This window comes from Vibrio taketomensis, from assembly GCF_009938165.1.
In the GTDB taxonomy this organism is placed as follows: Bacteria; Pseudomonadota; Gammaproteobacteria; order Enterobacterales; family Vibrionaceae; genus Vibrio; species Vibrio taketomensis.
In genome coordinates this window covers 115,343-173,013 of sequence record NZ_AP019650.1, presented here as the reverse complement: position 1 = coordinate 173,013, position 57,671 = coordinate 115,343, and the positions used below count along the sequence as shown (strand labels likewise).

Sequence of the window (57,671 nt, the reverse complement as noted above, 5' to 3'; positions counted from 1 at the left end):
TGAAAAACTCAGCTCTGAAGAACGTCAGAAATCATTCAATGACATGATGAAAGTGGCATTAGAAACCGCTATCAATATTTAATAAATAACACGAGGGGGTGTTCGTGAGCGCTGGTGATTTGCCACAAGCAGTGGAAGGGTTACAACTCAACTTCTGTAAAACATTGGCGTGTGACAACTTTGGATTGAGTGATGCACATCGTTACATTGTGCAGCAAACTAACCCTAAGCGACCAGCTATGGTATGTCGTGAGTGCGGTGCGTTTCCCCCCTTACTTAATAACCAAGATGTGCTCGAAGAATTCCAGCGCATAAAAGCAGACCAAAATGCAGACCTGCCGGGATGTCGCAATAAAGCGTGCGAGAACTTTGGTTTAACCATCCACACCCATAAACATTTGTACCATGCATTTGGCTACAGCGGTGAACGTCAACGCTATCGCTGCAAATGCTGTCAGAGTACTTTTGTTGATAAATGGTCAAGTAGCAACCGTAAACTGGCTCTACAAGAAAGCCTACTGGGCTTACTGTTTACTGGCTATTCCGTGCGCGAAATCTGCCGAAAACTGCATATCAATCCAAAATCCTTTTACGATCATATTGAACACATTGCCAGCCGCTGTCGCAGTAAATTGGCCATGTTCGATCAACGCTGGCTCAACCATGCGAGTAAATTTGAGTTAGGGTCATTTTTTGTTCCGCTGCAACCTAAAAGCAATAATGGGGTTTATTGGCTAGCAAGCGGAGACGCCCAGTCAGGGTATATTCTATTCCAAAACGTTAACTACTCGCTGACCGATTCACCAGAGGGCGAATTGGAACACAACCCTTTTCGCTCACCTGCCCGTTATGTTGCTCTAAACTATCAGCCCGAAAGCTCATTGCTAGAACGCAGCAATTTGAGCACGATTCGGGAACAGATTGACAACCAATACCGCGCCATTTTAGCGCGTAACAATGTTGAAGATCCGCTCAGTAATTTAACGAGTTTCCACTACCCATCCAAAGGGGCGTTAATCAGGCCGCCATATGCGTCGTACGCGCATTACTTGCAATTGTTTTCCCTATGCTCAGAAGACAAACCATTGGCCCTGTATTTACCACAGGATCCGTTTCTTCGGTCTGCCGCTCTCACCATCGGTTTGCCGCGCATCCAAGCAAAAAACTTGGATTTGATGTACGTTGTTGGTCAATGGGGCAATGAATCGCCGCTTGAAAAAGTCGACATCATTCATATGGGATGGTGGCGAGACCGCTGGGCAATCGCAGAAAATCATCAATACGCTAAGGGAATCTGCTATTTAGCGGGCGAACAAAGTTCGCCTAAACTTTGGTTGCAAAAGGCATCAACGGACGCCATATCTACGTACCAAGAGCGTTTTCACCTCTTATTTGAGAGTTTGTTAATGAGCCACGACGAAAACTCCGTCCCGCGGCTTGTTGCCCGTCCTCGATATCTATCGTGCTTGGCATAATTTGTGCTACCAAAAAAGAGATGGATTGACCGCCGCACAGTCGCTTGGCTTAGCCAACGCGCCCATTAGTTTAAAACAGCTGTTGTCGTAAATTATTCGAGTAGACAACTTGTTGAAAATTAAACGGGATAAATCTCGAATTATTGTGAAGTCCGCCATCAAACTGTCGCACAGTTAACACTTTTTATGGCACACTAAAGTGCACTTTTTTTATAATACGAACGTATTAATCGTCGATTGTGCCTATCGCCGGGTGATGTAGTGAAGGATTACTTAATTGGATAAAAACCAGCAACTGCTCTTCCAAGAGCTTGAGCAGCTAAAACCGCGCATCAAGTCAGACCCACAAGCGGTTCTCGACGCGGCTGAGCTGTGCATGGTGAAAGCCAACCAGATCCTTTTCCCAGAAGGCGTTATCCACAGCCTTATCGTTATTTCTCGCTGCCATTGGTCTCTGATGGATTTTCGCAAGGGCTTAAAACACATCCGTGATGCCTATAGCCGACTGATCCAAATCGACAATGATGATGCTTTGCCTGAAATCCTTCACATCACAGCTCTTCAACTTTGGGGGCAAGCAAAATTTTATTCTGCCCAGCAATATTGGATTCGCGCATTAGAGCAATCGGCGCTGGTCGAAGATACTCACATTCAAATTGAAGCCTTAATCGGCCTTGGTAATGTTTGGCGTGTGTTCGGTGAATACGAGTTAGCAAAATCAACGCATGAACTCGCGGTAAAAGTAGCCAACAGCCTACGTATTGACTGGCTGGAAGGCAAATCACGAATTCTGCTCGCTTGGGATCTCCAACTGTTAGGCCATCACGTTGAAATGCTGTCGATACTCGATGGTGCTGAAGAAGTGCTGCAAGATCACAATGATGCAACCTGGCAAGCTGAGATTTGGGATTTTCGTGGTCTAGCCATGCTTGGACTTGAGCGACTCGAAGATGCCGACATCGCCACGCAAAAAGCCCAACAACTGGTTGAACAGCATGACTTAATATGGATGCGTGCGCATTCTTACTTGAGCCGAGCACGGCTGGAAGCAATGCGAGATAACCCAACCAAAGCAACAGAATTACTTCAGGTGGCAGAAGCTGCGGCCATTAGCTTTGAAGATGGGGAATTACTCTCTCAAATTCTCTTCCAACTCTCACGAGTGGCAGAACAAAGAGGTGATTTCAAAGCGGCACTCGACGCGTTTAAACGCTATCGAGAAAACTCAGTCGGTATGTTGCGCGAACAAACTTTCCGCGAGGGGAACGATAAGGCTCGCGCTTCCAAGCGTTTACTGGAAAAGCGCGCATTCAAATTAATAAACCGTATTCGCACACAATACGAATACGACCCCAATAAACACATGAGCCAAGTCGTGTCCGAAAACTATTGGTGGGAAAAACTAGTATTGTTCAAAACGCAGCTAAAACAAACCCACTATTCAGTAATCACCATTTTCCAACCGAAAGGCGAGAACCTCGACATTTGCCTTGAAGTTGCGCACACCTTGTGCAACGACGACGATCTTTTGTCTCGAATCAGTACTGAACGCATCGGTTTTTTAGTGTCAGAGACAGAAGAGAAAGCGCAACAACTCTACGATATTCTACGCAAAATGATGGCTATCTACCCTTGGCAACGTCGCGGCGAATCAAACAAAACCCCGATTGTAGAATTACACAATATCCTCGCATTTCCTTTTACGCTTGAACAACTAGAAGAAGAGTCATTATTTGACGAGGATTTGCTTCAATTCCAAGTTGAGGTACAAGCATAATGGAAGTGTTTCTAAACAAAATTTCTGATGCCGGACTTGATGCCTCTTCCGTTTCCGGAGAGGAAGCGTTGGTGTTTTGGAATCATGTCCAACAGCATATTGCTTCGAATCCGATTGAAAAGGCGCAATCTCTGGTTTTTAGTGCCGAGTTTCGTACCTCATTAAACCAACATCAAGAAGCGATCGACGAGCTACGTAAAGCGCTTTCACTACTTTCTCTACCAGAAGACGCAAAATTTATTCTCGAAATCAAAGGCTATCTCGCTGATTGGTTAGTTGATTATGGCGACTTTACCACCGCGCTAGAAGAGTACATCTCATGCTCAACCATTGCGGTCGAAACTAGCCAAATTGATGCCTACGTGAGGGCGATTATTGGTATGGCTAACTTGTGTGACGCCTACGGTGACCACACTCGAGCACTGCGTTACTACCAAAAAATTGATAGCATTGATCATGCGATCAGCAGTCGCTCGTTGCGTCTTCGCTACAAGCTTTACAAACTTTGCTGTTTGATTGATTCAAAACGAATGAAAGCCGCACAAGAATTAATCAAAGAATGTGAAGAGCTCAGTATTCTAGTCAGTGACAAAGTGCTCACGGGGCAAATCTTGCTTTATCAAGCGATTTTACATCGTCAAGCGGGTGAGCTTGAGGCAGCGATCAAGTGCTTAGGCCACGTAAAATATTCATCGGGTAATATCAATACCAACTGGCTTTCCAATATGATTCGTATGGAGCTTGGCAGTTGCTTGACGGATCTAGGTAAAGTACACCTCGCGAATTGGGTATTTGAAAGTGTGCACCAACGTGTTGAGCGCACCGCCTCACCCATTCTCAATTTGCGCCTTTGTAATGCCTTAGCCAATGTTTGTGAAAGACAGCAAAAATATCAAGAGGCACTGCGTTATCAGCAAAACGCGTTTCGCATTGAAAATGATCTAATGAAGAAAATCCCGATTTCTGAATTGGGTGCCGGTCAATTACGCCGTTTGTCTCGCTTTGAGCTTCAACTCAAATTGATTCTGTCTGAAATTGAAAACCGTGAACTGAAAGAAACCACGGAAAACCAGAAGCATGCCGTGGCTCAGTTACAACAAGACGTGTTTACCGATCCGTTAACCAATCTACATAACCGTCGTTGGTTGGATGGCAAACTGAAAGAGTTACTGCTGCATGAGACGCCATTTACGCTACTGGTCATCGATATCGACCACTTCAAGTCAATCAATGATGAGCTCAGCCACCTCGTAGGGGATAAAGCCATTGTTAACGTGTCGACGGAACTCTCTAAGTATTTCCGCTTCAGAGGCGCGTCATGTGTCCGTTTTGGTGGAGAAGAGTTCTTGGTCATTTTGGAGCGAGCGAATATCCAACAAGCTGAATTACATGCTGAAACTTACCGACAACGAATCTATGATTTTGATTGGCAAGAGATCCTAGGAGAGCGCGGTCTAACCATAAGCATTGGTATTACCGTTCATCGTGAAGGTGAAAACACGCAGCGAACTTTCTATCGAGCAGATAAAGCGCTCTATCGTGCAAAAGCCAATGGCCGCAATCAAGTGTGCTGCGAATAGATAATGCAACAAAAAGAAACAAACGACGAGTATTTTAATTTATTTTTAACAACTTAAACATATAATTACGAGAAATCATATTTACAAGGACGGTAAAATGTTTCTCGATTATTTTGCGTTAGGTTTGCTGATATTCGTCGTTTTAGTTCTCTTTTATGGCGTGATAGCCATTCATGATATCCCTTACGAAATAGCCAAAAGCCGCGAACACCCTCACCAAGATGCCATTCACTATGCCGGTTGGGTAAGTCTATTCACCCTCCACGTATTGTGGCCATTCCTTTGGATCTGGGCAACATTGTGGCGAAAAGAACGTGGATGGGGATTCCACCGTTTAGAAGAAGAGCAACACGACCTTCACCACCGTTTGGAACAACTCATCGATCAAGTCAATGTATTACAGACTCAAGTCGATAAGTTGAGCGCACCAAACTTGCCTGAGGCACAAACGAAAGCCACTCCGTCATCTGACGCACAAGAGAAGGAGCAATGATATGGATTTATTGTTAATTCTCACTTACGCCGCACTTTGCATTACCATCTTTAAAGTATTCAATATTCCTTTAAACAAATGGACCGTTCCGACGGCAGTTTTAGGTGGTGTTGTTCTCGTAGGTACATTAATCCTGCTGATGAACTACAACCACCCTTATACGCAAATAGGCAATCAAGTATTTTCAACCACCCCCATTGTTTCTGGCGTGCGTGGTCGAGTCATCGAAGTGCCCGTTGAAGCCAACCAACCGCTAAAAAAAGGGGATGTGCTGTTTCGCATTGACCCAGTCCCTTATCAAGCGGAAGTCGATAAGCTAACCGCACAAGTCAAAGAAGCCAGCCAAGGTGCACTTGGTCTTGAAGCTAATTTACAACAAGCAGAAGCACAATTGGCCAAAGCGGTTGCTGAGCGAGACAAAGCTCAACGTGAATTTGCCCGTTACCAGCGTGGTTACGATAAAGGCGCATTCACGGCTCAACAATTAGACACAAGAAGACAAGCCTACAAAGCAGCGGAAGCGACGGTTGATGTTGCCAACACCAATATTGAGCAAGCTCAGATAGCTTTGGACTCTGAAATTGGCGGACAAAATACCACGGTAGCCCGTTTGCTTGCTGACTTGCGCAAAGCGGAATTCGATTTAGAGCAAACGACTGTGTATGCACCGACTGACGGTTTTGCAACTCAGCTCGCGCTGCGCCCAGGCGTAATGGCCGTTCCATTGCCGCTAGCACCTGTGATGACTTACGTGCATACGGAAGATCGCGTTTACACGGCAGCATTTCGTCAAAACTCGCTATTGCGTCTCGAGTCAGGATTTGAAGCAGAGTTTATTTTCCGCGCCTTACCGGGCACAGTGTTCCAAGGGGAAGTTATTGACGTTATCCCTGCGATTGGTGAAAGTCAATTTCAAGCCAGAGGTGCCCTAATTGGCACGGATGCACTACGTACCAACGGACGTGTATTAGTAACACTAAAGTTAACCGATGATATCAAGCAATACGGGTTACCTTTGGGCACCGCCGTAGAAGTTGCGGTTTACTCAGACAGCTTTACTCACGTATCAATAATGCGCAAGGTATTGATTCGAATGAAAAGTTGGCAAAACTACCTCTATCTAGATCATTAACCGATGAACAGTGGTGCTCAACGTGATTTGGGCACCACTCATTTCTATCTTCACTCCCCGATAAGTCACGTTCTCTTCTACACTTATCCATACGATAAATAGCTGCAAAAACAGACAAAAACTGTTGTGAAATTTATCAGTTTAGACGTCTAGATAGTTAGCTTTCCTTGATGCCATTTGTTATGTATAATCCGCCGCCTAAATGTGACCTGAGTCGCATAAATCTTTGGCTAAGCGGCCTTATATAAGGCTTTTATATTTTCCGACCATGGGTTTCCTATGAATCTTTCCGCTAAAACTGTTGTCATTATCGCGATTGGCGCTGCGCTATATGGCATCGGTGGATTACCAATGTTTGGTATTCCCGTATTTGCTAATACAACGCTTAAACCTGCTATGGCAATTCTGGCACTATTTTCCGTGCTTTTTGGCCCACTGGTTGGCTTTTTGGTGGGATTTATCGGTCACTGGGTCACGGACTTATTCGCTGGATGGGGTATTTGGCTGAACTGGGTGCTTGGCTCCGGTATTGTTGGCTTAGTGATCGGTTTTTATCCTATTTTGACCAGAGACAATCTGCGTAATGGTATTTTCACCACGCGAGATTACGTCTTGTTTGTCACCTTAGCCTTTATTGGCCACGTGATTGGTTACGGTAGTTCTGCATTTCTCGATACCATCCTATACGCAGAACCCTTCCTGAAAGTATTCACTCAGCTCACTATTATCGCGGCCGGTAACACGCTGCTGATTGCCGCTGTTGGCTATAAAATTCTTAAAAAAGTCGCACAACGTAATGCGATGAACCGCAATTTAACTGAGGCTTAATCGTTAATGAGCATTGAATTCTCAAATTTCTCTTTTCGTTACGATGCATTAAAAAATCCGACCCTAAAGAACATCAATTTAAAAATCGCCAAGGGTGAAAAAGTACTAATTATCGGCCCAAGTGGCAGTGGTAAATCAACGTTAGGTCAATGTCTAAACGGTCTGATCCCACACTCATTTAACGGTGACATAACTGGCACACTGACGATTGGTGGCAAAGTCATTAGTGAGTTAGATCTGCACGGCTATACCGAACAAGTTGGCACTGTTTTGCAAGACACAGATAGCCAATTTGTCGGTCTTAGTGTGGGCGAAGACATCGCATTCGCGCTCGAAAACCAATTAGTCTCAAATATCGATATGTACCCGTTGGTTAAAGCAACGGCAAAAATGGTCGAACTTGAAGAACTGCTGGATCATGCTCCGCATGATTTGTCTGGCGGTCAAAAGCAACGTGTCTCTCTAGCCGGTATTCTTGTTGATGACGTTGATATTCTGCTGTTTGATGAACCGTTAGCTGCACTCGATCCAAAGACCGGACGTAAGACTATTGAGATTATCGATGATCTTCATCGCCGCACAAAAAAAACCATCGTGATTATTGAGCATCGTCTTGAAGATGTATTGCACCGCTCTATTGACCGTATCATTTTGATGGAAAGCGGTGAAATCATCGCGGATATGACGCCTGATGAGATGCTTGCTTCACCACTATTAACAAAGCACGGCATTCGAGAACCGCTCTATCTTTCAGCGTTAAAAGCGGCTAACTGTTCTATTTCTGCCGAGATGAAACCTTCGTCTTTGGCGACTCTGCCAGTGACAGAATATCAACCTGCGTTTCAATCTTGGAGGACTCCATCAAACATGATTGAAGACAACAACCCGTCAACGCCTTTACTGCAACTACGCAGCCTTACCTACTCTTATGACGGTGAGCGTAACGCCCTTGAGGATGTTTCTTTTGACGTTCAACAGGGGGAATTTGTCTCTATTCTCGGAAAGAACGGATCAGGCAAGTCAACAATTTCAAAATTGATTATGGGCGTGCTTGAACCCGATGCTGGCAGCATTACCTTTGATGGCCAAGAACTGACGGAGCTTAATATCTTCGAACGTAGCCAGAAGATCGGGGTTGTGATGCAAAACCCAAATCATATGATCTCGCACCATATGATTTTTGATGAAGTCGCTTTTGGCCTGCGTAATCAGGGCCTAGATGAAGCGCAAATAAAAATTAAAGTTGAGCGCACGCTTGAACTATGTGGCCTAAATAAATACCGCCACTGGCCAATCAGCGCATTAAGCTACGGTCAGAAGAAACGTGTGACGATTGCTGCGATTCTCGTACTTGAGCCTAAGTTACTGATCTTGGATGAACCAACCGCAGGTCAAGATTACCGTAATTACACCTCAATGTTGGCGTTCATTAACAAGTTGAATCGAGAGTTAGGTATTACCGTGATGATCATCTCGCATGATATGCACCTAGTTCTTGAGTATACCACTCGCTCTATCGTGATAGCGGATAGCAAGTTGATTGCTGACCAACCGATGACAGCCGTGTTCAGTCAACCAGCATTACTGGACCAAGCTAACTTAACCACCACCAGCCTTTACGATCTGGCTGACAAACTGCAAATTGAGGACAAAAACCAATTTATGCAAACGTTCATTGCTCTAGAGAAACCTGCCGCATGAGTAGTTCAAAAATGAAGTTTGGTATTAACTATGTGGATACCAAATCACCACTGCATAAATTAAACGGTATTACCAAATTTGCCTTCTTTATGGCATGGGTTACCGTGGTTTTGACCACGTTTGATATTCGTATCATTCTTGCAATGATTGCATTGGGATTAGCCCTGTTGAAGATGACCAAAGTGCCATTTTCATCATACAAGCCGTTGTTAATCGGCACAGTTGGCGTCCTGATGACTAACGCAGTCTTTATGTTTATGCTGTCACCGCAGCAAGGCAGTGAATATATGGGTAGTAATACCGTGCTGTTAGCGCTACCAGGGCCATATTCGATTACACAAGAAACCTTATTTTATCTGGTTGCAGTTAGCTTAAAGTACTTCAGTATGTTGCCTGCGGCCTTAGTGTTTGTGTTTACCACACATCCAACAGAATTCGCAGCAAGTTTAAATCGTATTGGTGTGCCTTATAAGATTGCTTATGCCGTTAGCCTCACCTTGCGCTATTTGCCAGATGTTAAGCAAGATTTCGTCAATATTATGCATGCTCAACAAGCACGCGGGCTTGATTTGTCAAAGAATGCACCCTTGTATACTCGCTTGCAAAATGTGGCAAAAATCTTAGGCCCTCTGATTTTCTCTAGCCTCGATCGAGCTGATGAAATTGCCAATGCGATGACACTGCGTGGCTTTGGTCGTAATAACGGCCGAACATGGTATAACCAACGCCCGCTTACGCGTCAAGACGCGCTCACGCTGGTCGTGATTGCCTTGGTCGTGGCCGCTGCGATTGGTAAAAAAGTTACGGATACACAGCTATTTTGGTATCCGTTCTAAAATAAGCTAAGCGATTTCAACGACATAAAAAATCCGAGTTTAATAACTCGGATTTTTCATTTGCCAACAATATTCGCAATATTGCCAGTCACAGCCTCACTAACGCCAGCTCAGTACGCGCACCTCATTACCTTCTGCTGGTTTTGCCGGTATATTCAATGACAATAGTAGCGACACAGCTGCCATTGCCGCGCCAATAAAGAATACCGCAGATGGTGATACGAGCCAGATAAAGCCAAAGGTCACAGGGATCACGACAGCTGCAATATGGTTAATCGTAAATGAGACACCCGCTGTCGAAGCCATGTCCGCCGGATCGGCTATTTTCTGCAAGTAGGTTTTGATCGCCAATGCCAAGGCAAAGAATAGATGATCAATGATGTAAAGCGCCGCCGCCCATTCGGCGGTTTGCACAAACGCATAACCAACGAATACACCAATCAAACCAATATACTCAAATGCGAGCGCTTTGCGCTCCCCTACCTGCCCAATAAAGCGCCCGATTTTTTTAGCAAAAAGAAAGTTAAAACCGTAGTTAGCTAAAAACAGGAGCGTAATATCTGAGGCCGAATAACCAAAACGTTCCACCATCAGAAAACCCGCAAACACGGTAAAAATCTGACGGCGAGCACCACTCATAAACGTGAGTGCGTAGTAAAGCCAGTAGCGCTTACGTAACACGAGCTTTTTGTTTTGCGTTACGCTGGCTTCAAAGTTAGGAAAGCTCATAGCAATCCACACTGTAAGCACAAAACCGACACCACCAAACAGAGCATAAATCCACTTAAACTCTAACTGGAACACTTCTAAACACACCCACAATGCCCCATAGGTGAGAAGCGATGCTAATGCACCAACAGATACATATTTGCCTAATGCCTCAGGCGCTTCCTCTTTCGTCAGCCACTGTAGTGCAAGTGATTGCTTTAACGTTTCAAAATAGTGGAAACCCGTCGACATCAATAATGTGGTCAGTAACAGCCCAACGACCGACGGAAAAAAGCCCGTAATCGCAGTACCCAGTGTCAACATCGCCAATGACAGCAACATGAATTTTTGCTCACGAATAAACAACAGCACAAAAATCACCGTAAATGCTAAGAATCCGGGGATCTCTCGCACGCTTTGAAGTAAGCCAATATCGGCGCCATCAAAGTTCGCTTTTTCAATCACGAAGTTATTGAGCAACGCCATCCAACTAGAAAAAGCGATCGGCACAATAATCGATATAAAGAGCAGGTAGTTATGTGGGGTTTTCCACCCAGAAGAGTTATTCATCAAAAGTTCCTTAAACTGTACCTCTTCAGGTTACTGACTGATGCTGCCTAACTCAATCTAATTTACTTTTTATACAGACTCGATAAGCCGCGCTTCCACGTTTAATTTCAGTGTGTTATATCATTACTATTCAGGATGAATCGGGAGTAAATAATGGAGATTACCGTTCGACCGACACTAGTATCGGATGCAAAACAATTAGCGGAATTGTATGCGCAGCCGAAAGCCTATACGGGCACACTACAACTGCCAAAACCCAGTGAAGCCATGTGGCGCAAGCGACTTGAAAATATGCCTGATAACATTTTCAGCTTTGTCGCTGAAGTCGATGGCAAAGTAGTGGGCAATATTGGTTTTGAACAGGCCCAATCACCGAGACTTCGCCACTGCGGTGAATTTGGAATTGGTGTACACGATGATTACCATCAAATGGGTATCGCAAGTAAACTGATTGAGACCGTGCTCGATCTCGCTGACAATTGGCTACAAATAAAGCGGATTCAAATTGAGGTAAATACCGATAACCAAGCGGCCATCGCCTGCTATAGGAAGTTCGGATTCCGCATCGAGGGCGAGGCAGAATGCTCTGTGTTTCGCAATGGCGAGTATGTTAATACCTACTACATGGCGCGCATCAACAAATAATGTTTAGCGCAGCGGCAGTAACGCTGCGCTACAGTTTACATCGCGAGTAGGTGCTGCCATTGAGGATTTCGCTCAAAATACGCCACAACAAAACTGCACTCAGGTATCACTTTCACGCCCATTCGCTCAATTTCGGGTAATACCTTTTCCATCATTAACTTACCGTAACCTTTACCCTGTAATTCATTCGGTACTTTGGTCGAAGTAATAACAAATACATTATCTTGTTGCTCAAATTTCACTATCGCGCTGTAATCACCTTCAAGTGCGACACGAAATTGCTTCAATTCTTGGTCAAATGTCACTTTATGCATAAAATTCACTAACATATCAGCAATAGATTCAGACATATAGTAATTGAGATTTGAACTATTCGCCAAGCCTCTCTAAAATTGCCCCATATTCCCTTTGGCTCAAAAGAAAAATCTGCGAGCCAACAATTACAAAATATAAACCGGGATAATGGTGGCTAAATGACAACCCATAACGGGACAACCACGAGCACGTCAGCTCAACCAACGTCTTATGAAAACAGGACATCAATGATCATTACTGGCAATGATGGGCTATCAATGCTGGATCATGGTCGTGAATTGAATATCGGTATTATCACGCCAGTTGGCACTAGCTTTCGTGCTCGAAGCCATTTAATTGGTACACACTCTAGCCATATGATTTTGGTTGAGCTTCCTAAAGTCAGTGACGACAAGCTACAAGCATTCTTCCAAGAAGGCTTCTGGGCAACCATTCGCGCGATCTCACCGCGCGGTGAAGGCGCTATTCTTACTTTTCGTAGTCAAATATTGCATGTCATTCGTGCGCCAATCGCCATGATTGCGATGTCTATTCCCCAAACTATGCAATCTGCCGCATTACGTAATGAACCTCGCTACGAAGTGAACCTAATGGCAAAAGTGCACAGCACTAACCATAGAATTGATTGTGAAATTCGCGATCTCTCTAAGAGCGGTTGCCTGTATATTACGCCGGCACTAACCAGACCATTTACCGTCGGTGAGCATGTCCAACTGCGCATTAATACCAAAGCCAATAAAGACCAAGAATTTCAAGCCCTAACTGGCCGAATCTGTAACGTCAATCAAAGCTCACAGAAACGTCGTTACGGCGTCAAATTTGATGAAGATGGTAAAAAAGTGGCGAAATCGCTACTTGACCACTTAAAATTCGATGGCACTAAATTGTCGCTGCAATAATCCCGAGGGTTATGTTGTTTGACCAACATCGAAGCGTAATCAGTCTCAAAAACAAAGCAGGTTGCCAGAGTGTGTCGATATTTTTTCACACTAACAAAGGTATACTCAACCGACTCTAACTCGTTGTATAAGCAAATGAATTATATAAGTACTTTTTTTAAAGGCATCGCAATGGGCGCTGCTGATGTGGTGCCTGGTGTTTCCGGCGGCACCATTGCATTTATTACTGGCATTTACGATACGCTACTAGAAAGCATTCGACGCATTAACCCAAGTCTGTTCTCTGTCTGGAAGCAAGGCGGTATTAAAGCGGCATTCAACCATATCAATGGTGGATTTCTCATCGCATTATTTGCGGGGGTATTTACCAGCATTGCAACTCTCGCCAAATTAATTTCATGGTTGTTGGTTACTCACCCAATTCCTATTTGGTCTTTCTTCTTTGGTCTGATTTTGGTGTCAGTGTTCCATATCCTTAAACAAGTTGACCAAAAAACTATTAGTCGCTGGGTATTCTTATTACTCGGTGTGGCGTTTGCTTACGCGATCACTGTTTTAAAACCGCTCCATATGGAACCAACTTACATTAATGTGGTGATTGCTGGTGCCATTGCTATCTGCGCCATGATTCTTCCAGGTATTTCTGGCAGTTTCATTCTGCTTCTAATTGGCATGTATACCCCTGTACTTGGGGCGGTGAAGTCGTTTGACATCACCATTATCGCGTTATTCTTGACGGGTTGTGTTATCGGTATTCTAAGTTTTTCACACGTTCTTTCGTGGCTACTTAAACGCTTTAGAGATACGACTTTAATGTTCCTGACTGGCTTAATGATTGGCACGCTACCAAAAATCTGGCCATGGAAAGAAACCGTTTCATGGCGTACCAACTCACATGGTGAGCAAGTTCCGCTAGTACAACACAACTTAACACCATTTGAGTTTGAGCATATCTTTAATCAGCCTTCGCAACTCGGCATCGCGATTGTGATGATGTGTGCGGCAATCCTACTGGTACTTGGACTAGAAAAATACGCAGAACGTACACACTAACTGTGACAAGGCCAGCATCGCTGGCCTTTTTATTAACTCTAAAATCCCCACCAATTAGTCAGTTACATTTTGGCGAGCAAAAGGTTAACATAGCTAACTAATTCTCGCTCAGCATGCCAATCTTCGACTCGGCGATGTTAACATTGCCTACTTCTATTGATTCCTTGCTAAGTTTAATTTTTACCATGCGCTGTTTCTCTGCATCTTTGCGTTAACCTTTGACTGCGCCTAGGACTTTCTATGTTTAAGAAATTTGAGAGTTTTACTCAAGCTTTTCCCGAGCAAGAGCCTCAGCAACCACCTCAAGGTATCTTTGCCTTCTGTCGGTATTACACCCGTGGTTTCGAAATCCCACTCATTGCCATGTCGATTATGGCGACGATTGTCGCGATCGTTGAAGTTGCGCTATTTGGCGCCTTGGGCGACCTCGTTGATTGGCTATCCAACAGTAATCCTGAGACCTTTTTGCAAGACAACCAGTCTGAACTGATCTTTTACGGGGTACTGATCCTGGTTGTGATGCCAATTTTGGTGTCACTCTACTCGCTAATTACGCATCAAATGTTGCTTGGTAACTACCCGATGTCGATCCGCTGGTTGGCACACCGTTATCTGCTACGCCAGAGCATTAACTTCTATCAAGATGACTTTGCGGGTCGTGTGGCGACAAAAGTGATGCAAACTGCACTGGCCGTGCGTGAAACTGTCATGAAAACGATGGATGTATTTGTTTACGTTACCGTCTACTTCACCAGTATTATCGTGCTGCTTGCCCAAGCAGACTGGCGCTTAATGATCCCGATGTTGGCATGGTTAGCCGCCTACGTTGCAATTCAAATTTACTTTGTACCAAAGCTGAAAGACGTGGCGACAGAGCAAGCGGATGCGCGTTCACTGATGACAGGGCGTATTGTTGATAGCTATACCAACATCTCCACTGTAAAACTGTTCTCGCACAGCCAACGTGAAACCGAATACGCAGAAGAAGGTATGCAGGGCTTTTTACAAACCGTGTATCGCCAAATGCGTTTGGTCACCGGTTTTGATATTGCGGTTGAAATTACCAACTACCTATTAGTTTTCGCTATCTCAGCACTGTCCATCTACCTATGGATGGGCAATATGATTTCGGTTGGCGCAATCGCTGTGGCAGTCGGTCTTGCGCTGCGTATTAATGGCATGTCGAAATGGATCATGTGGGAAGTCGGTGCGCTATTTGAAAACATGGGTACGGTCGTCGATGGGATGAAAACGCTATCCAAACCAATCGATATTCAAGACAAACCAAATGCACTACCGCTTACCGTCAATCAAGGCGGCATTGAGTTTGATAACGTCAGTTTCCACTACGGTGACAAAGAAAAAGGCGTGATCAGTAACTTAAATCTACATATCAAGCCGGGTGAAAAAGTCGGTTTAGTTGGCCGTTCGGGCGCAGGTAAATCAACGCTGGTTAACTTGCTATTGCGTTTCCACGATGTCGAAGAAGGTCAAATCAAAATTGATGGTCAGGTGATCTCTGAAGTCACTCAAGAATCGCTACGCAGCAATATTGGCATGGTGACGCAAGATACCTCATTACTGCACCGCTCTATCCGTGAAAACATTCTTTACGGCAAACCAGATGCGAGTGAAGAAGAACTGTTACGAGCCACCAAGCAAGCCCATGCTCATGAATTTATCGAAACGTTAAGCGATCCATTTGGAAACGTCGGTTACGATGCTCAAGTTGGTGAAAGAGGTGTGAAACTCTCTGGTGGTCAACGTCAACGTGTAGCTATATCACGAGTACTACTCAAAGATGCTCCGCTGTTGGTTCTCGATGAAGCAACTTCAGCACTTGACTCAGAAGTTGAAGCGGCCATTCAAGAAAGCTTGTATGAGCTAATGGAAGGTAAAACCGTTATCGCTATCGCCCACCGCTTATCAACCATTGCCGCTATGGATCGCCTCATTGTGCTCGACCATGGGCAAGTTGTTGAACAAGGTAGCCATCAAGAGTTGATTGCAAACCAAGGTATCTACGCCCAACTTTGGGCGCATCAAACCGGTGGCTTCCTAGGCGCTGAAGAGCAAGAGCAGCAAAGCGCTTAACTCACTTTATCCTACCGTAATCGATACCCTATCAAGCCCCCTGTAAAAGGGGGCTTTTTGCATGACAACAGGTTGGGTATACTTGCGCGCATTGTTTTTTATCGACGACTACTTATGAACAAAAGTCTACTCACGAATATTGTGGCGCTTGCATTACTGGCTGGCGGCCATGCATCTAACAACGAACTGGCATACTACGCAGGCTTGTTCGCCTTCTCTGGAGCGATCACTAACTGGTTAGCGATTCATATGCTGTTTGAGAAAGTACCGGGTTTATACGGTTCAGGTGTTATTCCAGCACGCTTTGAAGAATTCAAGCGCGCGATCAAACAACTGATGATGGAACAGTTCTTTAATGACACCAATATCGACAAGTTCCTAAGTAAAGAGATGAGCAGCGGTAAAACGCTCAACCTTGAGCCAGTGATTGCCAACGTCGATTTCAACCCAACGTTTGATTCACTCGTTGAAGTGATTGCTAACTCACCGTTTGGTGGCATGTTGGCAATGTTTGGTGGCACCGAGGCACTACAACCGCTAAAACAACCATTTGTTGAAAAGATGCAGCAATCGGTGATTGAAATCAGCCAAAGTGACAACGTCAAACAAGCGTTGAAAGAGCAACTTGAAGCGCCAGCGATGATGGATGAAATCAAAGTCAATATCGAAAATATCATCGATCAACGTTTAAACGAACTGACTCCGCAGCTAGTGAAAGAGATGGTGCAAACCATGATCAAAGAACACCTTGGCTGGCTAGTGGTTTGGGGCGGTGTATTTGGTGGTGTGATTGGGGTCATTTCTGCACTTATTAGTTAAGTAACAAAACCCTACCTAACAACGTAAAAGCGAGCCATCATGGCTCGCTTTTTGTTCATCTAGATTAAAACTACGCGGCTTTAATATTGGATATTGCAGTTGGTGCTGGAATGGATTGATGATTACAGCCACGGCAATAATATTGTTTTTCCATTTTAACGTAATGGTCACCTTGAAGAACTGTGGCAAAAAAACTCACAAATGAACGCACCAGAGATACCTTTTCGCTATCGCAGCGCTTTAATAAAACTTTGTGGGCTGTCGTTTTATGGCAGCAGTCGCAGTACATTTGTGGCATCTCTTTCTCCTCGCGTGTTCAGGTGTCCATTCAGTGGACACATTTATAAACTTGAAGTTCCCTAATATGAAGTTTTTGTCTAAAAAATGTGACACAGCATAAAATTGAATGCGCCAATACAACTCAGCCCTCCTAAGAGGGCTGAGTTAGCTCGCAAAAATTAAAACTATCAATTAGTCGAGTTCTACTAGTTTCTTTTCGAAATCTTTGTGTAGCTGTTGTACTTCTTGGTTTGGTCCGCCAGTAACCATACTCACAACAACAATCGCGATGGTTGAGAAGATAATTCCCGGGACGATTTCATACATATCAAACCAACCGCCAGTCAATTGCTTCCATACCACAATGGTTACACCGCCCACGATAATACCCGCTAACGCACCATTACGGTTCATGCCCGCCCAATAAAGGCTCAGAACCATTGCAGGGCCAAATGCGGCACCGAATCCTGCCCATGCGTAAGAAACAAGACCAAGTACTGAACTATCAGGAGACATTGCAAGGAATAGCGCAATCAAAGAAATCACGATCACCGCGATACGACCTACCATTACAATCTCATCTGAGCTTGCATCTTTTTTGAAGACTTGTTTATAAAAATCTTCTGCCAGTGCAGATGAAGAGACCAACAGTTGTGAATCAGCGGTACTCATGATTGCCGCCAAAATGGCAGCGAGTAAAATACCTGCGACCACTGGATGGAACATAGCGTTAACTAAGATCATGAAGATTTTTTCGCCATCATCAAGTGACACGCTGCCCGTATTGTGAACGTAAATCAAACCAACAACGCCCACCATCAGCGCACCAAGCATCGATAGACCAGTCCAAACCACGGCAATACGACGCGCAGTTGTCAGATCTTTATTGCTACGTGTCGCTTTAAAGCGCGCTAGGATATGTGGCTGACCAAAATAGCCCAAGCCCCAAGCAACTAACGAGATAATCGCGATTGCAGAAAGAGGTTGGCCTTCTGCATTATTAAATAACGTGAGTAGTTGCGGGTTAATAGCTTCTAACTGATCAACAACATCACCGAAACCGCCCTGCATCGTTGCAATCGGCACAATCATCAGTGCCGCAGCCATCAACAATCCTTGAACCAAATCAGTCCAAGATACAGCAAGGAAACCACCAAAAAGCGTGTAAGATACAACACATAAGGTGCCGATAATCACTGCGGTTGAATACTCCAAACCAAATACAGTTTCAAACAACTTACCACCAGCAACCAGACCTGAACTGGTATAGAAAAGGAAAAACAGCAAAATAAAGAACGCTGAAATGGTTTGAATTAGGTTTGAATTATCCTTAAAGCGACGCGAGAAGTACTCTGGAATCGTCAACGATTCTGTCGTGATACTATATGTACGTAGGCGTTTAGCGCTAACTAACCAGTTTGCCCATGTCCCAACTAATAAGCCACCTGCAATCCAGATCGCTTCGATGCCTGCAGCATACGCATAACCTGGAAGGCCTAAAAGTAGCCAGCCACTCATGTCTGATGCTCCCGCAGAAAGCGCCGCAGGCCAAGGCCCTAGTGTTCTACCGCCTAGAAAGTAGTCGGTCGAGTTTTTCGTTCGCAAATAAGCAAAGACGCCAATCGCCAACATGACCAGTAAGTAAACGATAAACGTGGTTGTAATAGCAAAGCTATTTTCCATTTGATTTTCCTCTTAGTAAAAACGCCATTTTCGCGGGTTCTCCTCCGTGGCCCCTTAGAAAATGGTTGAGTGTGCGCGCTAGCCTGAAGCCGCTATTTACCCGCGTCCAAAGCCCCTAATAGCGTCGCATTACCACCCACTGCTGTTATATTTATTGTTCTGGTTCGCTCAGTAATGAACTGTAGCGAGAGATGAGGATCGTGCACCGATGTCAAATGAGTTAAATCTGTCTCAGAGACGAATCTAACAATGCTACCCGTGCGCGATGCTAATACTTGATTAAGCTTACGCTCCCCTACTTGTGTGCCAACAAAACCCACCACTCGTACATCCGACTCCAGCAACTGTTGTGAAGCTTCTAAAGATGTAAAATGAAGGACATTGGTTGGCAAAGATGATTGCTGATAAGCAGCGTCAAGTTGCTGAGTAAACTCAACATCATCGCTACACATCACCACACTATTTCCAGCGACTAATGCCGCAACACATTGCGCTAAAGCCGCGAGTCGCGCAGCTTCGCTGTTATTTTCGACCACCAGTAAACTCACGCCGCGACCTGAGGTATACAGCTCGTTGCTTTCACCGGTTGGACCTACTAACTCGTGCGTTAAAGACAACAAATTTGCCGCCTGTTCGATGTGAAAACCAATCACCGCGGAATATTGAGATTCGCTCATCGCATTTTTCAGCGACAGTAAACCGTCAATTTTTGAGTCAAAGTCAGTCAGATTCCAGTTTTCCCAAGCAGAATAGGCGTTAGAAAAACTCACTACTTGATGGGCCATGATCACGCCTCCCCTGCTTGTACGAAAACACTACGAGTGAAACTAAACAGATAATGCGGGCCACCCGCTTTTGGTCCGGTACCGGAAAGCCCCTGACCACCAAATGGTTGAACACCTACGACCGCACCAACTTGGTCGCGATTGATGTAGCTATTCCCCACTCGAGCATGCTTTTCTATCCAGCGATATGTCGTCTCATTGCGGCTATGAATACCCAGAGTTAATCCGTAACCAGTTTGATTAATCTGCGCGACCACCTGTGGTAAATCCGACGCGTGATAGCGCACGATATGTAAAATCGGACCAAACTGCTCTTCATTCAGCGCGCGAATGTCATCAATTTCAAATGCACATGGCGCCACAAAATCACCGTGTGCACATTCATCACTAAAGGTTAACTGCGCCACAGTTTTGTATTGGCTGGCCATTCGCTCAATATGTTGCTCTAGCTTGTGTTTAGCTTGCGCATCAATGACTGGGCCAACATCCGTAGAATGTAGATAGGGCATGCCGACAGACAGCTCTTCCATTGCACCATGAATCAGACGAATAATCCGATCTGCGATATCCTCTTGTACATATAGGACTCGCAATGCGCTGCAACGCTGTCCCGCAGAGGCAAAAGCCGAACGAATAACATCGCGTACGACTTGTTCAGGGAGCGCGGTACTGTCAACGATCATCGCGTTTTGACCACCAGTTTCCGCGATCAGCGGCACCGGGTTTGTATCGCGTTTGGCTAATGAGCGGTTAATATGCTGAGCGGTTGGTGTTGAACCTGTAAATGCAACCCCAGCAATGGCAGTATTTGCGGTTAGTGCCGCGCCTACTTCAGCCCCGCCGATAACGAGCTGAATTACGCCACTTGGGAAGCCTGCTTCAAGCATTAACTCGACCGCTCGCGTCGCAATCAAACTGGTTTGTGCCGCCGGTTTTGCAACGACAGTATTACCAGCGACTAGCGCTGCAGTCACTTGGCCAAGAAAAATCGCAAGCGGGAAATTCCATGGGCTGATGCAAACAAAAACGCCGCGCGCTTGGCGCTGCATGGTTCGCTCTTTGCCATCAAAGCCGGTTAACGTCAGCGCAGCTAGCGCTGCTTCTTGTTTGGCATAAAAACGGCAAAAATCGACCGCTTCACGCACTTCATCAATCGCATCGTGAATGGTTTTGCCTGCTTCTTTATGACATAACGCCACCAATTCCGCGAGATTGTCTTCAAGCAGATTCGCTAACGCTTCTAATGGCTTGGCACGCTCACTAAACGAACGCTGACTCCAGAGGTCAAAAGACTGAGCTGCGACATCGAGGGCTGCGGAAACATGATCAAGCAGTGCATCAACCGAAGTACCTACGACGATACGGCGGTCATAAGGCGCAGTCACCGTATATACTTCGCCGCTTTCCTTGATCATGCTTTCGTAATTTGACTCACCATTAATAACGCTGGCAGCACGCCATTGATGCTCCATCCATTTGCTAATCTGCGCTTCAAACGGCTGAGCTTCGCTTGCAATATCAATATTAATACCAAGAGAATTGCGACGCTCAGTAAAGATATCTAGAGGCAACGGAATCGCAGCATTACTCATTTGAGCATAGCTGCCGAGTTCATCCACAGGGTGAGAGGTCAAACTCTCTATCGGACAACGAGCGTCAACCAAGCGATGAACAAAAGAGCTATTGGCACCGTTTTCCAATAAACGACGCACTAAATAAGGTAAGAGATCTTTGTGGCTGCCCACCGGCGCATAAATTCGCACTGGCTGCTTATAAGTCGCCATGACATGGTCATAGAGCGCTTCGCCCATCCCATGCAGACGTTGAAATTCAAAATCTCGATGCGTTGCCATTTGGGCAATCGCGGTCACCGTTTGTGCATTATGGCTAGCAAATTGCGGGTAAATATGACCACGCACACCATCACTTAAAAGGAAGCGAGCGCATGCTAGGTAAGCCACATCCGTCGATTCTTTGCGCGTATAAACTGGGTAATTACGATAGCCCGCTTGCTGCGACCATTTGATCTCACTGTCCCAATAAGCTCCTTTCACTAAACGCAAAGGGATCACATCACCTTGTAATTGTGCGAGGCGATTCAACCAGAGTAACACCGGTAGTGCACGCTTAGAGTAAGCCTGAATTACGAGCCCAAACTTGCCCCATCCTTTAACTGCTGAGTGTCCAAATAACTTAGCGAATAACTTTAGTGACAGTTCTAGACGATCCGCTTCTTCTGCATCAATGGTGATGGCAACATCTAGCTCTCTGGCTCGAATTAACAGTTGCAGTAAAGTGTCATGTAACTCCGTCATCACACGGGATTGGTTCGCCACTTCATAACGCGGATGTAAAGCAGAAAGTTTGATCGACACCGACGGCGCTTGCCCGGTTGGATTGACGGCTAAGTCACGCCCCACCGCTTCAATCGCCATTAGGTAGTCTTTAAAATATTTGTTCGCATCCGCCGCGGTTAGCGCCGCTTCACCCAACATATCGTAGGAATAAGTAAAACCGTTGCTACGTTTCGCGTGACCATTTTTCTGCGCTTCTTCTATCGTGCGGCCCAAAACAAATTGATGCCCCATGATTTTCATCGCTTGATGCATCGCGCTACGAATCACAGGTTCAGACAGCTTGTTCACCAAACGATTGATTGCTTGGCTTGGACTCGGCGTTGTCGTTGATTCCAGACCGACCACCTTGCCTGTGATCATCAATCCCCAGGTTGACGCGTTAACAAATACCGAATCAGAATTTTTAAGGTGAGATTGCCAATCCGCCGCCGAAAGTTTATCGCGAATAAGTGCATCCGCTGTTTGTGTATCCGGTATGCGCATTAAGGCTTCAGCCAAGCACATCAATAAAATGCCTTCTTGAGTATCCAAGCTGTACTCAAGCAATAAAGCATCGATCATCTGAACGGATTTTTTGTCCGCGCGAATGGCGGCAATCAGTTTTGAGGTTTCCAGCGCGATTTGCGCTTTCTCTTGCTCAGTTGGCGTGGCTAATGGCAGAAGCTCAGCCAACCATTGGGATTCGTCCACCATATAGAGTGGCGAGATTAACGCCCACAATTTATCAAGCGGCTGCTCAATAAATTCCGCGTTCAACACATCTGTTGCTGTAAACATACGTATTCCTCAATCTCACATCCGCCTGTCCGATAGGCAGAATTACTGCAATGGCGAGCAGTGTATTGTGAGGCCGAAGCGAATACTTGTCAAAAACTCCGAATAATTTGCTTAAAACTTCGATATTTAACAAAACATAAACATGATCACATCACTTTAAGTAATATTTATAAGCATATAAACTCGATATTTTAACCAATTCTTTTCTTTATATTGTGATGGCGACACGCCCTGCAAACGCGTAAACGCGTGAGCAAAAGTGCTTTGACCCGAAAAGCCTGTCAGTTCAGCTACCTGTCCGAGCGTAAGGCTTTGCTGCTCAATTAACTCTTTCGCTTTATCAATCCGTTTATTCAATACATATTGATGCGGAGTCACCCCCAATTGATCTTTGAATAAGCTGTGGAATTGGCTTTCGCCCAAAAATACGCTGCCCGCTAACTGAGCGACCGAGATTTTTTTTGTTAAATGCTGATCGATGTAGCGATCAATCTCATCAAGATCAAAACGCGAGTCTTTGCGACTCACCTGCATTGCAGAGATATGGCGTTGCAACAAAGCCACCACCGTATCATTACAAGCACGACTTAACAGCAAATCATCAGGGCTGGACTGCATTTCATTAACCAGCAATTGAATCAAACGTTGAATTTTGGCATCCAGTTGAAAATACACCTGCGATGGACTGAGCTCGTTTAATTTTTGCAGAACTAAAGGCTCTGTTTGACTTGGCTGTGGCATGTTTAATACCAAAATGTCCGATTGACCAACCACGCCACCAAACGCATGGCCGACCCCAGAACTCACTACACACCCTTGTCCTGGTCCAACCAAGTTGCCACAACCATCGACTTCAAACTCAGCTTGTCCTTTTAAGCCGATAACAATCTGAGTGTACTGATGAGCATGACAATCCATATAAGATGGTAACGTCACTAATTCAGCGGGTTTGGGTAATAAGATGTTTATAGGGGTATTACTATCGCTCATATATGAACACTACAGGCAGGGTTGACCACATCGATATTACCGCACTTGGTCTCATTTCTCGACCGTTATCCAATGTGAGGTGATTAACACAGCTTCAAGAAGCGCCACAATGTACGACTTCAATCAAGCAAATTTATTGTCGGAAGAATGATCAAGCACACATAAATTACGGTGCATGTCACTTCTATCACAGCTAAGTATTGATTAGTTGAAATCTTTTCTTGCTTATTTCCGTGAACTGCACAAAATATTGATAGCACTTTAGGTTTATTTTTATAAAGCTATGATAATCTATGAGTTGTAAGTGCCAAAGGATATGCAAGACAACCATTGTGCGACAGTGAATCAAAGGACTGTCACCTAAATGTCTTAAATATTTAAGAATTAAAACGTAATTGTTGTAGAGACTTTATGATCACACGTCGCATCCCAGCGCTTTTGCTCGCGCTTAGCCCATTTTGGCTATCGACCTCGGTAGCTGCAGAAGAAGCTTCCGCTGATCCTGTTGCTGTCATCGATGAAAAATTGAGCAATAAACAAACAGAATTAGACACCTTGACTGCGGAATACGATTCTGAAGCTCAACGTTTCCAGCAACTGCAAAATGAGAATGCAAAGCTAAAACGTGATGAGCAAGAGTTAAACGCAAAACGAAACCGCGCTAAATCTGCTCTAGATAAACAATTCAGCCGTTTACTGGATGACCCTGAAATTGACTTGGTAAGCTTCCAAAAGGAATACCAAGATTCATGGGCAGCAGTGAAACAGAATCAAACTGTTATGCTTGAGAACCAACAACTGACCACTGAAAGTGAAGTTCGTTTGTCTCAAATCAAGCAGAAACAAGCACGTCTAAGCTCTGAGTACTCATACCTTGAAGAACAACGAGTACAAGCGCGTGTAAAACGTTTGATGGCTGAACTGAGTGAAAGTGATGTTTTGCAAACCAGTTACAAAACAACCTGCTCTGCAACCATGACGCTAGGTGAATGTACCAGCCAAGGCCAACAACTGGCAAAACAGAAAGCTGTGAAAACATTTAAAGCAGCTCTAATGGATGGTCTAACTGAAACCACATTGGCAAAACAAAATGCACACGGCGTACAGCTCAATGTTCACGTTCAAGAGAGCCAAATCATTAACGCTGGTTTTGAAGGTAGCAACAGCTACTTTGCTGAACTACAAGCGCAGCTGCAAGCAAAACCTGAAGCAACTGCTGCGTGTAAGCTACTCAACGTATCTACGCGTTACTGTTTAAAAGGTGAAGCTTTTGCCCAAGAGCAGAAAAAAGGCAAAGATTGGGTGAGCATGACCGTTCGTTCAGATCAATATAACGACAACGTTGTGATCAACGGCATCAAATACGGCAGCACACCAGTAGAAATCCTTGTCCCACGCGGCCAACATAAAGTGACTGTAACCAAAGATGGTTATCAGACATACAACCGTGAAGTGTACATTAGTGACAATGACACGGTATGGGTAAAACTGCGCGCTAGCGAACAAAGCTAAGCTCTTGTGCTCGTTAGAATATAACGAGCCAATTCACAAAGATGAACGAAAACGCCATTTTGCTTCTAAGTTAAGTAAACATAACTTAAGACAAAATGGCGTTTTCGTTAAAATACTGAAATAGAATCAAAATTAAGATAGACATACGATGATGCGAACCCGTTTCTCGACTCTCTTTCTGGCGCTTGTACCTTGCTTTTATACAGGCAGTGCCTTGGCAGAAAATCCAACGAATTCTGTGACCGCGATAGAAGATCAGCTGTTCTCAAAGCATTCTGAACTAAAACAACTTCAGCAGACACAAAAAGAGCAACAAGCGATCGTCGTTCAACGCCAAATCGAACTGCAACAAATGACCAAGCAGGGAAAAGAGCTTGAAGAGAAGTTTCGCGCGTCAAAATCCGCATTAGATAGTAGTTATCAGCGCATGATCGATGATCCTTCTGTTGATATCGCTACCGTTCAAGCGGCTTACCAGCAAGCATGGAAAACGCTCAAACAAAATCAAACTGACCAGTTAAGTGCAAACCAAACGCTGGCTGAAGCAGAGCAACAATTACTCACGACTCAGAGTCAAATTCAAAGTATCGAGCAAAATATTGCTCAATTTAATGATTCCAAAGCCCGTGCTCGTGTCGATCGACTAAAACGCGAACTTGAAGCAGAACATCCGGTCAGCGTCAGTTTTACCAATCGCTGCCAAAGCAATATGACACTCGCACAGTGTGATATTCAAACACGTGAATTGGCGCTGCAAAAAGCGGTGAAAACCTTCCAATCACTGTTAGTTGACCAAACAACAGAAGCTGAGTTGGTAAAGAAAAATCTTAACCAAACCTCGCTTAATATTCACGTGTTACGCCACAAAGCAAACAAATCTGAATTCTATGACGGCGAACGCTACCGCGCATTAATTGATGCCACACTCGAGGCTCGACCAAGTGAGAGCGCCGCATGTACTCTGCTCGGTTTAGATAAAAAATACTGCTTTGAACCCGGCTATATCTCTGGCCAGCAATACAATGATGAACAAGAAATTGCATGGGTAACGCTTTCAGTGCGTTCAAACCAATTTGACGATCAAGTTTTTGTTGATGGCGTCTCCTATGGCAGCACACCAGTAGAAATTATGCTACCAATTGGTCAGCATCATATCGTGATCAAAAAAGAAGGCTTCAAATCTGTCGAGCAGTATATCGCCGTCAATGCTGATCGCAATTTCCGAGCAAATCTCAAGCAGAAGGCGAACACACTAAAAGCTGGAGAAAAGTTTGCAGACTTCCTTGGTAAAGGCGCTCAAGCACCACAACTTGTTACGGTGTTACCCGGTGAATACATGGTAGGAGAGCATGCTGCGAATCAATTTTTCCTTGATCATGCTTTCGGTATTGGTACCACGCCAGTCACTATTGGCGAATTCGACAGCTTCGTTCGTCAAACGGATTATCAAACCGATGCCGAACTCAAAAATACCTGTACAGCGCTTGAAAATGGTGAGGTAACTGCGGTTGAAAAACGTTATTGGCGCAACCCTGGATTCAAACAAGGCGCTAACTCCCCAGTGGTGTGTGTAAGCCGTAATGATGCTGAAGCCTACGCTAAATGGCTAAGCCAACGCACCGGTTTTCAATATCGCCTACCGACCGAAGATGAATGGGAAATTGCCGCCCGCGCAGGAAGCCAAGCTAATTATTGGTGGGGTCAACAATTCACCGCTGGAGAAGCAAACACTGGCTGGAGTAGCTCTCCATGGGCGAACACCAGCACCGCTCCTGTGAATGCATTTAAAGCTAACCCAATGGGCATTTACGATGCAGTCGGTAACGTTTGGCAATGGACGAATAGTTCACAGGGCATCGCTAAGGGCGGCGCATGGAACTTCTCACCAGAGAAAGCCGTTGCTCATGAACGTCTCTATTTGTCCCCTAGCAGTGCATCTAACTATGTTGGTTTTAGGGTAGTGAGAAAAATCAACTAGTTAAAATAACCAAAGAGATAATCTTGGCTAGTTCACAAATAACACAATAAGGAGGGATTTCCCTCCTTTTCTGTTTTTAAACCAAACGTTAAATTGCATTGAGTGGTTAGGCGCTCGGTGCCTAATTGCGGTATTGGGAGCTAATTACCAATACCTCTATCGCTCAGCTTACCCTCGCTGAGTCATAGAACCTCTTCTACACGTCGACAAGAGTTATTCTTGTATTTGCCAGATATTGACAAATATCTGGCTTTTTTTATTTCTCAAGAAATTAGAATGTCGTACCATTTAAAAACAACAGAACATTAGGTGAGATCAGTGAGTATGAATTTGGATTCGCTGGTTGATCAACTCCCAGGTTATTGGGGATGTAAAGATTTAAATTCCGTCTTTGTATGCGTCAATAAGGCCTTTGCAAAATTGATGGGATTTCAAAAACCTGCTGACATTGTCGGTCTTTCTGACCATGAGATTACAAGCCCAACCAATTGTTGCGCTGATGATTTTAGACAACAAGATAAGCTCGTTATCGACACACAATGCACAATTAAGGTTTTAGACATTCATCCATACCCTGATGGTAGTTGGCGAGCGCATATATTCAGCAAAAAACCGTGGTATAACAACCAAGGTGAGGTTCAAGGCAGTATCTTTTTCGGCCAAGAGTTATCCGACATCGCCATTCTCGAAGTCGGTCATTGGATTTGTCGAGCCACTAACCCTTCAATAGATACTAAGAAAATCCAGCTTTGCGCGTCTAATGACGAAAAACTGACTCAACGCGAGGAAGAAGCTCTCTTTTTACTGCTATATGGTAAAAAACCAACTTTCATCGCTGAAGCGATGGGTATATCAATCAAAACATTTGAGGGTATGTCGCTCGGTTAAGAAGCAAATTTAATGCGCACAGTAAAGCGCATCTTATCGAACTGGCATTTGAACGCGGTTATGGTTCTCAAATTCCTAAGACACTGCTAAAAACTCAAATTTCTGTCATTCTACATAGTGAAAACGCCGCATAATGCGGCGTTTTTTACGGAGCGAGACGGTCAATATCCCACTTTTCGTTATCTTGGGAATAAATGAAGCGGTCGTGCAAGCGATGTTCACCACCTTGCCAAAACTCGATACTAACCGGGCGAATGCGATAGCCGCCCCAAAAGGATGGTACTGGAATTTCGCCATTAGCAAATTTCTGTTTCAATTCTAGAAATTTACCTTCCAAGACACCACGCGCTGAAATACGGCTGCTCTGCTTACTTGCGATCGCTGCAATTTGGCTATCTTTAGGGCGCGAAGTGAAGTACTTCATGTTTTCTAGCGCTGTCAGCTTTTCTGCTACACCGATAACGTTGACTTGTCTTTCGATTGGGTGCCAAGGAAAATGTAAACTGACTTTTGCATTATGCTCGATATGTTGTGCCTTGCGACTCGACAAATTGGTGTAAAACACAAAGCCATCTTGATCGCAGTGTTTCAGTAATACAATACGTTGATAAGGTTGGCCATTTTCATCTACTGTTGCCACAGTCATCGCAGTTGGATCGGTTAACTTAGCGTCGATCGCTTGCTGTAACCAAAGATTAAATTGCTCAACCGGATTACTCATTAAATCCTTACGACGTAAACCTCCCTTAAGGTACTCACGTCGAATATCTTCCAGTTCCATATTCACTCCTGAACATTTTTTCGTGATTGTGCGCCCATATTGTTGATAACTCAAGTATACCTTCGAATCAGAAGCTAGACTTAATGGATATATAACCACCAATCGTCCTTTGATTGGTATCAAGCATAGTAAAAACGAATACAATCATTGCTTAAATACGCATAAAGTTAGAACAATCTATTAATGACAAGTTCACAGCAAAGCATTAACATTTATTCATTAAGTCAACAAAATCAGATAAATGCTTATCATCTATGCTAGGGAATTAAAATGAGCAAACGCAGTTATAACCGTCTCAGTTCCGATGAACTAGACTACGTCGATGATAAAACCGCTGCGCTGTTGCTTAACACACCGAGTAGCGCGCGCATCATGCTTTGGTTGATGTTGCTGTTTTTCTTGATTGCAATTGCTTGGGCCTCTTGGGCTGAAATTGACAAAGTCACGGTAGGGCAAGGTAAAGTTGTACCCTCTTCTCAAGTTCAGGTGATTCAAAACTTAGAGGGTGGCTTAGTCAAAGAGATATTAGTCCAAGAAGGGGAGCAAGTAGAAAAAGGCCAACAATTACTGTTAATCGATGACACGCGCTTTCGCTCTGATTTTCGTGAACGAGAACAACAGGTCGCGAACTTAACCGCGAATGCAATTCAGCTCTCTGCATCACTTGCTAGCGTCACCATTAACGAAAATTTTACTAACAAAAATTGGCAGGATAACGTCGAAATTAACTATGGCAAACTCTCCTACCCTGATGATTTTAAGAAGGATCAACCAAGGTTAGTGGCACGACAAACTGCAGAATACCGTCAAGATTTAAACGAACTACGTAACCAAATATCGGTTATTGACCAACAAGTTAAACAAAAACAACAAGACTTAATTGAAATTCAAGCACGTGTACGCAACCTTCGCGAGAGCTATAACTATGCACGTAAAGAGCTGGAAATTACTCGCCCGTTAGCAGAAGAAGGCGTCGTTCCTCGTATTGAGTTGCTCAAACTACAACGACAGGTGAATGACACGCGCCGCGAGATGACATCAAGTGAATTGAAAGTGCCTGTATTGCGCTCAGCGATTCAAGAAGCGATGCTGAGTCGAATTGATACCGCGCAAAAGTTTCGCTCAGCGCAACAAGAAAAGCTAAATGAAACTCAAGATAGACTATCCGCGATGAGTGAATCAACCGTTGGTCTACAAGACAAAGTGAATCGTACCGTCGTGGTTTCGCCTGTTACCGGCACGGTCAAAACGCTAAACGTTAATACTGTCGGTGGCGTGATTCAACCAGGTATGGACATCGTTGAGATCGTTCCAAGTGAAGACACCTTGTTAGTAGAAGCCAAGATTGCGCCACAGGACATCGCTTTTTTACGCCCAGGGTTACACGCGATAGTTAAATTTAGTGCCTATGACTTCACCAAATACGGAGGTCTAGAGGGCGTACTTGAACACATTAGTGCCGATACCACAACCGACGAAGAGGGTAACAGCTTCTATCTGGTTCGTGTACGCACCAATGAAACATCACTCAATAAAGATGCATCATTGCCGATCATTCCGGGTATGACGGCCTCTGTGGATATTATTACCGGTAAGCGAACCGTGATGGACTATTTACTTAAACCCATTCTCAGTGCCAAAGACAACGCACTAAAAGAATAGAGGTAAAAACAATTGCGCTACTCACTCAAACGTCTCGGAACTTTTGGTATGAGTTTAGTTTTGTTACTAACCACAACGCACTCTCAAGCGCTGAACCGACAAGAACAGCGCTTAGTGGAGACGGTCACCCGTATCTACGGTGATCGCGCAGGAATGCGTGTGACTACGTGGCGCACAGAAATGCGAGTATACCAAGGGCTAAATGAGAGAGAGCAACTGACACGAGTGAATCAGTTTTTTAACCAACTGAACTTCGTCAATGACGATCGCTTGTGGGGAAAAAATGATTACTGGGCAACACCTCTAGAATTTCTCGGCAGTAACGCGGGGGATTGTGAGGATTTCACCATTGCGAAATATTTTTCTCTGCTCGAACTTGGAGTCTCAGATAAGAAACTTCGACTGGTGTATGTTAAGGCGTTGAGCCTGAACCAATTTCATATGGTTTTAGCTTACTACTCCAGCCCAAGTGCTGAACCCCTGATACTCGATAACATTAACCCTGAAATAACCACCGCGACTAAGCGGCGTGATCTACTGCCAGTGTACAGTTTTAACGGTAGTAACTTGTGGTTAATGAAGTCACAAAATGGACAACTGGCAGGGAAGTCTTCTCGGCTAAGTTTATGGAATGATCTCAGAGCAAGAGAGAAATCACTCCAATTACGGAAACCAATAATAAATTACGATGAGTAACGACTATGACTCTACACAAACAGCTTGTCGCAGGGATGATAGCAGTAACGATTATGTTACTCATATCCACCTTCGTTATCGAATTTACTACAACACGGAACTTTCTAGAGCAACAACAACGGTCTGAGGTCAATAATACGATCAATACGGTAGGCTTAGCCTTAGCGCCTTACCTACAAGATGAGGATCACGTTGCCGTTGAGTCCGTGATTAATGCTCTGTTTGATGGCAGCAGTTACTCTAAGGTTCGTCTTGATTTTCTCGATAGTGATGAGGAAATCGTTCGCTCCTATCCTATCAAACCCAGTAATGTTCCTGGATGGTTCGTCGCACTTGGGCTTTTCCAACCGATTCATGATAGCCGCGTCGTAACCAGTGGCTGGATGCAATTAGCCGAAGTTGAGATCGTGAGCCACCCAGGTGGGGCCTATCAACAGCTTTGGGTCGCCTTCAAAGACCTTGTCATTGTATTTTGCATTATTTCGTTGATTGGTCTTTTTGCCATTTCAATTCTGCTTAAACGCGCATTACAGCCGTTAGATTTCATCGTTAGTAAAATGAAGCAAGTGGCGAAGAATCAGTTTGGTGAGCCATTGCCGTTACCTAAAACTACCGACTTAATCAGTGTGGTTGAGGGTATTAATAGCATGTCATCTCAATTGGAAGAGACGTTCAAAGCTCAAGCAAAAGAAGCTCAGCAGTTGCGTGAACGTGCCTACATCGACCCAGTATCAAATTTGGGTAACCGCGCTTATTACATGAGCCAGCTTAATGCATGGCTCAATGAAGGTGCGTTTGGTGGCGTGGCGCTGTTAGAAGCCAATTTTATTAAAGACCTCTACGAAACCAAAGGGTATGAGGCTGGTGACAAAATGGTCAGAGAGTTGGCTGACCATTTGAAAGTCGCAATCAGCAGTAACAACGTATTAGTTGCACGAATCTCATCTGATGAATTTGGTTTTATCATGGCCAATATGGATGAAAGTGAACTCAAAATACTGGCGGAAAGTATCGTCACTTTTGTCAGCGACCTCGATGCAGACCCAACCGGAATGGCCAAAGCCAATGCGGCTCTGGGGGTAGTACACAATTCGAGTAGTTGCTCAGCGTCTCACATACTTACTTTGCTCGATAACGCTCTGGCAGACGCCACTTCAAACCCAGAACTAACCTATGGCTACATCACCAGTAATGATTCACGTACCCTGATGGGTAAACAGCAGTGGAAATTATTGGTTGAAGAGGCCATCAACAACGATTGGTTTGCATTTCGTATGCAACCTGCCAATTCGATTCATGGCAAAACCTATCACTATGAAATGTTTAGTGCGATAGAGACAGGCGGTAATCGATACAGTGCGAATCAATATCTGTTTGCACTTGAGCAACTTAACGCCAGCCACATTTTTGATGAATACGTTATTTCATCAGTGATCGAAAAACTCAAGAATGAAAAAGATTCTATCGCTGCGCCTATCGCGATCAACATTGCACAAAACAGTATTGATCAGCCAAGCTTTATTCGTTGGGTTACTCAGCAGTTAAGTAAGAACCAACACATCGCTCCGTTGATTCATTTTGAAATTCCGGAGAACTGTTTCGTTCAAACTCCGCATCACACCGCTCTATTCTGTAATGCTGTCAGAGGTGCTGGTGCCGATTTTGGTGTTGACAACTATGGTCGAAACTTCCAGTCTTTGGACTACATCAACGAGTTCCGCCCAACTTACGTCAAACTCGACTATCTGTATACGCATCACTTAGAAGATGAAAAGCAGAAGTTTACTCTTACTTCTATCTCCAGAACTGCGCATAACTTAGGCATTACAACGATTGCTTCTAGGGTGGAAACTCAGACCCAGCTTGATTTCCTATCTGAGCACTTTATTGATGTATTCCAAGGCTATATTGTCGACAAATAAACTCATTGCAAAGGCCGTAATGTATGCAAGACCCGTTATTAAATTCGCTAATCTACATCAGTCGTTATTACGGATTAGCGAACTCTCCTGAAGCATTGATAAATGGCTTGCCATTATCAGAAGGCAAGCTCACGCCTTTTCTATTTCCACGCTCAGCAGAGCGTGCAGGCCTTGTCGCAAAAGAAAATCGCTGTGAACTCGAGAAGATTTCCGCTTTAGTTTTACCTGTAGTGCTATTGCTCAAAGGGGGGGATGCCTGCGTACTCAATAGCATTAACCTAGAAAAACAAGAAGCCGAGATCGTAACGGGTGAATCTGGCTTAGTGCCAATTTCCATCAGTTTTGACGAGCTCAAACAGCTCTATATCGGACGCTATTTTCTAGTTAAAAAGCAATTTCGCTATGATGAGCGCTCCCCTGAAGTACTAAAAACCAAACAAGGACACTGGTTTTGGAGCACATTGTGGCAATCAAAAAACATCTACCGAGATGTACTGATCGCCTCCATTCTAATCAATCTATTTGCTGTTGCCGCGCCGATGTTTACGCGCTTGGTGTACGACAAAGTGGTGCCCAACCTAGCCTTTGAAACCTTGTGGGTTTTAGCTAGCGGTATCTTTGTTATTTTCTTATTTGACCTCGTACTCAAGCTCATGCGCAGCTATTTTATCGATGTCGCGGGTAAGAAATCTGACATTCTAATTTCCTCAAAATTGTTCAGCAAAGTGCTTGGCATCCGCATGGAATCACGCCCACCATCAGTGGGCGCGTTTGCACGCCATCTGCAAGAATTTGAATCCATCCGGGAGTTCTTTACTTCTGCCACTATCGGCTCATTGATTGATCTGCCGTTTGCATTATTGTTCCTACTATTAATTTGGCTCATGGCAGGCAACCTTGTGCTTGTTCCAATTGCTGGTGTTGTGATTCTCATCATTTACTCACTCTTAATTCAAGGACCTCTGCGCAGAGCAATTGAAGAAGGCTCGCGCCTCGCCTCGCAAAAATATGCCAACTTGATTGAAAGCCTTGCCGGTCTTGAAACAGTGAAATTGTTCGGCGCGCAGAGCCAGTTCCAATTCCGCTGGGAAGAAGCAGTCGCCCACATGGCAAACTGGAATATTAAGAGCCGCAGAATTACCGACAGCATCCAAAACACAGCGGGTTTTGTTCAACAAGCATCTAATGTCGGCATGATCATCTTTGGTGTGTATTTGATTGCGGATGGCAATCTGACCATGGGTGGTTTGATTGCAGCTACCATGTTGAGTGGCCGTGCTATTAGCCCTATGGTGCAGTTATCAGTGCTCTCAGCCCGTTACAACCAAGCAAAATCGTCAATGACGATCATCGAACAAGTGATGTCGATGCCTGATGAGCAAGAAGAAGGCAAACGCTACATTCACCGACCAATTGTGCAAGGTAAAATTGAACTGGATAACGTGACCTTCCACTACCCGGAGTCCCCAATTGCTTCCATTCGCAATCTAAGCATGACGATCAATCCGGGCGAAAAAGTCGCAATCATTGGTCGTATCGGCTCAGGAAAAACCACCCTTGAACGCTTGATCTTAGGATTATATAAACCAACTGAAGGACACGTTCGAATCGATGACACCGATATCGATCAGCTTCATCATATCGATATTCGCCGTAACATCGGTTGTGTACCTCAAGATTACCATCTGTTCTATGGGTCTATTCGTGACAACATCACGCTCGGTCGCCCACTTGCCGATGACAGAGATGTCATGGATGCGGCCAACCGCGCAGGTGTAACCGTCTTTACCCAACAAGACCCAGCGGGCTTAGAGCGCCAAGTTGGTGAAGGTGGTCAGCTATTGTCAGGAGGTCAACGCCAAGCAGTATCAATCGCTCGTGCAATTTTAGGTCGTCCACCGGTACTGTTAATGGATGAACCAACCAGCGCGATGGACAATCGTTCAGAAATGCATATTAAGCAACAATTGGCACAATTGAAAGAGACTGAGACACTCATTCTTATCACGCATAAAACCTCAATGCTCGATGTGGTTGATCGAGTTATCGTGATGGAGAAAGGTACTGTTATTGCAGACGGTCCAAAAGCTGAAGTGTTGAGCAACCTGATGCAAGGTAAAGTCAGAGCCGCTAGCGCGTAACTAAACACAATACTCTCCACCGAATACCAACACTACGCCCTAACTTATGGGCGTAGTGTTGTTTTGAGGCAAGACAAAAACAACGTATGTGATAACGTGACTCAGTCCGCTATTTTTACGATTACTCAACGAGTTAATAGTGTGAGTGTCTACAATCAAAAGGCGCTATCTATCTGTTGTCTGTTTTGCGATATTGAAAAATGAATTTTCAGTTAATTTTTAGTGAACAACCAGACAAAGCAAAGAGTCTATAGGTAGAATCAAGCACTTAAAATTTGGCTAGTTCTGGCGTGTCATCAATGACTAAGGAGAGCGCTCAAGCTTGCTAGCAAACAAACTTGCTGTATTAAGGAATAATAATGAAAAATCTCGTTTTACTTATTTCAACTCTGTTTATTTCAACCAACGTACTCGCTCAAGTGACAATTGAAATACCAGACACGATTCAAGTACTCGCCGTCAATGCGGAAAAGCCTCAAGTTGAAGGTGGTTTATTTAGCTCAACAAAAACACTGAATCTCGCTGATGGTGAAAACCAAGTGGTATTTCGCTATTCCCCTTATTTCAGTCAGGGTAACGATCGCGTAATTGTCGACAGTGAAGCGGTCATTACGAAATTTGATGCGGCAAACCAAACATTCACTTTTGAGTTGCCAGAATACAAAAATGCCAACCAAGCAGAAAAGGTTATTGGTGAATGGCAAGTTAAGTTGCTTAACCAACAAGGCCAACCTCTAGCGCTAAAACAAGACATATTACGTAAAGACGGCCTACAAATTGGTCGAGACTACGTACTAGAATCAGAAGCTTACAACCGCACAACGGGTATCGCTGCACTCTCTACAGGTATTGTTGCGACACAAGCCCTTCCGGCTGCTGATGTTAAGGTAGACGCCAATACGGCAGAAGAGATGCTGCATTTTTGGTATCAAAAAGCGGATGCTGAAACACGTGCGAAATTCAAACAATATGTCAATCAACAATAGCTGATTCATCACAATAGCAACTCAGAAAATGTTGAGATAAAACGGGCGTTAATAACGCTCGTTTTTTTGTATGTATCACTACTTGTCTTTATTTTCACAATGACATCAAACACATAATCACCACAAAAACAACCCAACAAAACATCAACATGCTAACATCAAATTATATTCATTAACTTTAATGTGTAAGTTGTATGTCAAATGCAATCAAAGGATTCGCTGTCGTATTGGCACTCGTAGTTGGCTTCTTCGCCCAAGATATATTGTCTCTGCAAGCAGCCCCCGCAAACAAAACACTAGCGGAACACTGTCAATTATCCACCCAGCCCTGTGAGCAGAGCAATGTGGTGGTCACCATTAGCCAAGACACGGCTCAACCTTTACTGCCTGTCACTATGGTTGCCCAATGGCCTAATTCTGCGGCGGAAACACTATCGTTAACCTTACATGGTTACGAAATGGATATGGGCAACGCACGCTTTACACTCAACAAAGCAGATTCCCAGCAGTTTAGCGGAGAGGTACTGCTGCCAGGTTGCACAAGCAAAGAGATGACTTGGATTGGTCAGCTCACTGATGGCAAACAATCAATCGATGTAGCGATAAGGATGGCACGATGAGCAAAAAATGGGGGGCAATTTTAGTTGCTGCGTTTCTACTTGGCTTTGGATTGAAAAAGTTCATCGCATCTTCCGAGTCACCCGTTCCAGCAGCGAATAACAGCGCGACTTTTACCAGTGCTAACCAACAAGGGGTAGATTTATATGACCTCGATGATTCGCGTGTACGTATCGTATATTTTGGTTTTACTCACTGTCCTGATGTCTGCCCGACTTCCCTTGCAATGCTATCAGCAGCACTAAAGCAAATTGATGAATCGCAGTTAAACCAAATTCTCCCTTTATTTATTACCCTCGATCCTGAGCGAGATACGCCAGAAAAAGTGCATCAGTATTCCCAGTACTTCCATCCAAATATTGTTGGACTTTCAGCCCCCATCGACACAGTTAAACCCATTGCAGAGAAATATGGCGTCGTCTTTCAGCGCACTGAGCTTAAAGATTCTCAGTTGCAATACACCATCGATCATAACTCCTATTTCTATTTCCTTAAGCCCAATGGTGATCTCATCACCAAGGTACCTCATACACTCAACCCGGCGCCACTGGTGGCCGCAATCCAACAACTCTAATAACAAGGGGGATACATGATACGTAAACACCTATTTTTTGCTGCCCTACTGCTGACTCCATTGGCAAACGCAGCCAGCGTTGTCTTTGAGCACCCTTACGCTCGCGCAACGCCACCACATGCAGCCACCAGCGCGGTGTTTGTCGAAATCATCAACCAAAGCGACAACGATAAAGCCATCATCTCTGTGAGCACACCTGTAGCAGGTAAAGTCGAGCTACACGACGTGATTAAAGATGGTGATATGATGAAGATGCGCCAAATTGAGCAAGTGTTGCTGCCTGCAAACAGCCAAACGACCCTCAAACCTGGTAGCCTGCACATTATGCTATTTGATCTCACCAAGGCGCTGACCGAAGGAGAGAGTATTGAGGTAAGCGTTCGCTTTGACGATGGAACATCACAAACGTTTATGGCACCGATTAAAAAAGTCATGAGTGGAATGAAGCACCATCATTAATTATTACTGGGTGAGAAAAGAGGAGGGTTTAGCCCTCCTCTTTTTTATTGCTCATGATATGCTCAAGTTGCGAATTTGTTCAGGATAAACAATCGCTGAGCTTCGTTGACAAGACGATGGTGAGAAAGGAGCTCTCACTTGCTACCTACCACTGTCGATATCGATTAACTCGGTCAATAACACGACCCTAAACGACATGTAGAATGCACGCCCTCGGGATTTAAAATGACTTCAAATGCCAATTCCACTTATTCAATAAACCAAATTGGTTGGAACAATTTATTTCAGCAGCAACTCACTCTCGATGATCTTGAACACAATCAGATGGCACGCGTAAGCGAACACCACCGCAGCGGATACACACTTTTATCCGAGCAAGGTGCCATCAATTTGGCTATCCATAAAGCACTTCCTAGTATGACGGTAGGCGATTGGGTGGTACTTGATGCCCAAGGTCAGTTTATTCGTTTATTGGAAAGACAGTCGCTATTTAGTCGCAAAGCAGCGGGTGAAAAAGTCGCAGAGCAATTAATCGCGGCGAACGTAACCACTGTGTTTATCGTTTGCTCGCTCAACGATGATTTCAATCTGAACCGCATTGAACGTTACCTCGCAATCGCACATGATGCCGATGTAGAGCCTGTTGTCGTGCTTACCAAAGCGGATCTATGCAGCGATGCCGAAGAAAAACGCGCATCGGTTCAAGCGCTTGATCCTATGCTATTTATCGAGACTTTAGACGCTCGTGATGCAAACCAATGTCACCAACTATCTAGTTGGTGTAAATCGGGTAAAACCGTCGCATTTATGGGTTCTTCAGGTGTGGGTAAATCAACCTTAGTGAATGGCTTACTCGGTGAAGATACGCAACTTACTGGTGCGATTCGTGAAGATGACAGCAAAGGTCGCCACACCACGACTAGCCGTTCTCTGCATATTCTACAAACTGGCGGCGTATTGATCGATACCCCGGGAATGCGCGAAATCCAAATCCACGATTGTGCTGATGGCGTAGAACAAACCTTTGGTGACGTTCAAGCGACCATTGAGCGCTGCCGCTTTAGTGATTGTAAGCATCAAAATGAGCCAGGTTGTGCCGTGATTCGCGCTCTAGAGTCCGGAGAACTGGATCCACGTCGCGTAAACAACTATCAAAAGTTAATGCGCGAACAAGCTTGGAATGGTGCTTCGCTAGCAGAACAGCGTTCTAAGAGTAAACAATTTACTAAGTTCGCTCGTTCAGTTCAGAATGAAAACCGCTCACGTAAAAAAGAGTTTAATTAAACCTTACCTGAGTGAGTGAAAGTACCATGCATGACTAGGGCGTCTTCGTACTGACACGTATTCCATATTCAATAAGGGGCACAGCCCCTTATTATTTTACAAATTCTCGATATTGATGAAATATTGTTTCAAACCAACACAGAACAACCAATTAACATATCAACCTAAATTAATTCTAGACATATCAGCTACAAGGGATAGTATTGTTCGTCTAGTTATAGTTTGTAACAAATATCTTATCAAACTAGATGGTAGCCGCATTAAGTTTCATATTTGTTATCTATTGCAACATAGATAACCAAAGCGGAATTGAGGTGCAGCTCCAAACACCAAAAACCATGACTAGGATTTAAGACCATTTCATCTTAAAACAGTCATTCCATTATAAGCAAAATGCAGGATTTATTATGCTTCACAACTCATTATTAGGTCGATTAGCCAGAGGTAATCTGGTTCTTCAGATTTTGGCCGGTATTGTACTCGGTGTTATTCTCTCGTTAGTATCGCCTGAACAAGCGATCAACGTAGGTATGTTAGGTCAACTCTTTGTTGGTGCGTTAAAAGCCGTTGCGCCAATTCTAGTATTCATTCTGGTTGCCGCATCAATTGCCAACCAAAAGAAAAACCAGCACACCTACATGCGCCCAATTGTGGTGCTATATCTATTCGGTACTTTTACCGCAGCATTGACCGCCGTAACGATGAGTTTCCTTTTCCCGACGACTCTAACTCTCGTCTCCGGTGCTGAAGGTGCAACACCACCACAAGGTATTGCAGAAGTTCTTAATACTCTGCTATTCCAACTGGTTGACAACCCAATCAATGCTCTGAAAAACGCGAACTACATCGGTATTCTTGCGTGGGCGGTTGCTCTAGGTTTGGCACTGCACCATGCATCAGCATCGACGAAAGCTCTGTTTGAAGACTTAAGCCATGGCGTGTCACAAATTGTACGCTTTATCATTCGCCTAGCACCATTCGGTATCTTTGGCTTGGTAGCGTCTACTCTTGCAACAACCGGCTTCTCAGCACTAGCAGGCTACGCGCATTTGCTCGCGGTTCTACTAGGTGCAATGGCGATTATCGCATTGGTTGTTAACCCACTTATCGTGTTTGTTAAGACGGGTGAAAATCCATACCCACTCGTACTTCAATGTCTACGTGAAAGTGGCGTAACTGCGTTCTTCACTCGCTCATCAGCAGCAAACATTCCAGTCAACATGGCGCTGTGTGAAAAGCTTAAATTAGACGAAGATACTTACTCTGTTTCTATTCCGCTAGGCGCAACGATTAACATGGCGGGTGCTGCGATTACTATCACAGTGCTAACTCTTGCTGCGGCGCATACACTGAACATTCAAGTTGACCTACTAACAGCACTACTGTTGAGTGTGGTTGCGGCTATTTCAGCGTGTGGTGCTTCAGGCGTTGCAGGTGGTTCACTACTACTTATTCCGCTTGCGTGTGGTCTATTCGGTATTCCAAACGAAATTGCGATGCAAGTGGTTGCGGTTGGTTTCATTATCGGTGTTATTCAAGACTCTGCTGAAACTGCACTAAACAGCTCAACTGACGTCATCTTTACTGCTGCCGTATGTAAACAAAAGCAAAAACAAAATAAACCAAGCTAATCCATACGCTGCACACAACATCTAAACGAAAAGGCTGCCAATGGCAGCCTTTTTATTTTTTGAACGTTCTAACAACGCAAGCGATAGTCATCAGCCATCACATCAACGCCTAGCGCCGACCTCTCACATGGTGCGGTTGCTGTCCATTGGAGACTCTGAATAATTCAAAGTCGTAGTCACTGGAGGCACAGATGATTCATTGCTGAGCATCTCATCTTCAATCTGTTCATCACTTGATAATTCATCAGTGAGATTGGTAGATGGAAGATCGTATGCCTGATAATCCATATCGCGTTTATAAAGACGATTAAGCGCCTTGATCAACGCATGTTTGCCTACTTTGTTTTCTCGCACGCGTTTTAGCATAGGTTTGGCCAATGCCTGTAAACCCACAACAGTATCGACGCTGATGGTGAGCGAAATTTTATCGCGCATTTCACGCGCATCTTCATCACCTAGTTGACCCGCTAAGAAAAGCCAAATATAGGCGATATATTTTCCCGTCCCGCCCGCTTCCGACCACACGTGGCCTAGTTGTAGCATCGCAGGGGTATAACCCTTTTCACCAGCACGTTCTAACCAGTAACAACCCTGCATAAAATCAGCCTCAACACCGATTCCGTTGATATAACTCAGGCCCAGCTTCATTCGACCTTCATTGCTCTTAAGCTTGGTTGCTTGTAAATACCATTCAAATGACAGCTGTGGATCTGGGTGCGGATTGTTTTCCGCGATAAACCAATTCCCTAAGAACAGCATCGCAGGCAAATGGTGCATCAGCGCAGCCTCTTCCATAAACAGATAGGCTTTTTCTATGTTTTGCTCAACACCTCTGCCCAAAAATAGCGCCTCTGCAGCGTCATATTTTGCCGAGAGATCGCCTTCCATTGCGGCAACGGCCATACGCCAAAATTTCGCTTGCTGGCGTAACACCATATCTTCACTCATCCGCTCACTGATGCGAATAATGCCATACATACCAATCACATTATCTTGCATAGCGGCTTTGTGATACCAATAGAGTGCCTTACGTAAATTCGTGCGTTCTTCTTCTTTGGCAAGATATAGAATCATCGTAATATCGCCAGCTTCGGCTCTTCTTAAACGATCTTCTTGCTCTTGCTTTCGATCATGCTCAATCGCTTTACGATAGGCACTATCCCGTTGTCTTTTTTCTCTATCCAAGCGCTTTTGTCGCATCGAGAGCGCCAACATCCATGCAAACAGCAGTAATAACAGTAATCCGGTCGCACCAATGGCGATACCCATTAAATTCATTCGTTTTTTTCACACGTCAGGTTAAACACTGATATACCAACCCTCATATTGACCAATCACAGCTATCATTGAGCTGTAATGACAAAAATAAGTGGAAGATGCTGATATAAATAAGAATATGCCAATTGACTCAATATAGCGATCTTGTTTGTCGGCTTATTTGATTTTCACCTTGTATAATCGACGCCCCAATGTTTCGATGTGAAAAATATCCTTTCGAAACATAACTACATCACCGAGATGCAAACGTATACTTGTGCCAAATATCACCAATCATCAAAAGAAATATCAAAATTTGACCTAAAACAATAGCGAAGCATGGGTACTTATTTTATAATGCGAATTAATGTATACCAAACACCAAATTCTAATTATCAGGGGAAAAAAATGAGACTTATCCCGCTTCAACAAGCAGCACAAGTAGGTAAATGGGCAGCAGCGCACATTGTTAAACGCATTCACGATTTCCAACCAACTGCAGAGCGTCCATTTGTTCTAGGTCTACCAACTGGCGGCACACCACTAGCAACATACAATGCACTGATCGAAATGTACAAAGCGGGCGAAGTTAGCTTCCAAAACGTTGTGACTTTCAACATGGATGAGTACATCGGTATTCCAGCGGATCACCCAGAGTCATACCGTTCATTCATGTACAACAACTTCTTCAAACACATCGATATTCAAGAAGAAAACATCAACCTGCTTGACGGTAATGCGCCTGACCACGAAGCGGAATGCAAACGCTACGAAGACAAAATTAAGTCTTACGGTCGCATCAACCTATTTATGGGTGGTGTAGGCAACGATGGTCACATCGCATTTAACGAGCCTGCGTCTTCTCTATCTTCACGCACTCGTATTAAGACGCTGACTGAAGACACTCGTATTGCAAACTCTCGTTTCTTTGACGGCGACATCAACCAAGTACCAAAATACGCACTAACTATCGGTGTTGGTACTCTACTTGATTCTGAAGAAGTAATGATTCTGGTAACTGGCCACAACAAAGCACTTGCTCTAGAAGCAGCAGTTGAAGGCAGCGTTAACCACCTATGGACAGTATCTGCACTTCAGCTACACCCTAAAGCAGTAATCGTATGTGACGAACCTTCAACTCAAGAGTTGAAAGTGAAAACAGTTAAGTACTTTACTGAGCTAGAAGCAGAGAACATCAAAGGTTTCTAATTCTTAGAAGTTTGAATTCTGGTAAGTATACAAAAGGAGGCCATTGCCTCCTTTTTTGTTATCTAAACGCCATCAGTATGCGAGACGAATACCTTTCGATACCTTGCTCATCGCGTCCAGAAATAAAGCAGTACTGCTGCGGAAATCACCCATACCACAGTTGCCAATAACAATGTGCTGTACAGATTAAAACGATAGCTTAATAGATAAGCCGCCATTAAATATGCAGCATAGGGTAACAACGAGAACAAACCGAATTGCGCGGTTTCACGTAAAGCTTCCATTCCCTTTTCTTGGCCAACAATAAAATGCGCAATCAAGGCAAACGTTGGAAAAAGTGGCACTAAGCCTGCGATATAAAAATGAGGAGTACGCGACAATAGGGCAATAATTAAAACAGCGAGAGCACCCAAAGAGCTTTTAAGGAAAAGAGCCGTCATTATTTAAATATGACTCCTTTAAGCCAAATTATAAAACAGTTCATCATCGGTCATGTATTTGTGTTTTTTACCCAAATTGCGAATATGCATAAACATAAACTCAGGAAAGCCCGGCGCTAAGAGAGAGTTTGGCTCCCAGCACACGCCACCGATAAAGATGTAACGCCCTTGTTTATCGTCGTCGTGTAGTGAATTGTTAAGCGGTGTTGATAATTCGGCGCGCACGCCTTCTACTACACACACAATCTGCCCTTTTGCGACACCAATAACCCGATTAACGAGGTTAGCTTTCATGCCACATTTCCAGGCTTGTCTCGTTGCCATCTCAAAGCCGACTTTCGGCACACCTTTTTGCACGTTAACGATCAAATTCATCTGTGGCACTCCATTATTCGCCTAGTGACCACCTTAACGCGTATTGCCAACACAAAACGAGCTGAAAAGCAGAAATATTCTCACTTGGTGAAAATAGTGCATACATCAAACAAGGATATCCAACTTATTTCAACACAATTAAATCAGCGCAGCTGTCTATACTTTAACCATAATAAACGCTCGCGAGACGCTGATAATGAAAAGCCTTATTTTTTCCATGTTACTTCTTACTACATCGCCGGAGTCTACTGGACCAGACTCTTTACCCATGAAGTGCCTGCTACTTGACTCTAAAGACACCTTTTTGTTTTACCGCAGCCAATTGGTCTATGGCAGTGAACAGTTTGTGATTTTTCAAAACTTTAAAGGCCGAGTCGTTTCTCAGGTTGATATGAAGACAGGAGAGATGATACGTACCACGTACCTCGGGCATGAATTCAAGCCCAGTTATCAAATACTAAAAGGCCGCTGTGATGAAGTTCAGCATGTGCTTGAATTTTGGTCGTTGGATCAAGTCCCTTTTGATCAACGCCCCTGACTACCAATAGCGTTCAAAGACGATATTGCCAGGTTCAGCGGAGCGGTGTTTAGTCAGTCCTAACCCCAATAGAATCTTGGTGGTATCTTTGATCATCTGTGGATTGCCACACATCATCACGAAGCTATCGTCAGGGGCGAAATCAGCGCGACAATGCTGCATTAAGTGTTGCTGCTCAATTAAGTCTGTTACGCGTCCATTCAATGCACCACTAACATTCTCTCTCGATACTATCGGTTGATAGACAAGACGTCCTTGGTACTGGTCAACTAACTGATTGATTAAGTAACGATAAACCAAATCGGTTTCTTTGCGCACGCCATGAACCAACACCACTTTCTCGCAAGCAGGACGAAAACTTATGTCATCAAGTAAGGACAAAAACGGACCGATTCCCGTCCCGGTAGAGAGCAACCATAAGGTCTTCGTATGTTTGGGAATGGTATCGAAAACTAAGTCGCCATGCGCCGATTGTGCCACATACAGCGAGTCCCCTTTTTGCAGTTGGTGTAACTGAGGGCTTAGCTGCCCATCGGGATCAGTAATAATCAAAAACTCCAAGACATCTGAAGTGGTGAGCGGAGCGTTGACTAATGAATAGGCCCGAGCGACCAGTTTTCCGTCACTATCTGGCAGCGCTAACTTGGTAAATTGCCCTGCTTTAAAATTTAACTGCGCACCAGTAACACGAAGGCTAAACACACGATCATTCCACTCGGTTCTATCTTGTACGATTGCTGATTGGAAACCCGAAAAATCCGTCATTATTGTCCTCCATCTTGCACGCTTACTGATTTAGTTATCTTTACGTATCAAACTAAATATAGACTAATTACCCAGAAGGTATTGCACGCTCTAATCCTGACGAGCGCTATGAAAACGTGTAAACTTGGGCCGATTTTTACGCTACATCCTAAGGTTATTTGGTTACGCATCTATGATTATTGTTACGATTTCAAATAACGTCGCACTGCATGATTGGGAAATTCAGTTATCGGCTATACGTGCTCAAGGCGCTGGCGGACAAAATGTGAATAAGGTATCGAGTGCGATTCATTTGCAGTTTGATATCAACCGCTCTGCGTTGCCGGATAGTTACAAACAACGCCTGCTCGCACTTAATGACTCACGTATCTCGAAAGATGGTGTGATCACGATTAAAGCGCAACAGTACCGCACTCAAGAGCAAAATAAGGAAGATGCGTTAAATCGCTTAGCTGAACTTATCCGAAGCGCCATGGTGGTACAAAAAGCCCGCAGAGCAACGCGCCCTACACGAGCTTCCAAAGAACGAAGATTAAAAGCCAAAGGGCTCAAGAGTCAGACGAAATCCCTGCGTGGGCGAGTCAGGGATTAATAGACTACCGTGATTTGCAAAGATGCTCTCTCATACATAACGAATGAAAGAAAAGGTATGGGGAAATGAACAACGCCTCTCAAATCGATGATCACTGCGTTTGTGACCGCAATGATCTCAGTAACCGATTATTTATTCGCGCGTTGCCATTGTAGTAGCCATTTATCTAATTGATTGGCAAATTGCTGACGATCAGCTTGGTTTAACGGTGCTGGACCACCGGTTTGAATGCCACTGCTACGCATAGTTTCCATAAAATCACGAATATTAAGGCGTGACTTAATATTGTCTTTGGTAAACAACTCACCACGTGAGCTCAGGGCGTGACCACCTTTCGTGATGACTTCGTCCGCCAGCGGAATATCACTCGTAATGACTAAATCGCCTGCTTCAGAGCGTTTCACAATTTCATTGTCAGCAACATCAAAACCCGCTTGAACTTGCAACATGGTAATGTTGCTTGCTGCAGGCGTGCGAATAAATTGGTTAGCGACAAGCGTCACCTCTACACCAGTACGCTGTGCAGCACGATATAAAATGTCTCTGATCACTACAGGGCAAGCATCTGCATCCACCCAAATTTTCATTGGCCGTTTCTCTCAATTCTGAATTCTCGCTATTGTAACCACTTCGTCAATGGATACCTATGACTATTCAATTTTGTCTGCCGACTAAGACAAACTAACTATGCACGCTTAGCAGTAAAACTTCGCCTAAAATCACCAAAATTCATTAACTTGCAAAGAAAACAATCAATTTATTGAGATATCCAATTGAACTCACCTGAGAATTACTCGATTTTTCCGTGATTCAATTCAACATACAGCCATCAAATAGACACAAAATGCACATTTAATATGAAATAAATCACACTTAGTTAGTGAGTTTGATCACATTCATAACCATTCAGAAACCTTTTTTCTTCTAAATTTACCAATTCCACTGCTAACCTCCTGCTCCTCCCCATTGGAGGGGCAAAACTATAAGGAGTGTTCTCAATGAATACCAAGAAACCTATGTCGTTAACCGGCCGAGTAATTTTGGGCATGGTTGCGGGTATCTTGACGGGCTTTGTTATTCGAGCCCTGTTTGCTGACAACGGATTTGTCGATGAGTATGTAGTAAACGGATTATTTGAAGTTGGCGGACAGATTTTTGTCGCTAGCTTGAAGATGCTAGTGGTACCGCTAGTGTTTGTCTCTTTGGTGTGTGGCACCAGCTCTCTTAAAGACCTTTCAACTCTTGGCCGTATGGGTGGTAAGACCCTCGCTTTCTATATTGCGACCACGGCTATCGCGATTACCTTAGCTCTGACGATGGGTACGCTATTCCAGCCAGGCGCTGGCGCCGATCTCACCGCAGCGAGCACTTTCCAGTCAGCTGAGGCTCCGTCACTGGGTCAAGTGATCATCGATATGTTCCCAACCAACCCGATCAGTGCAATGGCTGAAGGTAAAACCCTGCAAGTGATTGTATTTGCGGTTCTGTTTGGTATTGCCATCAGTGCTGCTGGTAAGCCGGGTGAACGCATCGCTGACTTCTTCTCCGATCTCAACGAAGTGATCATGAAGCTAGTGGCGATTTTAATGAACCTAGCGCCATTTGGTGTGTTCTTCTTAATGGCAAAACTGTTCACTGATATTGGTTTAGGTGCAATCATTAACCTCGCAGAATACTTCTTAGTACTCGCAGGGACTCTATTGCTACATGGTCTTGTAACCTACAGCGTAATGTTAAAAGGCTTTACTGGCCTTAGCCCGATCACCTTCCTACGTAAGATGGAAGATGCCATCATGTTCGCCTTCTCAACGGCTTCATCAAACGCCACCATTCCAGTAACGATGGAAACAGCAAAGCACCGCATGGGCGTCGAGAACCGCGTTTCATCATTTACTATCCCATTGGGCGCAACTGTCAACATGGATGGCACCGCAATCATGCAAGGTGTCGCGACAGCCTTCATCGCTCAGGCATTCAATATTGATCTCACGATGATGGATTACCTAATGGTGATCATGACGGCGACATTGGCATCAATCGGTACCGCAGGCGTTCCGGGTGTCGGCCTAGTCATGTTGGCGATGGTATTAAACCAAGTTGGTCTGCCACTTGAGGGCATCGCGCTAATCATGGGTGTTGACCGACTATTGGATATGATTCGCACAGCGGTGAACATCACTGGTGACAGTGCTGTAACGATTATTGTCGCGAAATCAGAAGGCGCACTTGATGAGGCACGATTTAATGATCCGCAAGCGGGCGTGGCCGAAGAAGAAGTGCAGCTCAAACGAGCTCAAGTGTAGTCTGTCTCACTTACAGTAGCTCAATGCGATTAACGTCAAAAACCACCGCAAGCGGTGGTTTTTTATTGCACGAACATGAAATGCTAACATGCTATCAAGGTAATTAAGACTTTGTCATTGAGTGCCATTTATCACGTGCTTGTTGTTCGTGCTCGTCAGTGATTGCGTTGCCCACTGAATTTGCGGCCAATGTTAAAGCGGCCATATCGTCAGTAAAACCCACCCCAGCCATCACATCTGGTACCATGTCGGTTGGTAAAACAAAATACGCCAGCGCACCGCCAAGCACCGCTTTATGGCGCACGGAAGTGTTAGAGTCAGCAACTGCAAGCCAAGATTTTATCCCCATCACAGCAAGCTCTTCACCTGCTCGCTTGGCGGATGTTTTCATCTTGTGCCAAAACGTTTTCTCATCTGGCGCAGGGGCTTGTGATTGCTCGAGCTCTAAGGCAACACCTTGCTCGAGATTCACATTGTCATTGGTTAATGAGGTCATCTATTTCTCCTCACTCTATCTAATTTGAGTTCTATTTATACCCAAGTAACCTCAAGGTGCTTGGTTCAGCGAGAATGCCTTGGTTTGCAGGCAAGGCAACGAATTGAAGATCTAGTGGTTCTAAATCAAAAATCGTTAACGAAGTGTGCGAGCCAAGGCAACTCGCCCTTCGGGAGCGTGTCAATGCTTCAATTTCGGTGTCAAACGACTTGGAAATAGTTCACTATTTCGCTGCATCGTTTTCCTGGAACTTAAATCAATGACAACGCTCTGAATCCTGCATCTTGAAGTCACTTGGGTATATGTGTTTAAGCTTAGATGCGCCAAGATGAACCCAAGATTAATCAAGACAAAAAAATCCCCAAACCGAAGTTTGGGGATTGATATTAGGGGAACTTTGACTAAATTTTAGAGCTTATTAAGCCGCGATTTTCTCAAGCACACGCATCAATAGACGAATACGAGGCTCAATTGAATCTAATTGAAGATACTCAAGATCGCTGTGGAAACCTGCACCAATTGGACCAAGGCCATCTAGTGTCGGAACGCCTAGAATCGCCGTGTTGTTCGCATCAGAACCGCCGCCAACTTCTTGCCAACCAATGGCAATATCTAGCTCTTGTGCAGACTCTTCAACCAATGCCATCAGCGCATGAGTTTTCTCGCTAGCAACCATTGACGGCTTGTACGTTTCACGCTCCATCTCAATTGAAACGCCATCAACAAATGGCTGAGCCATCATTGCGTTCAATTTCGCGTCAACTTCAGCGTACTCATCGTTGTTCCAGAAACGTACGTCAACCAATGCCGTTGCGTGATCAGGAACGATGTTCACGCCAGTACCGCCATTCACAACACCCACATTCAGCGTAGTGCCTGACTCAAAGTTAGTCATTGAGTTGATAGCCAGAATCCAGTTCGCTAGCTCAGTGATTGCACTGCGACCCGCTTGCGGATCGTTACCTGCGTGCGCAGCTTTGCCAGCGAAAGTTAGCTTGTAACCAGCTAGACCTTTGCGAGCTTTAACTAGGCTACCGTCAGCACGTGCTGCTTCTGCAACCAATACATTGCGCGCAGTTTTAGCCACTGATTGAATCCATTCTACTGAATCTGTTGAGCCCGTCTCTTCATCTGGGTTCATGCAGATACAGATTGATAGCTTATCCAATACCGCTTGATCTAGGTTACGCATCGCGTAAACCATGTTTAGCAGACCAGATTTCATGTCTGATACGCCAGGGCCGTAAGCTTTTTCTGCATCCGTTGTCATCGGGCGAGCAGCCGCAGTGCCAACTGGAAATACGGTATCCATGTGACCGATTAGCATCACGTCAATAACGTCAGCTTGTGGCTGGTTGCGGATTTCTAGACCAACGCCTGCTTTGCCGCAATCAACACGTTTCACACTCCAACCCGCCATTTCAGCAAATTTTGCTTCAAATTGAGCCGCGATAAATTCGATACCTTCTAGGGTGTAAGTACCACAATCCACATCGATTAGCGGACGCAGTTCTTCTAGGTATTGTTCAACTGAAAAGTTCATCATCAATCCTTATACGAACAGGTTCATCACTAGCATTGCACCGAATGCGTTTAGAACAGAGATTGCAATCATGATTGGGATGTAACGGCCTTCAGTGCCGATAGGACCCATGATACGACCCATGTATTGTACTTGTGAGCCCATTAGGTAGATTGCAGGAGCAAGAATCGCAATGTGTGCGCCGTTTAGGATACCTTGGTCAAATAGAGTGATAACCACACCTACTGCGCCGCCCATCGACATCCAAGCACCAATCAGTACCGCAGCAGCTTCACCTGGAAGACCAAATACCGCCATGATTGGCGCAAAGATAGAACCCATTAAGTCTAGTGCACCTGTGATTTGTAGCGCTTTGATGATAACGAATGCCATCAATACGTTTGGAACAGTAGAGGTGGTTGCGATAACCCAACCTTTTTTAGCACCCTCAACGAAGATGTCCGTTACCATTGGTTTTTTCGCTTGAACGTCGCTCATTTTGCCATCTCCTCGTTAAGACCAGCTTCTTCTTTTTTCTCTTCTTTGCCTTCTGTGATGTTTAGGTAAATACGGAACAAGTTAGCGCCGATAAACTTAAAGATAAACATCACACCAACTGCAAGACCAATTGAAGAGCTTACCGCTAGAGAACCGTCAGCCAGTGTTAGCGTGAATAGCACCGCACCAGATGAGAAGAAGTTAACAATCGCCGCACCTGCAGTGAACTGGAACATAGTAAATACGTCAGTTTCACGTTTCGTTAGGCGACCCTCGTCTTTAAGTTGACGAGTCATCGCTGCACCCGCATCGGTACTTTGTAGAGATGCGATTAGAGCAAGGCCCGAGCTACCTGGTACGCCCATTAGCGGACGAAGTAGTGGAGAAAGCAGTTTACGTGCTGCATCTAGTGCACCGTAGTGCTCAAGCACGTTGATCACACCAAGAGCGAACATAACTGTTGGGATTAGCGTTAGAGCGAAGATGAAACCATCACGCGCACCGCTACCGCCTTTACCGCGGAATGAAGTCGTTGCCGCTTCAACACCCTCGGCAGTTTCTTGTACGCCATAAGCAACTTTACCGAAAGAGCCGTTTAGCGTGGTAAAGTCAAATACACCGTACCATTCGTTTGATTGCATTAAACCGGAGAAAAACACGACAGCGAATGCGAGTGCTACATAGCACCCCCACGTCACTTTACGCTCAATTGGGTTTGGAGTGGACATTAATACACCTTAATAGTTTGGAGAGAACAATTAAGCTACCGGCCATTCGCAATAAAATTTGTTCTAAATAAAGCATTTTCTGCATAGCTTCCGGCTTGTAGCCGCATGCAATTTAGCGGAAATTATTGTGCTAGAAAACTGATCGGAATCAAGCCCACATTAAATCTGTTCACACTATGCAACTAAATGTCACATTTTGTGATATTCCGCATGTTTAATAAATTTTTCAAATTAAACTTGCTAACAATAATTTGCCAATCCATTTATAAAACTCGCGATATTTATTAAATATTTAGGCGATTCGATCGAATTCCACATGCCTCACAAACAATTTATTAAAATCCATCTAGAATATGGGCTGTTTCTAAAATCGCATAGAGTCTCAACATAACTAAAAAATCCATCGTGACGATGTCATAAGCACCAAACTGCTACCAAAGCAGCCAGTTTTGTCATCACCAAATACCAACATGCAGCAGGCGGTGAGACTGCATCAATTATCTTTGGTTCGAGCGTAGAAACGATCTTATAAAGTCGAACTTTCAAGGAGTTGAAGCAATGAAATACTTGTGGCCATTGGTAATTGGCCTGCTATTTTTTCCATTTTCAGCGCTCGCCGCGAGCAATGAAGCCCCCCCACTCGATCTTACTTTCACCACCGTTGGTTACGCCGCCTTGGTTATCTTTACCATTGCCTACGCCATCGTGATGTTGGAAGAATACTTACAACTGAGAAAATCCAAACCGGTTTTGCTCGCCGCAGGTCTGATATGGGCAATGCTGGGTTATGTCTATTCACAAAACGGTCAAATCGATGTTGCCCATGCTGCACTCGAACATAACTTGCTGGAGTATGCCGAGTTGTTGCTATTCTTATTAGTCGCGATGACTTACATCAGTGCGATGGAAGAACGCCGTCTGTTTGATGCGCTACAAGCTTGGATGGTCGGTAAAGGCTTTAACTTTAAAGCGCTGTTTTGGCTAACCGGTATTCTCGCCTTCTTTATTTCTCCGATTGCCGACAACCTTACCACCGCGTTGCTGATGTGTGCCGTAGTGATGAAAGTTGGCGGTGACAACACGCGCTTTATTAACCTTGCGTGTATTAACATCGTCGTGGCCGCTAATGCCGGCGGCGCATTCAGTCCATTTGGCGATATCACTACCCTGATGGTATGGCAGGCGGGTCATGTCACCTTCTCCGAATTTATGCCGCTGTTTACCCCATCGGTGATCAGCTATGTGATTCCTGCGGTGATCATGTCAATGTTCATTCCAAACGCCAAACCGAATGTTGCGCATGTACACGTTGAACTTAAACGCGGAGCAAGACGCATTGTCGTGTTGTTTATCCTGACCATTGCCACTGCCGTTGCCTTCCATGCTGTACTGCACTTCCCTCCAGTCATCGGCATGATGATGGGCCTTGCTTATCTGCAATTCTTTGGCTTCTTCTTACGTAAAACGCTCAAGCGTTCTTTGGCTCGCAAGGCGCAACAAGCTATTGCTAACAAAGATGATTTAGCGCTTAAACGTCTTGGCTCTGTGGTGCCGTTTGATGTGTTTCGCCGCGTATCTCACGCCGAGTGGGACACCTTACTATTCTTCTACGGCGTCGTAATGTGTGTCGGTGGTTTGAGCTTAATTGGCTATCTCAATATGGTGTCAGAAATCATGTACTACCAATGGGATCCCGTTTGGGCCAACGTCATGGTCGGTATCCTTTCTGCCATCGTTGATAACATTCCCGTGATGTTTGCAGTGCTGACAATGGAACCTGAAATGTCGATGGGCAACTGGCTATTAGTAACGTTAACCGCTGGTGTCGGAGGGAGCTTACTCTCGATTGGTTCTGCAGCGGGCGTTGCATTAATGGGGGCAGCTCACGGTAAATACACCTTCTTTGGTCATTTAAAATGGGCACCAGTGATTGCTCTTGGTTATACGGCGGCGATATACGCACACCTTACACTTAACAGCTCGTTGTTCTAAATTGGCTCCATTCAACGAACAGAAACGCTGGCGACCATTGGCCAGCGTTTATTTACTGAGGCAAACAGGAAAAAAACACTTATTTAGTTAATACTCAAAAGGCTCTAGTAACTTTTACTACAGGAGAGGTCTATTATGAGCCGCATACCCTTTTTAACTCTACTTCTTAGCGCTCTATTCTTTTCAACTAACGCTCTTGCCGATGGCCATGACGCGGCAAAGGATATGGTTGATAAATCCAAACACGATATGATGAAAAAAGGCGATGACGCCAAGCAGCATATGATGGATAAATCTGATGATGCGAAAGGCAAAATGGATGCTGAAATGAAGCATGATGAAAAAGCCGTCGATAAAATGATCGATAAAGGCGAACACGATGCTAAACAACTCAAAGACAAAATAGAGAAAGATATTTAACTAAACGTGCTAAACTCAACGCAAATAAGGGGCATCAGCCCCTTTTGGTTATTCAAACAGAGTCAAAGCATGCCATTTTCAAAATTGGGCCTAAGCCAACCAATCACTCAAGCTATCCAAGAGCTTGGATACAGCAAACCTACCAATATTCAAACTAAAGCGATTCCAGTAATCCTGCAGGGGCAAGATCTGATTGCTGCTGCGCAAACCGGTACAGGTAAAACCGCGAGTTTTGTATTGCCGATTTTGCAAAAGCTGAGCCAAGGCGAAACCCAACGTAAAAAACGCATTCGTGCCCTGATCTTAACACCTACTCGTGAGCTTGCCGTGCAAGTTGAGGAAAAAGTGCGCCAGTATGGTCAGCACCTAAACCTTACTTCACTTGCCATGTATGGTGGCGTGGATGAGAAAGCACAAAAACAAGCTTTGATTGAAGGCGTAGACATTCTAGTAGCGACTCCAGGTCGTCTACTCGATATGTATGCAAAACGAGCAGTGTACTTTGAAGAAGTAGAAATCCTTGTGATGGATGAAGCTGACCGCATGCTCGACATGGGCTTTATTGATGACATCAATAAGATCCTTGACCGTTTGCCAACCGACATTCAGCACCTATTGTTCTCAGCAACACTTTCGAACAAAGTTCGCGATCTCGCAAAAACCGCCGTGCACAATCCATATGAGATTTCTATCGCGGCAAACCAAGCATCGAAAAAGAACATCGAACAATGGTTGATCACCGTTGATAAAGATATGAAATCATCACTTCTAGCGCATCTAATCAAAGAGAATGATTGGGACCAGACGCTGATCTTTATCGAGACCAAACATGGTGCGGCCAAGCTAGCACAACAGTTGGAAAAACGTGGCATCATCGCGGAAGCATTCCACAGTGGTCGCAGCCAAGCGGTGCGTAACCAACTATTAGCAGATTTTAAAGCGGGCAAGATCAAGTACATGATCGCAACTGGTGTGGGTGCGCGCGGTATTGATATCCATGGTCTAACACGTGTGATCAACTACGACCTACCATTCCCTGCCGATGAATACGTGCACCGTATTGGTCGAACCGGTCGTGCGGACGCACAAGGTGAAGCGATCTCATTTGTTTCTAAAGACAACTTTAAAAACCTATGCATGATTGAAAGCCGTCTTGGCCATTTGATTGAACGTCGTGAAATCGAAGGTTTTACCCCACGCAAACCCGTGCCAATCTCGATCCTTAACTACGTGCCTAAAGCAAAACGAGTGAAGAAAGAAGCAGAATGAGCCACGAGCACTTCAAAGGGAAATACGAAGTCGAGCTAAAATATCGAGTCAAAAATAAGGATGCGTTTTTACGCATCCTTCATTCTCTCGACTATGAGGTAATGGTAGAAAATAACTGCGAAACCGACTGGTATTTTGATACGAGCGACCATCAGCTAAAACAGCAAAACAAAACGATCTCGATTCGCGAAATGGAGCCTTCAGGCATCAAACTATGGATTGTTAAAGGCCCTGAGCCCGATCGCTGTGAAGCCACCAACATTACCAATGCGGCCAACGCCCGTAGCATGCTAGAAAATATGGGCTATCAGATACGTCTTATCACCCAAAAGGTTCGCAGTATCTACTTTGTCGGTCAATTTCACCTCACCCTCGATCATCTCGCCAATATCGGAGATTTCGCCGAGTTTGCGATTATGACCGACGATGAAAGCAAGCTAGCGGAATACCGCACCGAACTTGAAGCACTGGCAGCGCAATTTGAGTTAACTGCACAAGATCTTGAGCATCAATCCTACCTAACGATGTTTGAACAAGCTTGAGCAACTACCCTCATTAGTTCACATACAGTAATTAGTTAAATAAGGTGATAGATCAACGCTTTCACCTTATTCACTATTTACACTGGACCATCATTGCTGTTGAAAGGAATCAACCATGTTTAAATGCGGACAGTGCCGTCAATTCACTCGCACTCGTGAAAACGACAAAGACTTATGCGGAGCGTGGCAACAACCGACGATTGCCACCCGCGATGCGTGTGATTTTTTCATGCCGAAAAAGCCGCTGTTTAATCCAGATGACTACATCGATAATAAAAACGATAACTCATAGATCACAGCCTTCGAGTCTCAATAGTGCGGCTTTACGTTCGACACCACCGGCATAGCCAGTCAATTTACCGTTCTTACCTATCACACGGTGACACGGGACAATAATCGAAATCGGGTTTTTGCCGTTAGCTAAACCAACCGCACGCACCGCTTTAGGATTATTGATTGCGTCAGCCAATTGCTGATAGCTCCACGTTTCACCAAAAGGGATGGTGGTTAACGCTTGCCAAACTTGGGTTTGAAATGCCGTCCCCTCTGCTGCTAATGGCAAATCAAACTGATTACGAATACCAGCAAAATATTCATCGAGTTGCGTTTTACACTCCATTAATAGCGCAAAACTATCATCACGTTCGCCAAGATGTTGAGGCTTTGTTGTTTCAGTCTCAAACCAAGCGCCCAGTAGCCCTTTCTCATTGGCTTGCAAAGTCATATCACCCAGTGGGGTAACTATGATTGTGTAGCGGTTCATCCTGCATGACTCCATAAATGATAAGTAGCGTAACTGCCAAACGGTGAAACATTATCTGCGGTCAGTTTCGGGAAATTTTGCAGCGCTTTTTTCACGACTAAATCTCCGGTTAAAAATCGATTAGGGTCTGAAAGCCCACGCAGCGCTGCATAATTAACAGTCCATGGACCAATGCCTTTTAAATCCAACCATTGCGAAAGCTCTGCATTTGGTTCTGCCAAAATAAATTGCGCGAAGCGTTTCAATGTCTCTTTTCTACTTTGCGGCATTTTAAGAAAACTTAAGTCAGCCGCTGCCAGCTCGCTCGCCGTCGGAAAATGAGTGGGATGCTCACCTTGCAAAGTGGAAACCAGCAAATTGAGCTGAGTGATCGCCGCTTTAATCGAAACTTGCTGACCCAGAATTGCCCTTACCCCACCTTCCCATGTACTCCAAACACCAGGAATGCGGATTCCTGAACGAATCACCAACTCAGGCTCAATCGACTTCAGATGTTGCTCGATGAAATCGATATCCACATCCAAATCAAGCATTCTGCGTACCTGCAAAACCAGCTGCTTTAGTTGAGTCACATCATCGAGTTCAAATTCGAGCAATACCTTATTGGGCTTGAATGAAAAATCTGCTTTAAACCAAGCGAGACTATCTCCGAGTATCACTTTACGCTGGTAAGTGGTTTCATCGACACTTTCTAATCCCGAAATCGCTCGTTGGCGATAAAAATCTAACATGTAGCGCCAATCAAAAGCACCACGATAACTCAGTTCTACCTGCTGTTTGTTGTTCACATTGTGCATCTCTCGTTTGAGTTCGCTCGGTGTCAGCTTCAAAGTTTTCTTAAATGCATCGTTAAATCGACGAATACTGTTAAAACCACTGGCAAAACCGATATCCGTAATACTAAGCCCACTATGGTGAATCAGTTGTTTGGCAAACATCAGTTGATGATAAAGTGCGTATTGCTTCGGTGACATACCCAACTGCTGAGCAAATAGCTTACGTAGGTAGCGGTCACTCACACCTAAGCGCTCAGC

At 44.6% G+C, this 57,671-nt stretch carries 52 protein-coding genes and 2 pseudogenes (2 of these 54 running past the window's edge); 36 read left to right on the top strand and 18 right to left on the bottom strand.

Annotation, left to right across the window (positions count from 1 at the left end):
• The 9 genes and pseudogenes from deoD to Vt282_RS14500 form a co-directional block, all read left to right on the top strand.
• Positions 1-82, top strand: partial view of a purine-nucleoside phosphorylase gene (gene deoD / locus Vt282_RS14540; protein ID WP_162063843.1) — the 3' portion only. The gene continues 629 nt to the left of window position 1, outside the view; the window shows 82 of its 711 coding nt (coding positions 630-711); its start codon lies beyond the left edge, outside the window; it ends in the stop codon at positions 80-82.
• A gap of 22 nt (positions 83-104) precedes the next feature.
• Positions 105-1,566: pseudogene (locus Vt282_RS14535) on the top strand (transposase).
• 186 nt (positions 1,567-1,752) lie between these two features.
• Positions 1,753-3,252, top strand: a complete 1,500-nt coding sequence (locus Vt282_RS14530; RefSeq protein ID WP_162063842.1) for a tetratricopeptide repeat protein — start codon at positions 1,753-1,755, stop codon at positions 3,250-3,252.
• Entirely contained in the window at positions 3,252-4,832 is a 1,581-nt protein-coding gene (locus Vt282_RS14525) for a GGDEF domain-containing protein (RefSeq protein WP_162047784.1), read from the top strand. The genes Vt282_RS14530 and Vt282_RS14525 overlap by 1 nt, the downstream gene beginning before the upstream one ends.
• A 97-nt stretch (positions 4,833-4,929) precedes the next feature.
• Positions 4,930-5,325 carry a DUF3302 domain-containing protein gene (locus tag Vt282_RS14520; RefSeq protein WP_162063841.1) on the top strand — a complete coding sequence of 132 codons (396 nt, stop codon included), beginning with the start codon at positions 4,930-4,932 and terminating at the stop codon, positions 5,323-5,325.
• Position 5,326: 1 nt separating this feature from the next.
• Positions 5,327-6,457, top strand: a complete 1,131-nt coding sequence (locus Vt282_RS14515; protein ID WP_162063840.1) for an HlyD family secretion protein — start codon at positions 5,327-5,329, stop codon at positions 6,455-6,457.
• A gap of 279 nt (positions 6,458-6,736) precedes the next feature.
• Positions 6,737-7,285: an ECF-type riboflavin transporter substrate-binding protein gene (locus Vt282_RS14510; protein WP_162063839.1), complete on the top strand. Its 549-nt coding sequence runs from the start codon at positions 6,737-6,739 to the stop codon at positions 7,283-7,285.
• Between the two features lie 6 nt (positions 7,286-7,291).
• The gene (locus tag Vt282_RS14505; protein ID WP_162063838.1) at positions 7,292-8,986 is read left to right on the top strand and encodes an ABC transporter ATP-binding protein; all 1,695 of its coding nucleotides are present in this window, start codon (positions 7,292-7,294) and stop codon (positions 8,984-8,986) included.
• On the top strand, positions 8,983-9,822 hold the full coding sequence (locus Vt282_RS14500) for an energy-coupling factor transporter transmembrane component T family protein (RefSeq protein WP_162063837.1): 840 nt from the start codon (positions 8,983-8,985) through the stop codon (positions 9,820-9,822). The genes Vt282_RS14505 and Vt282_RS14500 overlap by 4 nt, the downstream gene beginning before the upstream one ends.
• A 99-nt stretch (positions 9,823-9,921) precedes the next feature.
• Here the strand turns inward: Vt282_RS14500 and Vt282_RS14495 are convergent, their stop codons facing one another.
• Positions 9,922-11,100 (bottom strand): MFS transporter, encoded by a 1,179-nt coding sequence (locus Vt282_RS14495; RefSeq protein WP_162063836.1) that lies wholly within the window; start codon positions 11,098-11,100, stop codon positions 9,922-9,924.
• A 153-nt stretch (positions 11,101-11,253) separates the two neighbouring features.
• On the opposite strand from Vt282_RS14495, the gene Vt282_RS14490 reads away from it, so the two are divergent.
• Positions 11,254-11,745, top strand: a complete 492-nt coding sequence (locus Vt282_RS14490; protein ID WP_162063835.1) for a GNAT family N-acetyltransferase — start codon at positions 11,254-11,256, stop codon at positions 11,743-11,745.
• Positions 11,746-11,780: 35 nt separating this feature from the next.
• On the opposite strand, the gene Vt282_RS14485 is transcribed toward Vt282_RS14490, so the two are convergent.
• Positions 11,781-12,059, bottom strand: coding sequence for a GNAT family N-acetyltransferase (locus tag Vt282_RS14485; protein WP_162047776.1), 279 nt, complete (start codon positions 12,057-12,059; stop codon positions 11,781-11,783).
• A 159-nt stretch (positions 12,060-12,218) separates the two neighbouring features.
• Here Vt282_RS14485 and Vt282_RS14480 point away from each other — a divergent pair, with 159 nt between their 5' ends.
• The 4 genes from Vt282_RS14480 to Vt282_RS14465 all read left to right on the top strand — a co-directional run bounded on the left by Vt282_RS14480 (position 12,219) and on the right by Vt282_RS14465 (position 16,925).
• On the top strand, positions 12,219-12,959 hold the full coding sequence (locus Vt282_RS14480; RefSeq protein ID WP_162047775.1) for a PilZ domain-containing protein: 741 nt from the start codon (positions 12,219-12,221) through the stop codon (positions 12,957-12,959).
• Positions 12,960-13,094: 135 nt separating this feature from the next.
• Positions 13,095-14,012: a polyprenyl-phosphate transporter gene (locus Vt282_RS14475; protein WP_162047774.1), complete on the top strand. Its 918-nt coding sequence runs from the start codon at positions 13,095-13,097 to the stop codon at positions 14,010-14,012.
• Between the two features lie 240 nt (positions 14,013-14,252).
• Complete coding sequence (locus Vt282_RS14470; protein WP_162047773.1) at positions 14,253-16,106, top strand: ABC transporter ATP-binding protein; 1,854 nt, start codon at positions 14,253-14,255, stop codon at positions 16,104-16,106.
• A 114-nt stretch (positions 16,107-16,220) separates the two neighbouring features.
• Entirely contained in the window at positions 16,221-16,925 is a 705-nt protein-coding gene (locus tag Vt282_RS14465) for a DUF445 domain-containing protein (protein ID WP_162063834.1), read from the top strand.
• A 471-nt stretch (positions 16,926-17,396) separates the two neighbouring features.
• Here Vt282_RS14465 and putP read toward each other — a convergent pair whose 3' ends face one another.
• From putP to Vt282_RS14445, 4 genes are all read right to left on the bottom strand, one after another.
• On the bottom strand, positions 17,397-18,887 hold the full coding sequence (putP, locus tag Vt282_RS14460) for a sodium/proline symporter PutP (protein ID WP_162063833.1): 1,491 nt from the start codon (positions 18,885-18,887) through the stop codon (positions 17,397-17,399).
• A 92-nt stretch (positions 18,888-18,979) separates the two neighbouring features.
• On the bottom strand, positions 18,980-19,672 hold the full coding sequence (locus Vt282_RS14455; RefSeq protein WP_162063832.1) for a 1-pyrroline-5-carboxylate dehydrogenase: 693 nt from the start codon (positions 19,670-19,672) through the stop codon (positions 18,980-18,982).
• 2 nt (positions 19,673-19,674) lie between these two features.
• Positions 19,675-22,806, bottom strand: coding sequence for a bifunctional proline dehydrogenase/L-glutamate gamma-semialdehyde dehydrogenase PutA (gene putA / locus Vt282_RS14450; RefSeq protein ID WP_162063831.1), 3,132 nt, complete (start codon positions 22,804-22,806; stop codon positions 19,675-19,677).
• A gap of 156 nt (positions 22,807-22,962) precedes the next feature.
• Positions 22,963-23,796 (bottom strand): helix-turn-helix domain-containing protein, encoded by an 834-nt coding sequence (locus tag Vt282_RS14445; RefSeq protein ID WP_162063830.1) that lies wholly within the window; start codon positions 23,794-23,796, stop codon positions 22,963-22,965.
• A 411-nt stretch (positions 23,797-24,207) separates the two neighbouring features.
• On the opposite strand from Vt282_RS14445, the gene Vt282_RS14440 reads away from it, so the two are divergent.
• The 3 genes and pseudogenes from Vt282_RS14440 to Vt282_RS14430 all read left to right on the top strand — a co-directional run bounded on the left by Vt282_RS14440 (position 24,208) and on the right by Vt282_RS14430 (position 28,308).
• Complete coding sequence (locus Vt282_RS14440) at positions 24,208-25,308, top strand: PEGA domain-containing protein (protein WP_162047767.1); 1,101 nt, start codon at positions 24,208-24,210, stop codon at positions 25,306-25,308.
• Positions 25,309-25,459: 151 nt separating this feature from the next.
• Positions 25,460-27,286, top strand: a complete 1,827-nt coding sequence (locus Vt282_RS14435) for a formylglycine-generating enzyme family protein (protein ID WP_162064519.1) — start codon at positions 25,460-25,462, stop codon at positions 27,284-27,286.
• A 324-nt stretch (positions 27,287-27,610) separates the two neighbouring features.
• A pseudogene (locus Vt282_RS14430) lies at positions 27,611-28,308 on the top strand (helix-turn-helix transcriptional regulator).
• An 11-nt stretch (positions 28,309-28,319) separates the two neighbouring features.
• Here Vt282_RS14430 and pdxH read toward each other — a convergent pair.
• Positions 28,320-28,955 (bottom strand): pyridoxamine 5'-phosphate oxidase, encoded by a 636-nt coding sequence (pdxH, locus tag Vt282_RS14425; protein ID WP_162063829.1) that lies wholly within the window; start codon positions 28,953-28,955, stop codon positions 28,320-28,322.
• Positions 28,956-29,225: 270 nt separating this feature from the next.
• Here pdxH and Vt282_RS14420 point away from each other — a divergent pair, with 270 nt between their 5' ends.
• The 10 genes from Vt282_RS14420 (at position 29,226) to sstT (ending at position 40,928) form a co-directional block, all read left to right on the top strand.
• Entirely contained in the window at positions 29,226-30,617 is a 1,392-nt protein-coding gene (locus tag Vt282_RS14420; RefSeq protein WP_162047765.1) for an HlyD family type I secretion periplasmic adaptor subunit, read from the top strand.
• Between the two features lie 48 nt (positions 30,618-30,665).
• Positions 30,666-31,313 (top strand): transglutaminase-like cysteine peptidase, encoded by a 648-nt coding sequence (locus tag Vt282_RS14415; protein WP_162047764.1) that lies wholly within the window; start codon positions 30,666-30,668, stop codon positions 31,311-31,313.
• Between the two features lie 5 nt (positions 31,314-31,318).
• Positions 31,319-33,235, top strand: coding sequence for a bifunctional diguanylate cyclase/phosphodiesterase (locus Vt282_RS14410; protein WP_162063828.1), 1,917 nt, complete (start codon positions 31,319-31,321; stop codon positions 33,233-33,235).
• A 23-nt stretch (positions 33,236-33,258) separates the two neighbouring features.
• Positions 33,259-35,376 (top strand): type I secretion system permease/ATPase, encoded by a 2,118-nt coding sequence (locus Vt282_RS14405; RefSeq protein ID WP_162047762.1) that lies wholly within the window; start codon positions 33,259-33,261, stop codon positions 35,374-35,376.
• 359 nt (positions 35,377-35,735) lie between these two features.
• Positions 35,736-36,362: a DUF2057 family protein gene (locus tag Vt282_RS14400; protein ID WP_162047761.1), complete on the top strand. Its 627-nt coding sequence runs from the start codon at positions 35,736-35,738 to the stop codon at positions 36,360-36,362.
• Positions 36,363-36,556: 194 nt separating this feature from the next.
• Positions 36,557-36,982 carry a hypothetical protein gene (locus Vt282_RS14395; protein ID WP_162047760.1) on the top strand — a complete coding sequence of 142 codons (426 nt, stop codon included), beginning with the start codon at positions 36,557-36,559 and terminating at the stop codon, positions 36,980-36,982.
• Positions 36,979-37,554: an SCO family protein gene (locus tag Vt282_RS14390; protein ID WP_162063827.1), complete on the top strand. Its 576-nt coding sequence runs from the start codon at positions 36,979-36,981 to the stop codon at positions 37,552-37,554. The genes Vt282_RS14395 and Vt282_RS14390 overlap by 4 nt, the downstream gene beginning before the upstream one ends.
• A 15-nt stretch (positions 37,555-37,569) precedes the next feature.
• Positions 37,570-38,013 carry a copper chaperone PCu(A)C gene (locus Vt282_RS14385; RefSeq protein WP_162063826.1) on the top strand — a complete coding sequence of 148 codons (444 nt, stop codon included), beginning with the start codon at positions 37,570-37,572 and terminating at the stop codon, positions 38,011-38,013.
• A gap of 225 nt (positions 38,014-38,238) precedes the next feature.
• Entirely contained in the window at positions 38,239-39,297 is a 1,059-nt protein-coding gene (rsgA, locus tag Vt282_RS14380; RefSeq protein ID WP_162063825.1) for a ribosome small subunit-dependent GTPase A, read from the top strand.
• Between the two features lie 407 nt (positions 39,298-39,704).
• Positions 39,705-40,928: a serine/threonine transporter SstT gene (sstT, locus tag Vt282_RS14375; RefSeq protein WP_162047756.1), complete on the top strand. Its 1,224-nt coding sequence runs from the start codon at positions 39,705-39,707 to the stop codon at positions 40,926-40,928.
• A gap of 123 nt (positions 40,929-41,051) precedes the next feature.
• Here sstT and Vt282_RS14370 read toward each other — a convergent pair whose 3' ends face one another.
• Complete coding sequence (locus Vt282_RS14370; protein WP_162063824.1) at positions 41,052-42,206, bottom strand: tetratricopeptide repeat protein; 1,155 nt, start codon at positions 42,204-42,206, stop codon at positions 41,052-41,054.
• Between the two features lie 387 nt (positions 42,207-42,593).
• Here Vt282_RS14370 and nagB point away from each other — a divergent pair, with 387 nt between their 5' ends.
• Entirely contained in the window at positions 42,594-43,394 is an 801-nt protein-coding gene (gene nagB, locus Vt282_RS14365; RefSeq protein ID WP_162047754.1) for a glucosamine-6-phosphate deaminase, read from the top strand.
• A gap of 107 nt (positions 43,395-43,501) precedes the next feature.
• Here nagB and Vt282_RS14360 read toward each other — a convergent pair whose 3' ends face one another.
• Both Vt282_RS14360 and Vt282_RS14355 read right to left on the bottom strand, forming a co-directional pair.
• A complete protein-coding gene (locus Vt282_RS14360; RefSeq protein ID WP_162063823.1) occupies positions 43,502-43,834 on the bottom strand; it encodes a GlpM family protein in 333 nt (110 codons plus the stop codon).
• 18 nt (positions 43,835-43,852) lie between these two features.
• Positions 43,853-44,209, bottom strand: a complete 357-nt coding sequence (locus Vt282_RS14355; RefSeq protein ID WP_162047752.1) for an acyl-CoA synthetase — start codon at positions 44,207-44,209, stop codon at positions 43,853-43,855.
• A 196-nt stretch (positions 44,210-44,405) separates the two neighbouring features.
• Between Vt282_RS14355 and Vt282_RS14350 the strand changes: the two genes are divergently transcribed.
• Entirely contained in the window at positions 44,406-44,747 is a 342-nt protein-coding gene (locus Vt282_RS14350) for a hypothetical protein (protein ID WP_162063822.1), read from the top strand.
• Here Vt282_RS14350 and Vt282_RS14345 read toward each other — a convergent pair whose 3' ends face one another.
• Positions 44,748-45,512: a ferredoxin--NADP reductase gene (locus tag Vt282_RS14345; RefSeq protein ID WP_162063821.1), complete on the bottom strand. Its 765-nt coding sequence runs from the start codon at positions 45,510-45,512 to the stop codon at positions 44,748-44,750.
• Between the two features lie 178 nt (positions 45,513-45,690).
• On the opposite strand from Vt282_RS14345, the gene arfB reads away from it, so the two are divergent.
• Positions 45,691-46,104, top strand: coding sequence for an alternative ribosome rescue aminoacyl-tRNA hydrolase ArfB (gene arfB / locus Vt282_RS14340; RefSeq protein ID WP_162048625.1), 414 nt, complete (start codon positions 45,691-45,693; stop codon positions 46,102-46,104).
• A gap of 128 nt (positions 46,105-46,232) precedes the next feature.
• Here the strand turns inward: arfB and Vt282_RS14335 are convergent, their stop codons facing one another.
• On the bottom strand, positions 46,233-46,691 hold the full coding sequence (locus Vt282_RS14335; protein ID WP_162047750.1) for a YaiI/YqxD family protein: 459 nt from the start codon (positions 46,689-46,691) through the stop codon (positions 46,233-46,235).
• Between the two features lie 411 nt (positions 46,692-47,102).
• Here Vt282_RS14335 and Vt282_RS14330 point away from each other — a divergent pair, with 411 nt between their 5' ends.
• Entirely contained in the window at positions 47,103-48,407 is a 1,305-nt protein-coding gene (locus Vt282_RS14330) for a dicarboxylate/amino acid:cation symporter (RefSeq protein ID WP_162063820.1), read from the top strand.
• Positions 48,408-48,510: 103 nt separating this feature from the next.
• Here Vt282_RS14330 and Vt282_RS14325 read toward each other — a convergent pair whose 3' ends face one another.
• The 4 genes from Vt282_RS14325 to Vt282_RS14310 all read right to left on the bottom strand — a co-directional run bounded on the left by Vt282_RS14325 (position 48,511) and on the right by Vt282_RS14310 (position 51,651).
• A complete protein-coding gene (locus tag Vt282_RS14325; protein WP_162063819.1) occupies positions 48,511-48,903 on the bottom strand; it encodes a YkvA family protein in 393 nt (130 codons plus the stop codon).
• Between the two features lie 418 nt (positions 48,904-49,321).
• The gene (locus Vt282_RS14320; protein ID WP_162064518.1) at positions 49,322-50,446 is read right to left on the bottom strand and encodes a M20 family metallopeptidase; all 1,125 of its coding nucleotides are present in this window, start codon (positions 50,444-50,446) and stop codon (positions 49,322-49,324) included.
• 9 nt (positions 50,447-50,455) lie between these two features.
• Positions 50,456-50,923: a YjiG family protein gene (locus Vt282_RS14315; RefSeq protein WP_162047746.1), complete on the bottom strand. Its 468-nt coding sequence runs from the start codon at positions 50,921-50,923 to the stop codon at positions 50,456-50,458.
• Positions 50,920-51,651, bottom strand: coding sequence for a nucleoside recognition domain-containing protein (locus tag Vt282_RS14310; RefSeq protein WP_162047745.1), 732 nt, complete (start codon positions 51,649-51,651; stop codon positions 50,920-50,922). The genes Vt282_RS14315 and Vt282_RS14310 overlap by 4 nt, the downstream gene beginning before the upstream one ends.
• Before the next feature lie 558 nt (positions 51,652-52,209).
• Here Vt282_RS14310 and nhaD point away from each other — a divergent pair.
• From nhaD to Vt282_RS19925, 5 genes are all read left to right on the top strand, one after another.
• Positions 52,210-53,643 (top strand): sodium:proton antiporter NhaD, encoded by a 1,434-nt coding sequence (gene nhaD, locus Vt282_RS14305; RefSeq protein WP_162063818.1) that lies wholly within the window; start codon positions 52,210-52,212, stop codon positions 53,641-53,643.
• A gap of 135 nt (positions 53,644-53,778) precedes the next feature.
• Positions 53,779-54,063: a hypothetical protein gene (locus Vt282_RS14300; protein WP_162047743.1), complete on the top strand. Its 285-nt coding sequence runs from the start codon at positions 53,779-53,781 to the stop codon at positions 54,061-54,063.
• A gap of 69 nt (positions 54,064-54,132) precedes the next feature.
• The gene (locus tag Vt282_RS14295; protein ID WP_162063817.1) at positions 54,133-55,332 is read left to right on the top strand and encodes a DEAD/DEAH box helicase; all 1,200 of its coding nucleotides are present in this window, start codon (positions 54,133-54,135) and stop codon (positions 55,330-55,332) included.
• Positions 55,329-55,874 (top strand): class IV adenylate cyclase, encoded by a 546-nt coding sequence (gene cyaB / locus Vt282_RS14290; protein WP_162063816.1) that lies wholly within the window; start codon positions 55,329-55,331, stop codon positions 55,872-55,874. Before Vt282_RS14295 ends, cyaB begins: the two co-directional genes overlap by 4 nt.
• A gap of 115 nt (positions 55,875-55,989) precedes the next feature.
• Positions 55,990-56,166, top strand: coding sequence for a hypothetical protein (locus Vt282_RS19925; RefSeq protein ID WP_167515610.1), 177 nt, complete (start codon positions 55,990-55,992; stop codon positions 56,164-56,166).
• Here the strand turns inward: Vt282_RS19925 and Vt282_RS14285 are convergent.
• Positions 56,161-56,637: a methylated-DNA--[protein]-cysteine S-methyltransferase gene (locus Vt282_RS14285; RefSeq protein ID WP_162047740.1), complete on the bottom strand. Its 477-nt coding sequence runs from the start codon at positions 56,635-56,637 to the stop codon at positions 56,161-56,163. The genes Vt282_RS19925 and Vt282_RS14285 overlap by 6 nt on opposite strands.
• On the bottom strand, positions 56,634-57,671 hold the 3' portion of the coding sequence (locus Vt282_RS14280; protein ID WP_162063815.1) for an AlkA N-terminal domain-containing protein. It continues 318 nt past the right edge of the window; only the last 1,038 of its 1,356 coding nucleotides appear in the window; the start codon falls outside the window, past its right edge; the stop codon is at positions 56,634-56,636. The genes Vt282_RS14285 and Vt282_RS14280 overlap by 4 nt, the downstream gene beginning before the upstream one ends.

Excerpts from the sequence above, each read along its gene's own strand:
- Vt282_RS14315 (WP_162047746.1), bottom strand. The coding sequence starts at position 50,923 with ATGAGCGACGTTCAAGCGAAAAAACCAATGGTAACGGACATCTTCGTT.
- Vt282_RS14405 (WP_162047762.1), top strand. The coding sequence starts at position 33,259 with ATGCAAGACCCGTTATTAAATTCGCTAATCTACATCAGTCGTTATTAC.
- Vt282_RS14285 (WP_162047740.1), bottom strand. The coding sequence starts at position 56,637 with ATGAACCGCTACACAATCATAGTTACCCCACTGGGTGATATGACTTTG.
- nagB (WP_162047754.1), top strand. The coding sequence starts at position 42,594 with ATGAGACTTATCCCGCTTCAACAAGCAGCACAAGTAGGTAAATGGGCA.
- Vt282_RS14525 (WP_162047784.1), top strand. The coding sequence starts at position 3,252 with ATGGAAGTGTTTCTAAACAAAATTTCTGATGCCGGACTTGATGCCTCT.
- Vt282_RS14480 (WP_162047775.1), top strand. The coding sequence starts at position 12,219 with ATGACAACCCATAACGGGACAACCACGAGCACGTCAGCTCAACCAACG.
- Vt282_RS14500 (WP_162063837.1), top strand. The coding sequence starts at position 8,983 with ATGAGTAGTTCAAAAATGAAGTTTGGTATTAACTATGTGGATACCAAA.
- Vt282_RS14360 (WP_162063823.1), bottom strand. The coding sequence starts at position 43,834 with ATGACGGCTCTTTTCCTTAAAAGCTCTTTGGGTGCTCTCGCTGTTTTA.
- Vt282_RS14510 (WP_162063839.1), top strand. The coding sequence starts at position 6,737 with ATGAATCTTTCCGCTAAAACTGTTGTCATTATCGCGATTGGCGCTGCG.
- Vt282_RS14370 (WP_162063824.1), bottom strand. The coding sequence starts at position 42,206 with ATGAATTTAATGGGTATCGCCATTGGTGCGACCGGATTACTGTTATTA.
- Vt282_RS14415 (WP_162047764.1), top strand. The coding sequence starts at position 30,666 with ATGAGTTTAGTTTTGTTACTAACCACAACGCACTCTCAAGCGCTGAAC.
- Vt282_RS14455 (WP_162063832.1), bottom strand. The coding sequence starts at position 19,672 with ATGGCCCATCAAGTAGTGAGTTTTTCTAACGCCTATTCTGCTTGGGAA.
- Vt282_RS14395 (WP_162047760.1), top strand. The coding sequence starts at position 36,557 with ATGTCAAATGCAATCAAAGGATTCGCTGTCGTATTGGCACTCGTAGTT.
- Vt282_RS14435 (WP_162064519.1), top strand. The coding sequence starts at position 25,460 with ATGCGAACCCGTTTCTCGACTCTCTTTCTGGCGCTTGTACCTTGCTTT.
- putA (WP_162063831.1), bottom strand. The coding sequence starts at position 22,806 with ATGTTTACAGCAACAGATGTGTTGAACGCGGAATTTATTGAGCAGCCG.
- Vt282_RS14390 (WP_162063827.1), top strand. The coding sequence starts at position 36,979 with ATGAGCAAAAAATGGGGGGCAATTTTAGTTGCTGCGTTTCTACTTGGC.
- pdxH (WP_162063829.1), bottom strand. The coding sequence starts at position 28,955 with ATGGAACTGGAAGATATTCGACGTGAGTACCTTAAGGGAGGTTTACGT.
- cyaB (WP_162063816.1), top strand. The coding sequence starts at position 55,329 with ATGAGCCACGAGCACTTCAAAGGGAAATACGAAGTCGAGCTAAAATAT.
- nhaD (WP_162063818.1), top strand. The coding sequence starts at position 52,210 with ATGAAATACTTGTGGCCATTGGTAATTGGCCTGCTATTTTTTCCATTT.
- Vt282_RS14295 (WP_162063817.1), top strand. The coding sequence starts at position 54,133 with ATGCCATTTTCAAAATTGGGCCTAAGCCAACCAATCACTCAAGCTATC.
- Vt282_RS14300 (WP_162047743.1), top strand. The coding sequence starts at position 53,779 with ATGAGCCGCATACCCTTTTTAACTCTACTTCTTAGCGCTCTATTCTTT.
- Vt282_RS14410 (WP_162063828.1), top strand. The coding sequence starts at position 31,319 with ATGACTCTACACAAACAGCTTGTCGCAGGGATGATAGCAGTAACGATT.
- Vt282_RS14485 (WP_162047776.1), bottom strand. The coding sequence starts at position 12,059 with ATGCATAAAGTGACATTTGACCAAGAATTGAAGCAATTTCGTGTCGCA.
- Vt282_RS14350 (WP_162063822.1), top strand. The coding sequence starts at position 44,406 with ATGAAAAGCCTTATTTTTTCCATGTTACTTCTTACTACATCGCCGGAG.
- Vt282_RS14470 (WP_162047773.1), top strand. The coding sequence starts at position 14,253 with ATGTTTAAGAAATTTGAGAGTTTTACTCAAGCTTTTCCCGAGCAAGAG.
- Vt282_RS14490 (WP_162063835.1), top strand. The coding sequence starts at position 11,254 with ATGGAGATTACCGTTCGACCGACACTAGTATCGGATGCAAAACAATTA.
- Vt282_RS14420 (WP_162047765.1), top strand. The coding sequence starts at position 29,226 with ATGAGCAAACGCAGTTATAACCGTCTCAGTTCCGATGAACTAGACTAC.
- Vt282_RS14440 (WP_162047767.1), top strand. The coding sequence starts at position 24,208 with ATGATCACACGTCGCATCCCAGCGCTTTTGCTCGCGCTTAGCCCATTT.
- Vt282_RS14345 (WP_162063821.1), bottom strand. The coding sequence starts at position 45,512 with ATGACGGATTTTTCGGGTTTCCAATCAGCAATCGTACAAGATAGAACC.
- Vt282_RS14330 (WP_162063820.1), top strand. The coding sequence starts at position 47,103 with ATGAATACCAAGAAACCTATGTCGTTAACCGGCCGAGTAATTTTGGGC.
- Vt282_RS14515 (WP_162063840.1), top strand. The coding sequence starts at position 5,327 with ATGGATTTATTGTTAATTCTCACTTACGCCGCACTTTGCATTACCATC.
- Vt282_RS14445 (WP_162063830.1), bottom strand. The coding sequence starts at position 23,796 with ATGAGCGATAGTAATACCCCTATAAACATCTTATTACCCAAACCCGCT.
- putP (WP_162063833.1), bottom strand. The coding sequence starts at position 18,887 with ATGGAAAATAGCTTTGCTATTACAACCACGTTTATCGTTTACTTACTG.
- Vt282_RS14465 (WP_162063834.1), top strand. The coding sequence starts at position 16,221 with ATGAACAAAAGTCTACTCACGAATATTGTGGCGCTTGCATTACTGGCT.
- Vt282_RS14310 (WP_162047745.1), bottom strand. The coding sequence starts at position 51,651 with ATGTCCACTCCAAACCCAATTGAGCGTAAAGTGACGTGGGGGTGCTAT.
- Vt282_RS14385 (WP_162063826.1), top strand. The coding sequence starts at position 37,570 with ATGATACGTAAACACCTATTTTTTGCTGCCCTACTGCTGACTCCATTG.
- Vt282_RS14335 (WP_162047750.1), bottom strand. The coding sequence starts at position 46,691 with ATGAAAATTTGGGTGGATGCAGATGCTTGCCCTGTAGTGATCAGAGAC.
- Vt282_RS19925 (WP_167515610.1), top strand. The coding sequence starts at position 55,990 with ATGTTTAAATGCGGACAGTGCCGTCAATTCACTCGCACTCGTGAAAAC.
- Vt282_RS14320 (WP_162064518.1), bottom strand. The coding sequence starts at position 50,446 with ATGAACTTTTCAGTTGAACAATACCTAGAAGAACTGCGTCCGCTAATC.
- Vt282_RS14325 (WP_162063819.1), bottom strand. The coding sequence starts at position 48,903 with ATGACCTCATTAACCAATGACAATGTGAATCTCGAGCAAGGTGTTGCC.
- sstT (WP_162047756.1), top strand. The coding sequence starts at position 39,705 with ATGCTTCACAACTCATTATTAGGTCGATTAGCCAGAGGTAATCTGGTT.
- Vt282_RS14475 (WP_162047774.1), top strand. The coding sequence starts at position 13,095 with ATGAATTATATAAGTACTTTTTTTAAAGGCATCGCAATGGGCGCTGCT.
- Vt282_RS14495 (WP_162063836.1), bottom strand. The coding sequence starts at position 11,100 with ATGAATAACTCTTCTGGGTGGAAAACCCCACATAACTACCTGCTCTTT.
- Vt282_RS14505 (WP_162063838.1), top strand. The coding sequence starts at position 7,292 with ATGAGCATTGAATTCTCAAATTTCTCTTTTCGTTACGATGCATTAAAA.
- Vt282_RS14355 (WP_162047752.1), bottom strand. The coding sequence starts at position 44,209 with ATGAATTTGATCGTTAACGTGCAAAAAGGTGTGCCGAAAGTCGGCTTT.
- Vt282_RS14400 (WP_162047761.1), top strand. The coding sequence starts at position 35,736 with ATGAAAAATCTCGTTTTACTTATTTCAACTCTGTTTATTTCAACCAAC.
- rsgA (WP_162063825.1), top strand. The coding sequence starts at position 38,239 with ATGACTTCAAATGCCAATTCCACTTATTCAATAAACCAAATTGGTTGG.
- Vt282_RS14520 (WP_162063841.1), top strand. The coding sequence starts at position 4,930 with ATGTTTCTCGATTATTTTGCGTTAGGTTTGCTGATATTCGTCGTTTTA.